At 70.9% G+C, this 57,671-nt stretch carries 20 protein-coding genes and 1 pseudogene (1 of these 21 running past the window's edge); 3 read left to right on the top strand and 18 right to left on the bottom strand.

Features of this window, described 5'->3' with window-relative positions:
• From ABD951_RS01310 to ABD951_RS01250, 13 genes are all read right to left on the bottom strand, one after another.
• A protein-coding gene (locus tag ABD951_RS01310) for a non-ribosomal peptide synthase/polyketide synthase (protein ID WP_345341282.1) crosses the window boundary here: on the bottom strand, positions 1–16,707 show its 5' portion. Its footprint begins 7,743 nt before the window's first position; 16,707 of the gene's 24,450 nt are visible here — the first part of the coding sequence; the start codon lies at positions 16,705–16,707; its stop codon lies beyond the left edge, outside the window.
• Between the two features lie 185 nt (positions 16,708–16,892).
• Positions 16,893–26,381 (bottom strand): amino acid adenylation domain-containing protein, encoded by a 9,489-nt coding sequence (locus tag ABD951_RS01305; protein ID WP_345341281.1) that lies wholly within the window; start codon positions 26,379–26,381, stop codon positions 16,893–16,895.
• 772 nt (positions 26,382–27,153) lie between these two features.
• On the bottom strand, positions 27,154–27,756 hold the full coding sequence (locus ABD951_RS01300) for a mce associated protein mas1a (protein ID WP_345341279.1): 603 nt from the start codon (positions 27,754–27,756) through the stop codon (positions 27,154–27,156).
• Positions 27,743–28,960 (bottom strand): MlaD family protein, encoded by a 1,218-nt coding sequence (locus ABD951_RS01295; RefSeq protein ID WP_345341277.1) that lies wholly within the window; start codon positions 28,958–28,960, stop codon positions 27,743–27,745. Before ABD951_RS01295 ends, ABD951_RS01300 begins: the two co-directional genes overlap by 14 nt.
• The gene (locus tag ABD951_RS01290; protein WP_345341275.1) at positions 28,957–30,018 is read right to left on the bottom strand and encodes an MCE family protein; all 1,062 of its coding nucleotides are present in this window, start codon (positions 30,016–30,018) and stop codon (positions 28,957–28,959) included. The genes ABD951_RS01295 and ABD951_RS01290 overlap by 4 nt, the downstream gene beginning before the upstream one ends.
• Positions 30,018–31,160 (bottom strand): MCE family protein, encoded by a 1,143-nt coding sequence (locus ABD951_RS01285; RefSeq protein ID WP_345341273.1) that lies wholly within the window; start codon positions 31,158–31,160, stop codon positions 30,018–30,020. The genes ABD951_RS01290 and ABD951_RS01285 overlap by 1 nt, the downstream gene beginning before the upstream one ends.
• Positions 31,157–32,200: an MCE family protein gene (locus ABD951_RS01280; RefSeq protein WP_345341365.1), complete on the bottom strand. Its 1,044-nt coding sequence runs from the start codon at positions 32,198–32,200 to the stop codon at positions 31,157–31,159. Before ABD951_RS01280 ends, ABD951_RS01285 begins: the two co-directional genes overlap by 4 nt.
• On the bottom strand, positions 32,200–33,249 hold the full coding sequence (locus ABD951_RS01275; protein ID WP_345341271.1) for an MCE family protein: 1,050 nt from the start codon (positions 33,247–33,249) through the stop codon (positions 32,200–32,202). The genes ABD951_RS01280 and ABD951_RS01275 overlap by 1 nt, the downstream gene beginning before the upstream one ends.
• Complete coding sequence (locus tag ABD951_RS01270; protein WP_345341269.1) at positions 33,246–34,502, bottom strand: MCE family protein; 1,257 nt, start codon at positions 34,500–34,502, stop codon at positions 33,246–33,248. Before ABD951_RS01270 ends, ABD951_RS01275 begins: the two co-directional genes overlap by 4 nt.
• Position 34,503: 1 nt before the next feature.
• A complete protein-coding gene (locus tag ABD951_RS01265; RefSeq protein WP_345341267.1) occupies positions 34,504–35,361 on the bottom strand; it encodes an ABC transporter permease in 858 nt (285 codons plus the stop codon).
• A complete protein-coding gene (locus ABD951_RS01260) occupies positions 35,361–36,170 on the bottom strand; it encodes an MlaE family ABC transporter permease (protein WP_345341265.1) in 810 nt (269 codons plus the stop codon). Before ABD951_RS01260 ends, ABD951_RS01265 begins: the two co-directional genes overlap by 1 nt.
• A gap of 86 nt (positions 36,171–36,256) precedes the next feature.
• A complete protein-coding gene (gene fadD5 / locus ABD951_RS01255; RefSeq protein ID WP_425569754.1) occupies positions 36,257–37,834 on the bottom strand; it encodes a fatty-acid--CoA ligase FadD5 in 1,578 nt (525 codons plus the stop codon).
• Between the two features lie 139 nt (positions 37,835–37,973).
• The gene (locus ABD951_RS01250) at positions 37,974–38,777 is read right to left on the bottom strand and encodes an enoyl-CoA hydratase (protein WP_345341260.1); all 804 of its coding nucleotides are present in this window, start codon (positions 38,775–38,777) and stop codon (positions 37,974–37,976) included.
• Between the two features lie 667 nt (positions 38,778–39,444).
• Here ABD951_RS01250 and ABD951_RS01245 point away from each other — a divergent pair.
• Positions 39,445–40,683: a TetR/AcrR family transcriptional regulator gene (locus tag ABD951_RS01245; protein ID WP_345341258.1), complete on the top strand. Its 1,239-nt coding sequence runs from the start codon at positions 39,445–39,447 to the stop codon at positions 40,681–40,683.
• Between the two features lie 22 nt (positions 40,684–40,705).
• Here ABD951_RS01245 and ABD951_RS01240 read toward each other — a convergent pair whose 3' ends face one another.
• Positions 40,706–41,605 (bottom strand): oxygenase MpaB family protein, encoded by a 900-nt coding sequence (locus ABD951_RS01240; RefSeq protein ID WP_345341363.1) that lies wholly within the window; start codon positions 41,603–41,605, stop codon positions 40,706–40,708.
• Between the two features lie 5 nt (positions 41,606–41,610).
• Complete coding sequence (locus ABD951_RS01235; RefSeq protein ID WP_345341257.1) at positions 41,611–43,137, bottom strand: aldehyde dehydrogenase family protein; 1,527 nt, start codon at positions 43,135–43,137, stop codon at positions 41,611–41,613.
• Positions 43,138–43,355: 218 nt separating this feature from the next.
• Between ABD951_RS01235 and ABD951_RS01230 the strand changes: the two genes are divergently transcribed.
• Together ABD951_RS01230 and ABD951_RS01225 are read left to right on the top strand one after the other, a co-directional pair.
• On the top strand, positions 43,356–44,501 hold the full coding sequence (locus ABD951_RS01230) for an acyl-CoA dehydrogenase family protein (RefSeq protein WP_345341256.1): 1,146 nt from the start codon (positions 43,356–43,358) through the stop codon (positions 44,499–44,501).
• Positions 44,502–44,586: 85 nt separating this feature from the next.
• Entirely contained in the window at positions 44,587–45,297 is a 711-nt protein-coding gene (locus ABD951_RS01225; protein ID WP_425569753.1) for a GntR family transcriptional regulator, read from the top strand.
• 103 nt (positions 45,298–45,400) lie between these two features.
• Here the strand turns inward: ABD951_RS01225 and ABD951_RS01220 are convergent, their stop codons facing one another.
• The 3 genes and pseudogenes from ABD951_RS01220 to ABD951_RS01210 form a co-directional block, all read right to left on the bottom strand.
• A complete protein-coding gene (locus tag ABD951_RS01220) occupies positions 45,401–45,784 on the bottom strand; it encodes a hypothetical protein (protein ID WP_345341252.1) in 384 nt (127 codons plus the stop codon).
• Between the two features lie 213 nt (positions 45,785–45,997).
• Positions 45,998–46,207, bottom strand: coding sequence for an MbtH family protein (locus ABD951_RS01215; protein WP_425569752.1), 210 nt, complete (start codon positions 46,205–46,207; stop codon positions 45,998–46,000).
• A 75-nt stretch (positions 46,208–46,282) separates the two neighbouring features.
• Positions 46,283–57,664: pseudogene (locus tag ABD951_RS01210) on the bottom strand (amino acid adenylation domain-containing protein); the annotation flags it as partial.
• Between the last annotated feature and the right edge of the window lie 7 nt (positions 57,665–57,671).

The raw sequence follows: 57,671 nt of genomic DNA, 5'->3' as shown, positions 1-57,671 counted from the left end.
CGCAAGCCGGTTCGACCGCTCGTCGAGTTCGCGGTAGGTGACCTCGGCACCCTCGCAGACCAGGGCGACGGCATCCGGATCGGCGGTGGCGGCGGCCGTGAGAATATCGGCCAGCGACACCGGCTCGGCGTCGGCGCCGCCGCGGACGGGTGCCAGCTCCGCGCGTTCCGGTGCCGGCATCAGGTCGATGTCCCCGACCGGGCCGGTCGGGTCCGCGGTGACGGCCTCGAGGATCATCCGGAACCGCTGCGCGAAACCGGCGATCGTCCGTTCGTCGAACAGATCGGTGGCGTACGTGAGCACCCCGAGCATCGAGGTCTCGCCGTTCTCGTCGGCGGGCCGGTCCGCGAGCGTGACCTGCAGGTCGAACTTCGCGGCGGCCGGGCCCCCGTCGAGGCCCTGCACCGTCAGACCGGGCAGCTCGAGGTGCGCCTGCTCCACGTTCTGGAAGGCCAGCGCCACCTGGAACAGCGGCGAGTACGCGGTGGACCGCTCCGGCTGCAGGATCTCCACCAGCCGCTCGAACGGCACATCCGTGTGCGTGAAGGCCCCGAGGTCCTGGTGACGCACCTGTCCCAGGAAGTCGGCGAACGACTCGGCCGGATCGACCTGGGTGCGCAGCACCAGCGTGTTCACGAACATCCCGACGAGGTCGTCGAGCGCGGCCTCGCCGCGGCCCTCGATGGCCGTGCCGATCGCGATGTCCTCGGTGGCGCTCAGCCGGGCCAGCAGCACTGCCAGCGCCGCATGCGCGACCATGAACAGCGAGGCATTGTGTTCGCGTGCAAGGACTCCGAGCCGCTCACGCAGCTCGCCGCCGATCTCGAACTCGAAGTCGGCACCGCGCATCGACTGGGTCGAGGGGCGCGGACGGTCGGTCGGCAGCGGGAGCACGGCAGGCAGCCCGCGTAGGGTCTCGCGCCAGTACGCGATCTGCCGGGCGGCCACGCTGTCGGTCGCGTCCTCGTCGCCGAGCAGGGCGCGCTGCCACAGCGCGAAGTCGGCGTACTGGACCGGCAGCGGCTCCCAGCCCGGCTCGAGGCCCGCCGTGCGGGCGCTGTACGCGACCATGACGTCGCGCGCGAGCGGCGCGGTGGACGCGCCGTCCGCCGAGATGTGGTGCACGGCCATCACCAGCACGTGATCGTGCTCGGTCAGGCGCAGCAACCGGGCCCGCACCGGGACCTCGGCAGCGACGTCGAAACCGGCTCCGACGACGTCGACGACCTGCTGGTACAGGGCGGCCTCGTCGGCGACCTCCGCCACCGGAAGACCCGAGAACACCTGCGAGGCCGGGCGCACCATCTGCGCCGGGCCGGCACCGGTGTCCGGGTACACGGTGCGCAGGCTCTCGTGCCGCTCGACGACGTCGGCCAGCGCCCGCTCGAGCGCGGGCGCGTCGAGCTCGCCGGTCAGCCGGATCGCGAGCGGGATGTTGTAGGCGGCCGAGGACGTGTCGAACTGGTTGATGAACCACATCCGGGACTGCGCCGGCGAGAGCGGAACCTGCGTCGGCCGCGGCTGCGGCACCAGGGCGGGTCGGTCGGCGTTCCCCGACCCCGACTGCTCGGCGCGGGCGGCCAACGCGGACACCGTGGGCGCCTCGAACAGCTCACGCACCCCGAGCGCGGTGTCCAGCGCGGCGTTGATCCGCGCCACCACGCGGGTCGCGATCAGCGAGTTGCCGCCGAGGTCGAAGAAGCTGTCGGCGACGCTGACCCGCTCCACGCCGAGCACGTCGGCGAAGATGCCGGCCAGGATCTCCTCCACCGGATCGCGGGGAGCGACGAACTGCTCACCGACGGAACCGAACTCGGGCTCCGGCAGGGCCTTGCGGTCGAGCTTGCCGTTGACGCTCAGCGGCAGCTCGTCGAGCACCATCAGCACCGACGGCACCATGTAGCCGGGCAGACGCTTGCCCGCGAACTCCGAGACCTCCTGCGGGTCGACGCGCATGCCCGGTTCCGCGACGAGGTACCCGACGATCTGGTCGCCGGTGTGCGGGTCGCTGTGGACCAGGACCACCGACTGCGCCACGTCGGGATGGGCGAGCAGGGCGTTCTCGATCTCGCCCAGCTCGATCCGGAAGCCGCGAACCTTCACCTGGAAGTCGACGCGGCCGATGTAGTCCAGCGAGCCCGAGGCGTTCCAGCGCACCAGGTCACCGGTGCGGTACATCCGCTCGCCCGTGTCGGAGAACGGGTCGGCGACGAAGCGGTCCGCGGTCAGGTCGTGGCGCCCGAGGTAGCCGCGGGCGAGCTGGGTACCGGCCAGGTACAGCTCACCGGTCACCCCCGGGGGCACCGGCGCGAGCCGGCTGTCGAGCACGTAGACCCGGGTGTTCCACTCGGGCACGCCGATCGGGACGACCGCGCCGTCCTCCGGACCGCACTCGTGGTGGGTCACGCTGACGGCGGCCTCGGTCGGGCCGTAGAGGTTGTGCAGCGCCGCGTCGCTGAAGGCACGGAAACGCGCGACGGTGTCGGCAGGCAGCGCCTCACCGATGCACAGCACCTGCCGCAGCGCCGACACCTGGGCCGGGTCGACGACCGCCATGAACGCGGTGAGCAGCGACGGCACGAAATGCGCCGTGGTGACCGAGTTCTCGTGCATGACCCGCGCCAGGTACTCCGGGTCGCGGTGCCCGTCGGGACGGGCGACCACCAGTCGGGCGCCCGCGGTCAGCGCCCACCAGAACTCCCAGACCGAGAGGTCGAACGTGGCCGGGGTCTTCTGCAGCACCGCGTCCGCGGCGGTCAACGGGTACTGGGACTGCTTCCAGCGCAACTGGTTGCAGATCGCGCGGTGCGGGACCGTCACGCCCTTGGGCCGGCCGGTCGAGCCCGACGTGTAGATCACGTACGCGGCATTGTCCGGCCGCAGCGGCGCCCGCCGGTCGGCATCGGTGACCGGTCGGGGATCGAGCGCGTCCAGGTCCAGCTCGTCCACCACGACGGTGGCGGTGCCCTCGGGCAGCAGCTGCGCGGTCGCGGCCGTGCCGAGCACGCTCAGCGGCCGGGCGCTGTCGAGCACGAACCGGGTGCGTTCGGCCGGATGGTCCGGATCGATCGGCAGGTAGGCGGCGCCGGTCGTGGCGATCGCGTACATCCCGACGATCAGGTCGATCGAGCGGTGCAGGGCGAGGCCGACCACCGTCTCCGGGCCTGCGCCGAGACCGATCAGGTGGCGGGCCAGGCGGTTCACCCGCTGGTCGAGTTCGCGGTAGGTGAGGGAGGTCCCCTCGAACACCAGCGCGGTGGCGTCCGGGTCGGCGGCGACGGCCGCCCCGAACAGGTCCACCAGGGTGGCGTCCGGCAGCGCGTGGGCGGTGTCGTTCCGATCCACCAGCACGCTCGTGCGCTCCGCCGTGTCCAGCAGCGCGAGATCGCCGACGGGGCGCGCGGGCTCGGCCAGCGCGCCGTCGAGGAGCCGCACGAACTGGTGCGCGATCCGCTCGACCGTCGACTCCGTGAACAGGTCCTCCGCGTAGGTGAACACGCCGGTGATGCCGGCGGCCGACCCGTCCGCGTCGTGTTCGTCCGACAGGATCAGGTGCAGGTCGAACTGCGCGGTGTCGCCGCCCGCCTCGAGCGGGGTGACGGCCAGGCCGGGCAGTGCCAGCTCCGCCCTGGTCGTGTTCTGGAACGAGAAGCCCACCTGGAAGATCGGGTGGTGCGCGGTGGTCCGCGCCGGGTTGAGCACCTCGACCAACCGCTCGAACGGGACGTCCGCGTGCGAGAACGCGGCCAGGTCGCGCTCGCGGACCGCGCCGAGCAGCTGCTCGAAGCTGTGTCCGCCGTCGACGGGGGTGCGCAGGGCCAGGGTGTTGACGAACATGCCGACGACCGGGTCGAGTTCCGGTTCGCCGCGGCCGGCGATCGGGGTGCCGACCGCGATGTCGTCGCTGCCCGACAGCCTGCTCAGCAGCGCCGCGAAGGCCGCGTGCGCCACCATGAAGGCGGAGGCGTTGTGGCGCCGGGCCAGTGCCTCGAGCCGGCGGTGGACCTCGGCGTCGACGGTGAAGTCGACCCGCCGGCCGCGCAGGGTCTGCACGGGCGGCCGCGGATGGTCGATCGGCAGCTCCAGCAGGTCCGGCAGGTCGGCCAGCGCCGCGCGCCAGAAGCCGATCTGCTCGGACACCAGGCTGGCCGGGTCGTCCTCACTGCCGAGCAGTTCCCGCTGCCACAGCGCGAAGTCCGCGTACTGCACCGGCATCGACGGGAACTCGGGCGTGATGCCGGCGGCGCGGGCCGCGTAGGCGAGCACGATGTCGCGCACGAACGGCGCGGTGGACTCGCCGTCGGTGGACACGTGGTGGATCACGGCGGCGAGGACGTGGTCGTCCGTGCCGAGCTCGAACAGCCGGACCCGCACGGGCACCGCGGCGGTGACGTCGAATCCCTCGGTGACCAGGCCGAGCAGCGCCGCGGGCAGCGCGGACTCTGCGACGGGCACCGGGGCGAGGTCGACCGGGACCTCCTCCGCGGGCAGGATCACCTGGTGCGGGCCGTCGGCCGAGTCGGGGTACACGGTGCGCAGGGTCTCGTGCCGCGCGACGACGTCGGCGAGCGCGGCGGCGAGGACCTGCGGGTCGATCGCGCCGCGCAGCCGCACCGCCATCGGGACGTTGTACGCGGGCGAGTCCGGGTCGAAGCGGTTGAGGAACCACATGCGGGACTGGGCCAGCGACAGCGGGATCCGCTCCGGCCGTGCCCCGGCGCGCAGTGCGGGACGGGTGTCCGACGAGCCGACGAGCCGGCCCAGCCGGGCGGCGAGCGCGGCGACGGTCGGCGCCTCGAACAGTTCGCGCACGCCGATCTTGGTCCCGGTGGCCGCGCGCACGCGCGAGATGACCCGGGTGGCGATCAGCGAGTTGCCGCCGAGGTCGAAGAACGAGTCGTCGGCACCGACGCGGTCGAGCCCCAGCACGGCCGCGAACGCCTCCGCGACCGTCGACTCGAGCGGGGTCGAGGGTGCGCGGAACTCGGTTGTCGCCGAAGCGAACTGCGGCTCGGGCAGGCGGGCACGGTCGAGCTTGCCGATCGCGGTGAGCGGCACCTCGTCGATCACGACGACCAGCGCAGGCACCATGTGGGCGGGCAGCCGCTCGGCGACCTGCGCCTTGAGTGCGTCGGCGTCCAGCGCGTGGCCGGTGAGCGGGTGCACGTACGAGACCAGCGCGGTCCGACCGGCCGGGTCGTCGACTCCGACCGTCACCGCGAAGTCGACCTCGGGTGCGGCGGTGAGCGCGGCGTCGATCTCGCCGAGCTCGACGCGGAAGCCGCGGACCTTGACCTGGAAGTCGCTGCGGCCCACGTACTCGATCGTGTGATCGGCGGTCCAGCGCACCACGTCTCCGGTGCGGTACATCCGCTCACCCGGTGCACCGTGCGGGTTCGCGACGAAGCGCTCGGCGGTGATCCCGAAGCGGCCGTGGTAGCCGCGCACCACGCCGGGGCCGCCGATGTACAGCTCGCCGGGCACGCCGCGCGGCACCGGCCGCAGCCGGCCGTCGAGCACCATCGCCGACACCCCGGTCATCGGGGCACCGATGGTCACCCTCTCCCCCGCGACCAGCGGGTCGGTGATCGTGACGATCACCGTGGTCTCGGTCGGGCCGTAGGCGTTGCGCATGTCGTGGCCGGGCGCCCAGCGCGCGACGAGCTCCGGGGTGCACACGTCGCCGCCGACGATCACCGTCTCGACGGTGTCCAGGCCGGTCGGGTCGACGGTCATCAGCGCGGTGGGGGTCATGACGATGTTCGTCACGCGCTCCGCGGCCACCAGGTCGGCGAGTTCCTCGCCACCGAACACGTCGGCCGGCGAGACCACCAGCGTCGCGCCGGACGTGAAGGCCGCCAACAGCTCACCGACGGAGGTGTCGAAGCTCGGCGACGCCACGTGCAGGAACCGGGAGGTCCGGGACACCCCGTACTGGACCCGCAGGTCCGCGGCGAGGTTCGCCAGCCCGCGGTGCGGCACCAGCACGCCCTTCGGCTTGCCGGTCGAGCCGGAGGTGTAGATGACGTACGCGGGCTGGTCGACGTGCACCGGCGCCGTGCGGTCCCGATCGTCGATCGGGTCGGCAGGCGCGGCCTCGATCAGGGCCGCCGTCTCCGGGTCGTCGAGCACCAGCCAGTAAGCGGCAGGCAGCGCGTCGCGCTGCGCGGACGTCGTCAGGCCGAGGACCGCGGCCGAGTCCGCGAGCATCTCGGCGATCCGCTCGGCCGGGTACTTCGGATCCACCGGCAGGTACGCGGCGCCGGTCTTGGCGATCGCCCAGATCCCCAGGACCGATTCCAGCGACCGGCGCACCGCCAGCGCCACCACCGACTCCGGTCCGGCGCCGCGCGCGATCATCACGCGCGCAAGGCGGTTGGAGCGCTCGTCGAGCTCGCGGTAGGTCAGCTCCGTCCCGGCGTGGGACACCGCGATGCCCTCGGGGTCGATCGCGGCACCCGCCGCGTACAGCTGCGCGAGGGTCGCGGGCTCCGGCAGCGCCGAACCGGCGGCAGGCGCGGCGATGCGCTCGTCGTCGTCGAGGATGTCGATGTCACCGAGCGCGACGTCCGGGTCCGCGACGACCGCGTCGAGAATGCGGACGAAGCGCCGCGCGAAACCGCGCACGGTCTGCTCGTCGAACAGATCGGTGGCGTAGTCGAAGACCGCGGCGATCCCCGCCGCCGCGCCCCGCTCGTCGTAGCTCTCGGCGAGGCTCAGCTGCAGGTCGAACTTCGAGATGCCCAACGGCGTGTCGATCGCCGTCACCTGCAGCCCGGGCAGTTCCAGCGCCACGTCCTCGTTGTTGTCGAGGGACAGCGCGACCTGGAACAGGGGCTGGTGCGCGGTCGAACGCTTGACGTCGAGCACCTCGACGAGCCGCTCGAACGGAACGTCCGCGTGGCCGAAGGCCTCGACGTCGGTCGCCCGGACGTCGGAGAGCAGATCGACGAAACGGGCGTCCGGGTCGACCGACGACCGCAGCACGAGCGTGTTGACGAACATGCCGACCAGGTCGTCGAGCGCGCGCTCGCCTCGACCGGCGACGGGCGTGCCGATCGCGACGTCGGAGGTGCCGCTGAGCCGCTCGAGCAGTACCGCGAGCGCCGCGTGCATCGTCATGAACAGGCTCGACCGGTTCGCTCGGGCCAACGCGAGCACACCGCGGTGCAGGCGCTCGTCGATGTCGAAGGCCAGGGTCGTGCCGCGCAGGGACTGCACCGCCGGCCGGGGCCGGTCGGTCGGCAGTTCGAGCAGTTCGGGCAGCCCGGACAGGGCACGGCGCCAGTGCTCGATCTGCCGTGCGAGGGCGGACTCGGGATCGTCCTCGTCGCCGAGGAACTCCTGCTGCCAGAGGGCGAAGTCCGGGTACTGGACCGGCAACTCGGCCCACGCGGGCGCGGTCCCGGCGGACCGGGCGGCGTAGGCGACCACGACGTCACGGAACAGGGGCGCCATCGAGGCGCCGTCGGCGCTGATGTGGTGCACCACCACCATCAGCACCCGCTCGTCGGGGCCGATCTCGACGATCTCGACCCGCACCGGAACCTCGGTGGTCACGTCGAATCCGCGGGTGGCGGACGCCGCCAGCAGCTCGTGCAGCTGCCGTTCGTCCGCGACCGTGGAGGTGCGGATCCCGGCGACCACCCGGTCCACCGGCACCACGAGCTGGTAAGGACCGTCCTCGGTGTCGGGGAACACGGTGCGCAGCGACTCGTGGCGCTCGATCACGTCGGTCAGCGCGGCGTGCAGCACGGCCGGGTCGATCTCGCCGCGCAGACGCAGTGCCAGCGGCATGTTGTAGGCGGCCGACTCGGTGTCGAACTGGTTGATGAACCACATCCGGCGCTGGGCAAGCGACAGCGGGATCCGTTCGGGACGGGGGCGCCTGGTCAGCTCCACCCGCGCCCGGGTCCCGCCGGACCCGTTTCCGACCAGGAGGGCCAGTTCCGCGACGCTCGGCCCCTCGAACAGTTCCCGCACGTTCAGCTCGACGCCGAGCGCCTCGTTGACGCGGGCGACGACCCGGGTGGCGCTGAGCGAGTTGCCGCCGAGGTCGAAGAAGGACTCGTCGACGCTGATCCGGTCCGCCCCGAGCACGTCGCCGAAGACGCCCGCGATGACGTCCTCGACCGGCGTGGCGGGAGCCCGGAACGCGCCCGCCCGGGCGCGCAGTTCGGGCTCGGGCAGCGCCTTGCGGTCCAGTTTGCCGCTCGCATTCAGCGGCATCTCGTCGAGCAACATCACCGTGTCCGGGATCATGTAGTCCGGCAGGCGCTGCGCGGCGGCCGCGAGCACGGCGTCGACGTCGACGGTCCGGTCGCGCGCGGGAACGAGGTAGGCGGCGAGGACCTGCGTGGCACCCTCACCGGCGACCGCGACGGCGGCCTGCGCGACGTCGGGGTGCTCGTGCAGCACCGACTCGATCTCGCCGAGCTCGATCCGCAGACCACGCAGCTTCACCTGGAAGTCGGTGCGGCCCAGGAACTCGAGCTCTCCGTGGTTGTTCCACCGGACCAGGTCGCCGGTCCGGTACATCCGCTCACCGGCGGCGCCGAACGGGTCGGGAACGAAGCGCGCCGCCGACAGTCCGGGACGGTCCTGGTATCCGCGGGCGAGCTGGACACCCGAGAGGTACAGCTCGCCGGCCACCCCCTGGGGAACCGGGCGCAGGCGCGGGTCGAGCACGCGGGCGCTGGAGTTCAGCAGGGGCACACCGATCGGAACCACCGAGCCGAACGGCAGCTTCAGTTCCGAATACGTTGCGGTGACGGTGAACTCGGTCGGGCCGTAGGTGTTGACCAGCTCGGCGGAGCTCACCTCCCGGAACCGGGTGATCAAACCGGGCAGCAGGGTTTCGCCACCCGCGACCACGAACCGCACCGAGTCGAGAACGTTGCCGAACTCGCCGGAGAGGAACACGTCGAGCATCGACGGCACGAACTCGACCACGGTCACGCCCTGACCGCGGATCAGCTCGGACAGGTAGTCCGGTTCACGGTGCCCGCCGTGGCGCGCGATGACCACCCGGCCGCCGACCAGCAGCGGGGCCAGACACTCCCACATCGACACGTCGAACGTGTACGGCGCCTTCTGCACCACGTTGTCGGTGGCGACGAGGCGGTACTGGTCGATCGTCCACTGCATCTGGTTGGTCAGACCCGCGTGGGTGCACACCACGCCCTTCGGGCGCCCGGTGGACCCGGACGTGAAGATCACGTAGGCACCGTTGTCGGGAAGCAACGGGGCGGTGCGGTCGGCGTCGGTGATCGGCCCGGGGTCGACCACGGCCGGATCGCAGTCGTCGACGGACAGGACCGGCGCGTCGGCGGGAAGGTCGACGCCCTCCCCCGTGGTCAGCACGAACCGCGCGCCCGACGCCTCGAGCACGTACGCGGTGCGTTCGGCGGGGTGCTCCGGGTCGAGCGGAACGTAGGTGCCGCCGGACTTGAGCACCGCGTAGATCGCGACCATCGCCTCGACGGACCGGCGCATCGCGATCGCGACCGGGACCTCCGGTCCGACACCTCGCGAGATCAGGTGCCGGGCAAGGCGATTCGACCGCTCGTCGAGGTCCCGATAGGTGACCTCGACCCCTTCGTAGTACAGCGCGACGGCGTACGGCGTCGCGGCGGCCTGCTCGGTGAACCAGTCCACGACGAAGCGCTCGGCCGGCGACCCGCCGCCGTCGTCCGCGACCAGGCCGGCCAGCACGGCGGCGAACCGCTGCGCGAACTCCTCACCGTCGCTGCCGTCGAGCAGGCCCGGGACGAGCGTGGACAGGGCCACGGTCACGGCCGCCTCGGCACCGACGCCCATCGCACCGAGGGTCTTCGCCAGCTCGGTCGACTTGTCGTGCAGCTGCTTGTAGGTGACCTCGATCCCGTTGTGCGAGACCGCCACCTCGTTCGGGCGCAGGCCGGCCGCGGCGTCGAGCAGTTCGGGCAGCGGCCGCGCCAGCACGTCCGCGGAGACCTGCTGGGCGGCGAGCCCGCCCTGACGCGGGTCGGCCTCGACCGCCTCGGCCCGCTCCTGCGCGGTGAAGATGTCGATGTCCCCGACCACCACGTCGAGGTCGGCGACGATCGCCTCCAGCACCCGGACGAACCGTTCGCCGATCGTCCGCGCGGTCACCTCGTCGAACACGTCGGTCGCGTACTCGACGTAGCCGGCGATCCCCGCCGCCGCGCCGTCCTCGCCGACCTGCTCGTCGAGGGTGATGCCGAGGTCGTACTTCGCCGGGCCGTCCTGGTCGGCGAGCACACTGACCGTCAGGCCGGGCAGCTCCACCGTCGGCCGTTCCATGTTCTGCAGGCTCAGCATGACCTGCGTGAACGGGGCGAACGAGGACGAGCGGGTCGGCCGCAGGGCCTCGACGACGCGCTCGAACGGGACGTCCGCGTTCTCGAAGGCGGCCAGGTCGGACAGCCGGGTCGCGACCAGCAGGTCCCCGAACCGGCCCTCCGCCGGCACCGGGGTGCGCAGCACCAGCGTGTTGACGAACATGCCGACGAGGTCGTCGAGCTCACGCTCGCCGCGACCCGCGACAGGTGTCGCGATCGCGACGTCGTCGGTGCCGGCCAGGCGCGAGAGCAGCGCCGCGAACGCGGCGTGGACGACCATGAACAGCGACGACGTCGTCTGCTGCGCAACCTCGTTCAGCGCGGTCTGCAGGCTCGGTTCGATGTCGAACTCGACCACCCCGCCCGCGGCGGCACGGACCGCGGCACGCTGCCGGTCCAGCGGCAGTTCGAGCACCTCGGGGAGTCCGGCGAGGGTCTGCTCCCAGTGCGCGAGCTGCGCGCCGGCGACCGATTCCGGGTCCTCGTCGTCGCCGAGCACCTCCCGCTGCCAGAGCGCGAAGTCCGCGTACTGCACCGCGAGCGCCGGCCACTGCGGGGCGGCACCGCCGGTGCGGGCGCCGTAGGCGAGCACCAGGTCTCGGGCCAGCGGCGCCATCGAGGACCCGTCCGCCGAGATGTGGTGCACCACCACGACCAGCACGTGTTCGGTCGCGCCGAGCGCGAACAGCGCGGCCCGGACCGGAACCTCGGCGGTGACGTCGAAGCCGGCCCCGGCCAGCTCGTGCACCCGACCGAGCAGGTCGGCCTCGTCCGCGACCGGCACGACGGGCAGCTCGGGGGCGAACTCGGCGGCCGCCCGGATCCGCTGGTACGGACCGTCGACCGAATCCGGGTACACGGTCCGCAGCGACTCGTGCCTGCCGATCACGTCGACGATCGCCGCCCGGAGCGCCGCGAGGTCGAGATCACCCGACAGGCGCAGCCCGAGCGGGATGTTGTAGGCGGCCGACGCCGGGTCGAAGCGGTTGACGAACCACATGCGCTGCTGGGCGAGCGAGAGCGGGATGCGCTCCGGCCGCGGCTGCGGTGCGAGCGGCGGACGCGCGGCGTCGTCGACACCGATCAGGTCCATCCGCCGGGCCAGGGCCGCGACGGTGGGCGCCTCGAACAGCTCCCGCACCGCGGCCTTGACGCCGAGCGCGGTGTTCAGCCGCGAGATCAGCCGGGTCGCGGTCAGCGAGTTGCCGCCGAGGTCGAAGAAGGAGTCGTCCAACCCGACCCGCTCGGCGCCGAGCACCTCCTCGAACACCGCCGCGATGGACTTCTCCAGCGACGTTGTGGGAGCACGGAACTCATGGGTCGGCGCGAAGTGCTCGGGCACCGGCAGGGCCCGGCGGTCGAGCTTGCCCACCGGGGTCAGCGGGATCTCGTCGATCGCGACGAACGTCGACGGCACCATGTAGCCGGGCAGGGAGCGTCCGGCGAACTCGGCCAGCGCGGCGGGCTCGACGGTGCGGCCGGCGGCCGGCAACACGTACGCCACGAGCACGGTGTCCCCGGCCGGACCGGGCACCGCGGCCGCGGACACGAACTCGACGTCCTCGTGCCGTGCGAGGACCGCCTCGATCTCGCCGAGCTCGATCCGGAATCCACGCACCTTGACCTGGAAGTCCGAACGCCCGACGTAGGAGACCTCGAGGCCGGCGGCCGTCTCCACCCAGCGGACCACGTCACCGGTGCGGTACATCCGCTCACCCGGCTCACCGTGCGGGTTCGCCACGAACCGGTCGGCGGTCAACCCGCCGCGGCGGTGATAGCCGCGGGCCAGGCCGGGGCCCGACAGGTACAGCTCACCCGTGACACCCACCGGGACCGGCCGCAGCCGGCCGTCGAGGACCAGGGCGCGCACGCCGCGGATCGGGCCACCGATGGTGACCCGGTCACCCGCGACCATCGGGTCGCTGATGTTCGTCATGATCGTGGTCTCGGTGGGTCCGTACCCGTTGTGCATCCGGCGTCCGGGAGACCAGCGGTCCACGAGCTCGGCGGGCACCGCCTCGCCGCCGGCGACGACGACCTCGAAGTCGTCGAGCCCGGCGGGGTCGACGGACGCCAGCGCCGCGGGGGTGACGAAGGCGTGCGTGACCCGGTGCTCGGCCAGGAAGGCGGCGAACTCCGGGCCGCCGTAGACGTCCGCGGGCACGATCACCATGGTCGCGCCGGCGCCGACCGCCAGCAGGAACTCGAGCACCGACGCGTCGAAGCTCGGGGAGGCGAAGTGCAGGGTGCGCGACGCCGTGGTGACGCGGTAGCGCTCGCGCTGCTCGGCCGCGAAGTTCGCGAGCCCGCCGTGGGTGACGACGACGCCCTTCGGGGTGCCGGTGGTTCCCGACGTGTAGATGACGTACGCGCTGTTCGCGGGCGTCGGGACGGCGCGCCGCTCGGAGTCCTCGATCGGGGCCGCCGACCGAGCCGCACACGCGGCGGCGAAGTCGCCGTCGTCGAGGAGCAGCCACTGCAGATCCGCGGGGAAGGCACCGACCTCCGAGGAAACCGAGATCCCCAGCGTGACACCGGAATCGGACACCATGTGCGCGATCCGATCGGCCGGGTACCGCGGGTCGACCGGCACGTACGCGCCGCCCGCCTTCGCCACCGCCCAGATCCCGAGCACCGACTCGATAGACCGGGTGACCCCCAGCGCGACGAAGGTCTCGGGTCCGACGCCGCGCTCGATCAGCACCCGAGCCAGCCGGTTGGAGCGTTCGTCGAGTTCGCGGTAGGTCAGCGACCGCCCGCGGAAGGTCACGGCCTCGCCGTCGGGGTTGCTCGCCGCCGCGGTGGCGAGCAGGTCGGCCAGCGTCGCGGGGGCCACCCCCTCCGGTCCCCGGACCGGCGACAGCGCGGCCCGTTCCCGCTCGTCGAGGAGGGTGATGTCGCCGACGACCGCGTCCGGATCGTCGGCGATCGCGTCGAGGATGCGCAGGTAGCGATCGGCGAATCCGCGCACCGTCGCCTCGTCGAAGATGTCGGTGGCGTGGGTGAACACCGCCGCGATGCCGTCCGGCCGCCCCTCCGGCGACCAGCTCTCGGCCAGGTCGAGGGACAGGTCGAATTTGCTGAACTGCACGTCCACCGCGCCGCCGGCGACCTCGAGCCCGGCGAACTCGAGCGCAGGCACCGCGTTGCGCTGATGCGAGAGCATCACCTGGAACAGCGGGGAGTGCGAGGTGGAGCGGACCGGGTTGAGCACCTCGACGAGCTGCTCGAACGGCACGTCCTGGTGCGCGAACGCCGCCAGATCCCGGACCCGCACCTGGTCGAGCAGCGCACCGAACCCGGCGCTCGCCTCGACCTCGGTGCGCAACACGAGGGTGTTGACGAACATCCCGACGAGGTTGACCAGCGCCTCGTTGCCGCGGCCCGCGACCGCGGTCCCGATCGTGATGTCCGAGCTGTCGCTGATCCGGGACAGCAGGACGGCGAGGGCGCCGTGCAACACCATGAACAACGACGCGTTGCGGGTGCGGGCGAGGGCCTCGAGCCGGCGGTGCAGGTCCGCGTCGATCGTGAACTCGACCGCGCCACCCGCCATCGACCGGGTGGTCGGCCGGGGCCGGTCGGTCGGCAGCGCGAGCACGTCCGGAGCCCCGGCCAGGGTCGACGACCAGAAGTCGACCTGCCGCGCCGCAACGGAATTCGGGTCGTCCTCGGCACCGAGCAGCGCCCGCTGCCAGATCGCGTAGTCGGCGTACTGCACCGGCAGTGCGGGCCACGCGGGGGCACCACCCTCGACCCGCGCGGAGTAGGCGAGCATCACGTCGCGAGCCAGCGGCACGGTGGACCCGCCGTCGGCGGCGATGTGGTGCATGACCAGGACGAGGACGTGTTCGGTGGGGCCGGTCCGCACCAGCGCCGCCCGCAGCGGCGGGGCGTCGACCAGGTCGAAGCCCTCCGAGGCGAACGCGAACAGCCACCCGTCGACGTCCGCAGGCGCGACGTCGACCGGAACCAGCTCCGGCGCCACCTGCGCGGCGGGCAGCACGACCTGATGCGCGCCGGCATCCGACTCCGGGAACACCGTCCGCAGCGCCTCGTGCCGCTCGATCACGTCGGCCAGGGCACCGCGCAGCGCGGCCTCGTCCAGCTGTCCCGTCAGCCGAACCGTGAACGGGATGTTGTAGACCGGAGACTCCGGGTCGTAGCGGTTGAGGAACCACATGCGCTGCTGCGCCAGCGACAACGGCAGCCGCTCGGGCCGCTCCCCGGCGACGAGCGCCACCCGCGGCGCGCCCTCCGCCTCCAGCTCGCCGACCCGAACCGCCAGTCCCTCGACCGTGGGTGCGTCGAACACGTCGCGCATCCCCACCTCGACGCCGGTCGCGTCGCTGATCCGGGCCGCGATGCGCGTGGCCCCGAGCGAGTTCCCGCCCAGGTCGAAGAAGGACTGGGTGACACCGACCCGGTCGACCCCGACGACGTCGGCGAACACACCGCAGATCAGCTCCTCGAGCTGCGTGCGCGGTTCGACGAATTCTGTTCCGGTGTCACCGAATTCGGGCTCGGGGAGCGCGCCGCGATCGATCTTTCCGCTGGCGTTCAACGGCATCGCGTCGAGTACCGTCAGCACGTCCGGGACCATGTGCGACGGCAGGACCACGCGCAGCTCGTCGGCCAGCGACCGCGGGTCGAGCACCGCGCCCGCGGCGGCGGTCACGTAGCCGACCAGGTGCTGCTGCCCGGCGCGTTCGTGGACCACCACGATCGACTGCAGCACCGACGGGATCGCGGTCAGCGCGGCCTCGATCTCGCCGAGCTCGATCCGGAGTCCGCGGATCTTCACCTGGAAGTCGCTGCGCCCCATGAACACCAGCTCGCCGTCGCCGCGCTGGCGGACGATGTCACCGGTGCGGTACATCCGCGACCCGGGAGGCCCGGACGGATCGGCCACGAACCGCGACGCCGTCAGCCCGGCCATGTCGCCGTAACCACGGCCGACCGCGGGACCCCCGATGTACAGCTCGCCGACGATCCCGGCCGGCAGCGGGCGCAGGCGCGCGTCGAGGACGTGGTGCACGACGCCCGGGATCGGGCTGCCGATCGGCACGGGCAGGGTCTCCGCGTCGACCGTCGACAGGTCCAGCCGGTAGCTGGTGGTCACGTCCGACGCCTCGGTGGGCCCGTACGAGTTCAGGACCGTGACGTCGGCGCCCACCAGCGCGGCGTACGAGGAGGGCCGTACCTGCTCACCGCCGAGAATCACGGTCGACAACGTGCGCAGCACCCGGTCGGTGTCGAGGTCGACGAGCACCTCGAAGGCACTCGGGGCCATGTTGACGATCTGGATCCGGCCGGCTCCGACCTCGCGCAGGATCTCCTGGGGATCGAACAGTTCACCCGCGAGCCGGAGCACCGCACCCGACGTCAGCGAGGCCCACACGTTCTTCTGGGTCAGGTCGAACAGCGGGGAGCTGGCGACCAGCACACCGGCGCCGGGCTGCAGGTCGAGGGTGTCGCGATACCACTGCCACGTGTTCGACACGCCGCGCATCGCGACCAGTGTCGGCTTCGGACGGCCGGTGGACCCGGAGGTCGAGATCACGTACGCCAACCGGTCGCCGGCCCCCTCCGCGCCCCACGGATCGGGAAGGTCCGCGTCGTCGCGGGCCCCGATCCGGGCCGCGGTCTCGGGATCGTCGAGCACGATCGTCGCCGGCAGCTGGGCCTCGCTCCGGCCCGACCAGGCGGTGGTGGTGACCACCGCACGGGCCCCGCTCGCGGCGAGCAGCCCGGCGATGCGCTCGACCGGCCAGTCCCGGTCCAGCGGCGAGTACGCGGCCCCGACCTTCCAGGCCGCGAGCATGCCGACGACCCAGTCCAGCGATCGCGGGACGACGAGCGCGACCACGTCGCCGGGCCCGACTCCCCCGGCGGCCAGCTCGCGGGCCAGCCGGTTCGCGCGCCGGTTCAGGTCGCCGCGGCCGGTCTCGACTCCGCCCGCTGCGACGGCCACCGCGTCGGGGTCCTGCTGCACCCATTCCTGCCAGAGGGTCGTCGCGGACGCGAGCGGCCATCCGTCCGGCCCCGGACCGTCCGCGGCGGCCTCGACGCCACCGGAGCGCGCGTCGTCACGGATCCGGTCGAGCACGGCGCCGATGCCGCCCTCGGCCGCGACGATCGTCGGGACCAGACCGGTCAGCACCACCGACACGATCGCCTCGTCGTCCATGCCCCGCTCGGCGAGCGCCCCCGCCAGGACCTGCATCCGCTGCTCGAGCTCCGCGTAGGTGACCGACAGTCCGTCGACGGACACGACCACCGCGTCCGGACGATCCGCGGCGAGAGCGGAGATCGAACGGGTCAGATCCGCAGCAGACAACAGGTCCTCCGAGCTTTCGAACATCAACTATTCGTTTACGTACTGCCGCTTGGGTGACACGCGAGTCACGCGACGCCGCACGGCAGGTCTGGCAGGCACAGGCAGCAGCACGCGGGCAGCACCGAGCCGCCCGCGACCGCAGTCCAAGATACGTGACCGACCGGTCAGCTCATACGTGACCGACCGGTCAGCACCCACCGTGCACGGCATCAACCCCCGGAGACCACGCGGATCTGTTCGGCCCGGTACGCCTCGACGCGTGTGTGGCTGTTCACCACCAAGCCGTCGACGATGTCGGTGAACCCGTCACCCGCCCCGCTCCCGCCGGCCCCGAGCAGGATGGTCGGCACCAGGCTGGTCAGGGCCGTGGTGACGATCACCTCGACGGCCATGTCACGATCCGCCAGCGATGCGGTCAGCAGCTTCAGCCGCTCGTCCATCTGGCCGTACGTGACGCGGGTGCCGTCGTGCTCGAGTGCGATCTCCGCGGACGCGAACTCCGCCACCTCGGCGACCAGCCTGGGCAGGTCGTCGACGGTGGGCGCGGCCGCCGCGCGCTCGACGACGCGTGGCGCGTCCCAGACGTCGATGTCGCCGACCGCCATCCGGCTGTCGTCGGTGACCGCCTGCAGCAGGAACAGGAACCGGTCCGCGAACTGCGCCACCGTCTCCTCGTCGAACAGGTCCGCGGCGTAGACGAACGACGCGTCCAGGCTGGTCACGGCACCGGTCTCGTCGAGGATCTCCTGCAACGTCAGCTGCAGGTCCATCTTCGCCAGGACCAGGCCGCCGTCGTACTCGGTGGCGGTGAGCTCGGGCAGTTCCAGCTTCGGCCGGCGCAGGTTCTCGAACGAGAGCATCACCTGTGCGAGCGGAGAGTAGGCCGACGACCGGACCGGGTTCAGCCGCTCCACGACGCTGTCGAACGGGACGTCCGCGTGGGCGAACGCCTCGAGGTCGGCCTTCTTCGCCCGCGCCAGGGCGTCCGCGAAGCCGCGTGAGCCGTCGATCTCCGTCCGCAACACGAGCGTGTTGACGAACATGCCGACGAGATCGTCGAGTTCGGCCCGGCCCCGACCCGCCACCGGGGTGGCGATCGCGATGTCCGCACTGCCGGTGAGCCGCGCGAGCAGCGCCGCCAACGCGCAGTGCAGCACCATGAACAGGGTGGCGTCGGCGCGACGTGCGGTCGCCTGCAGCGCGGTGAGCAGCTCGGGGTCGATCGTGAAGTCGACCTTGCCGCCCCGCATCGACTGGTGAGGCGGCCGGGGACGGTCGACCGGCAGCTCGATCACCGCGGGCATGCGGGCCAGCGCCCGCTCCCAGAAGTCGAGCTGGCGGACGGCCAGCGAGTCCGGATCGTCCTCGGACCCGAGCACCGCGCGCTGCCAGAGCGCGTAGTCCGCGTACTGCACCGCCAGCGGCTGCCAGGCCGGTGCCTGACCTGCGGTGCGCGCGGCGTACGCGAGCATCACGTCCCGCGCCAGCGGGGCCATCGACGATCCGTCCGCACTGATGTGGTGCACGACCAGGGCGAGGACGAAGTCGTCGTCGGCGACCCGCAGCAGCCGGGTACGCAGCGGAGCGGTGGTGGTGACGTCGAATCCCTCCGAGGCGAACTCGATCACCGACGCGGTGACCGCGTCCGGTGCGACCGGAACCGGGTGCAGGTCGACGGTCACCTCGGACGCGGGCAGCACCACCTGGTGCGGCACCCCCTCGTGCGCCGGGTACACGGTGCGCACGGACTCGTGCCGGGCCAGCACGTCGGAGACCGCGGCCTCCAGTGCCGCGAGGTCCAGCCGGCCCTGCATGCGCACCGCGATCGCGATGTTGTACACCGGCGACGTCGGGTCGAGCCGGTTCATCAGCCACATCCGCTGCTGGGCCAGCGACAGCGGCACCCGCTCCGGTCGCTCGCCGGCGACCAGCGGCACCGCCGGTGCCTGACCGGCGGCGCCCGCCGCACGGACGGCCAGCTCCACCGCGGTCGGTGCCTCGAACACGTCCCGGACCCCGATCGCGGCGCCCATCGTCGCGTTCACGCGGGCGACGACCTTCGTCGCGGACAACGAGTTGCCGCCCAGGTCGAAGAACGAGTCGGTCGTCGAGACCCGGTCGAGCCCCAACACCTCGGCGAGCACCGACACGACGGCGGCCTCCGCCGGCGTGGCCGGGGCGACGTACGCCTCGAGATCCGAACCGAACACCGGCGCGGGCAGCGCCCGGCGGTCGAGCTTGCCGACCGTCGTCAGCGGGATGCTGTCCAGCTCGATGATCGAGGAGGGCACCATGTGCGCAGGCAGGTGCTCGCCGACGAACTCGCCGACCTCGTCGTGGTCGAGGTCGGCGCCCGTCCCGGCGAGGACGTAGCTGACCAGCACGGTCGCGCCCGACGGCGCGGTGGCACCGATCGTCGCGGCGAACTCGATGCCGCGGTGCCGGGTGAGCACCGCGTCGATCTCACCCAGCTCGATGCGGAAGCCACGCACCTTCACCTGGAAGTCGCTACGACCGACGTACTCGACGACGAGCCGGCCCGGACGGTCGGCGTCCGGCGCCCACCGCACGATGTCGCCGGTGCGGTACATCCGGTCGCCGGGGGCCCCGAAGGGGTTGGCGACGAAGCGCTCGGCCGTCAGCGACCGTCGGTCGTGGTAGCCGCGGGCGAGGCCCGATCCGGCGATGTACAGCTCGCCGCTGACACCGACCGGCACCGGTCGCAGGCCGGCGTCGAGCACGTAGCCGGTCTCGCCACGGATCGGACCACCGATGTCGATCGGCCGGCCCGGCGTCATCGGGCTGCTGATGTTGCTCATCACGGTCGTCTCGGTGGGACCGTATCCGTTGAACATCCGGCGCCCGGGGGCCCACCGCTCGACGAGTTCGGGTGCGCAGGCCTCACCGCCGACGACCACGACCTCCAGCGCGTCGAGCCCGGTGGGGTCGACCGTGGCCAGCGCGGCCGGCGTGATGAAGGCGTGGGTAACCCGGTGCTCGGCCAGGAACGTGTGGAGTTCCTCGCCGCCGTAGTTCTCCGCCGGGGCGACCACCATCGTCGCCGCCGCTCCGAATGCGAGGAGGAGTTCGAGCACCGACGCGTCGAAGCTCGGCGACGCGAAGTGCAGCACCCGCGACGACGGGGTGACCGCGTAGTTCTGCCGCTGGTACTCGGAGAGATTCGCCAGGCCGCTGTGGGTGACCTCGACGCCCTTCGGCAGCCCGGTGGTACCCGAGGTGTAGATCACGTACGCGACGTTCGAGGCCGACACCGGCCGGTGCCGGTCGGCGTCGGTGACCGCGGCCGCCGATGCCCCGGCCACCTCGGTGACGGTCGCCTCGTCGTCGAGGGTCAGCCAGTCGACGGTGTCCGGGAGGCCGGCGCGGCGAGCACCGGTCGTCAGCCCCACCGTGGCGCCCGAGTCGGTGATCATCAGTGCGACTCGTTCGGCCGGGTAGCGCGGATCGACCGGGACGAATGCCGCGCCGGTCTTGGCGATCGCCCAGGTCGCGACGACCGAGTGGATCGACCGCGTCAACGCCAGCGCGACCGCCGACTCCGGCCCGAGGCCACGCGCGAGCAGCACCCGCGCCAGCCGGTTGGAACGCTCGTCGAGTTCGGCGTAGGTGAGCGCGCTCCCGTCTGCGACGACCGCAACGCCGGCCGGATTCGCGACGGCCGCGGCGCCGAGGATCTCCGGCAGCGTGCGCGTCGGCAGCGCATCCTCACCGCGGACGCCCTGCAGCCGCGCACGCTCGTCCTCGCCGAGGATGTCGATGTCGTGCACCGACCCGGCCGGATCGGTCGCGATCGCGGTCAGGACACGCACGATCCGCGCCATGATCTCCGCGACCTCGTCCCGCCCGATCACATCGGGCAGGAACTTCGCGGTCAGGTGCAACGCCGGATCCGTCATCGCGACGATCGCGAGCGGGTAGTGCGTCGCGTCGTGCGAGGTGACGTCCTGGACCCGCAGGCCGGCCTGGTCACCGAACGTGGCCAGCGCCTCCCGGTCGAGCGGGTACGACTCGAAGACCATCAGGGTGTCGAACAGGACGCCGACACCGGCGGCCTGCTGGATCTCGGTCAGCCCGAGGTGGTGATGGTCGAGCATCCGGGCCTGCTCGGCCTGGATCCGCTGCAGCAGCGTCTCGATCCGGTCGTCACGTTCGAGGCGGACCCGGACCGGGAGCGTGTTGATGAACAGGCCGAGCATCGACTCGACGCCCCGCACCTGCGGCGGCCGACCCGAGACCGTGGTGCCGAAGACGACGTCGTCGTGCCCGGTCAGCCGGGCCAGGACCACACCCCACGCGGCCTGGACCAGCGTGTTCATCGTGACGCCGAGCTCGCGGGCCCGCTCGGTCATCCGGTCGAGCAGGTCGTCGGACAGGTTGACGGTGAGCTCGGCCGGTGCCGTGGTCGTGACGTGTTCGTCGGCGGCCGCCGGCACCAGCAGCGTCGGCTGCTCGATCCCGGCGAGGGCCTCCGTCCAGGCGTCGGCGGACACCCGCAGGTTCTGCTCGGCCAGCCAGGCCAGGTAGTCCCGGTAGGGCCGGAACCGCGGCGGCTCGACGCCGTCCTGGGTGGCGTACAGCGTCAGCAGATCCTGGATCAACAGCGGCAGCGACCAGCCGTCGAGGAGGATGTGGTGGTTGGTGATGACCAGGCTGAACCGGCCCTCGGGCCGCCGCAGCAGCAGGAACCTGATCAGCGGCGGCGCGGCCATCTCGAAGTGGTCCGTGCGCTGCGCCGCGATCAGCCGCTCGACCTCGGCGTCGCGTTCGGCTTCGGGCAGGCCGGCGACGTCGACCTCGCGCCACGGCACTTCGACGTCGGCGACGACGACCTGGACGCCCACGCCGAGATCGTCGTGCACGAATGCGGTCCTGAGGTTGGGGTGCCGAGCCACCAGTGCGCACGCGGCGCGGCGCAGTCGTTCGGTGTCGACGACACCGCCGAGGTCGAGCACGAGCTGGGTGGTGTAGACGTCCGCGGCGCCGTCCGCCAGGGCCGCGTGGAACAGCAGACCCGACTGCAGCGGGGACAGCGGCCACACGTCGGACACCGCGCCGAAGCGGGACTCGAATGCCTCGATCCGGGACTGGGACAGCTGCACCAGGCCGAGGTCGGACGGCGTGAGGCCGCCGGCGCCGGGTGTGACGGCGCGCGCCGCGACCGCCTCGAGCGCCCGCGCCCACAGCCCGGTGAACCCGTCGACGTCGGCCGCGTCGAGCAGTCCCGCCGGGTAGTCGATCGTGGCGGAGAGCCGCGGCCCGCCGTCGCCGTCCGCGACCACCGCGTTGACGTCCAGGACGAACGCCGCGCGCAGTCCCGCGTCCCGGCTGCCGGTGAATCCGTAGGTGTCGGTGTCCGGAACCCACGCGATGTCCCGGTGCTCGGCCGGGACGTCGGTCGCGGCGACCCGCCCGAGGTAGTTGAAGCTGATCTGCGGGGTCGCGAGCGCAGCGAGCTGCCGGGCGGTCGCCGGGTTCAGGTGACGCAGCAGGCCGTACCCCACGCCGCGCTCCGGGACGGCCGCCAACTGCTCCTTGACCGTCTTGACCGCGGCGTCGGCGGCGCGTCCGCCGGACAGCGCGTCGTCGAGGTCGACGGCGGCGGTGTCGAGCCGGACCGGGTACATGCTGGTGAACCAGCCGACCGTGCGCCCGAGGTCCGCCCCCGGCTGCAGGGACTCCTCGCGCCCGTGACCCTCGACGTTGATCAGGACCGAACGCTCGTCCACCCCGCGGCCACGCCGCCACGCGGCGACCGCGACGGCCAGTGCGGCGAGCAGGCCGTCGTTGACGCCGCCGTGGAACGCGGCGGGCACGGCGGTGAGCAGTGCGTGGGTGGTCTCGGGTGACAGCTCGAACCGCGCCTGTTCGGTGGTCGCGACGGTGTCCGCGTCGGTCAACACCCGGCTGCCGAGGTCGGGGTCGGCGCCGGCGAGGGTGCTCGTCCAGAAGTCCAGTTCGCCATGTACGGCCGCGCTGCCGGCGGCCTTGACGAGGCCGTGCGCCCAGCGCCGCATCGAGGTTCCCGTCGGCGCCAGCTCGGGGGCCTGACCGAGCCTGACCTGGGACCAGGCAACCGTGAAGTCCGGCACCAGGATCCGCCACGACACGCCGTCGACGGCGATGTGGTGCGCGACCACGAGCAGGCGGTCGCGGACGGCGGGGTCGGCCGTGGTCAGCCACACGAACCGCACGACGGCACCCGACGCGGGGTCGAGGGCGTCGGCCGCGCGCTCTGCCGCGGCGGCCACCGTCGCCGCCATCGCGTCGCTGCCCGGCGCGTCGGTGCACTCGACCGTCTCGATCAGGCTGTCGACGTCGACGGTCCCCGGCGCGGCGACCGTCATCTTCCAGCCCGACTCCGGGTCCCGGCGCAGCGACGACCGCAGCATGTCGTGCCGGTCCAGGACCGCGCCGATCGTGCGGACGAGGCCGGACCTGTCCACGTCGGTGGGCAGGGTGAGCAGCACCGACTGCGAGAACCGGTGGAAGTCCGGTCCCAGCTCGGTCATCCAGTGCACGACCGGGGCGAGCGGCAGCGACCCGACGCCGGCGCCCGGGAGTTCGTCGAGGGTGGCCGGCTGCGTCACGTCGGCAATCGGGACGATGACCTCGGCCAACGAGGCGATGGTCTTGTGCTCGAACACGTCGCGGGCGGTGAAGTGGAGACCCCGCTCCTTCGCCCGCGCGGCCAGCTGGATCGACACGATGCTGTCGCCACCGAGCGCGAAGAACGATTCGCCGACGCTGATCCGGTCCCGGCCCAGCACCTCGGCGACCAGGGCGGCGAGCGCCTCCTCCATCGGCGTGCGCGGCGCGACGAACTCGCCCTCCGACTGACCGAACTCCGGTTCCGGCAACGCTTTTCGATCGATCTTGCCCGAAGCCCCGACCGGCATCTCGGCCAACGGCACGATCAGGTCCGGCACCATGTAGCTCGGCAGCACCGAGGCGACGTGCTCGGTGATCGACGCCGGGTCCACGTCGTGGCCGGGCGCAGGCACGACGTAGCCGACCAGACGCTGCCCGAGCGGGCTGTCGCACACGACCGCGACCGAGAGGGCGATCGACGGGTGCGACCCCATCGCCGCCTCGATCTCGCCGAGTTCGATCCGCAGGCCGCGCACCTTGACCTGGAAGTCGGTGCGCCCCAGGTACTCGAGAGAACCGTCGATTCCCCACCGGACCAGGTCGCCGGTGCGGTACATCCGGGACCCGTCCGCGGCGAACGGGTTGGTCACGAACCGGGCGGCGGACAGATCCGGGCGACCGTCGTAGCCACGGGCGGTCTGCGCACCGGCGAGATAGAGCTCGCCTGCCGATCCGACCGGCACCGGTCGCAGGTGGTGGTCGAGGACGTAGGCCTCGGTGTTCCACACCGGACGCCCGATCGACACGGTCGAACCCAGCTCCTGCGCGACCTCGCCGGCACTGGCGTGGACGGTGAACTCAGTCGGACCGTAGAGGTTGTGCAGTTCGGCGTCACACACCGCGCGGAACGCCTCCGCGACCGCGGGCGGGAACGCCTCGCCGGCGACGAGGACGAGCCGGAGCCCGGCGATCCGGTCCCGGCCCGCCTCGGCCGTGAACAGCGAGAGCATCGACGGGACGAAGGAGGTGGCGGTGACCTGTTCCCGCTCGATGACGTCGGCGAGGTAGCCGGGGTCCAGGTGCCCGTCGGGTTCGGCGATCACGATCCGCGCGCCGCTGACGAGCGGGGAGAACAGCTCCCACACCGACACGTCGAAGGTGACCGGCGTCTTCTGCAGGATCGCGTCCTGCGGCCCGAGACGGTAGGTGTCCCGCACCCACAGGATCTGGTTGAGCGCCGACGCATGGCTGATCGCGACGCCCTTCGGGCGGCCGGTCGACCCCGAGGTGTAGATCACGTACGCGAGGTGCGCCGGGTGCAGCGGGGCGGTGCGGTCGGCATCGGTGACGGGCGCGTCCGAGATCCCCGCGAGGTCGACGCGGTCGATCTCGACGACCGGGACGTTGCCCGGCAACCGCACCCGGTCCCGCGCGACGGTCAGCATGCACAGCGGCCGCGCGCTGTCGAGCACGAGGGCGGTGCGCTCGTCCGGGTGGTCGGGGTCGATCGGGACATACGCACCCCCGGCCGCGAGGACCGCGTAGATCGCGACCAGCGAGTCCACGGACCGGCGGATCGACAGCGCAACCTTCGACTCCGGTCCGACACCGCGAGCGATCAGGACACGCGCGAGCCGGTTGACGCGCGCCTGGAACTGCGCGTACGTCAGCTTCTGGTCCCCGAACACGACCGCCGTCGCGTCGGGCGTGCGCTCGACCTGATCCCGGAACAGATCGACGACCGTCAGTGCCGGGACGGCGACCTCCGGCCCGTTCCAGCCGGCGACGACCTGGGACTGCTCGGCGTCACTCATCACCGGAATGCCCGAGATCGGGGCGTCCTCGTCCGCGGCGAGGAACCGCTCGAAGAAGTCGAGGAACCGGCGGTGATGCCCGGTCAGTTCGTCCGCGGTGTAGAGGTTCGGGTTTCCCTCGAAGTCGAAGTGGATCCGCGATCCGCCGACACCCTGGTAGATGTTCAGCGACAGGTCGTCGATCGGCCCCGTCGTGAGCACGTTCTGGCGGCCGACGACCGAGCCGAGCTTGATCTCGTTGTGGAAGAGCATGATGTTGATCGACGGGCCGAAGAACCCGCGACGATCCTGCGCCCCACCGGCCTCGCGGCGAATGTCCTCGTGGCGGTACCGCTGCCGACGCAGTGCGCCGGTCAGTTCCAGCCGGGCGCTCTGCACCAGATCCGCAACCGTGGTCCCCTCGGGCACCGCGAGCCGCAGCGGCACGATGTTCGACATCATGCCGCCGGAGCGACGCAGGGTCGCGGTGGTGCGCGCGGACACCGGCAGGCTCAGCACCACGTCTTCGGTGTCGGTCATCCGCGCGAGATACGCGGCGAACGCAGCGACCGCGGTCGGGGCGGTGCTTCCGCTGGCGGCCGCCTCGGCCGCGGCGAGCAGCTCGGCCGCGAGGTCGGGCAGCGCGTCGGACGCGACGTGGGCGTGCAGGCCGATGTTCGCGGCCCGTCCGGCAAGACTCGGCGCGTCGGGAAGATCGACCGTGCGCTCCGCCCAGTACTCGCGGTCCTTCGCGAACCGGACCGACTCCCGATAGGCCGCCTCGTCCTCGACGATCTTCTCCAGCGACTCCGCCCGGCCGGCGGGAGGTTCCTGTCCCTCGACGAGGGCGGAGTAGATCTCCGCGATCCGGGAGATCAGCGCCATCGCGCCGAAGCCGTCCAGCGCGATGTGATGGATACGACAGAACCAGAGGTAGTGGTCCTCGCCGACGTGCAGCAGGTCGACGACGACCAACCGGTCGGACAGGAGGTCGACCGGGGCGCTGTACTGACGGCGCATCCAGGCCTGGGCCGCGGCCATCGGCTCGGTCTCGTCGCGGAAGTCGACGTAGCCGACCGCGTCGTCCATGTCCATGTCCACGAACTGGTACGGCGTGCCGTCCGCCTCGATGAGGCGCAGAAATCCCGACCCGAACTCGCGCCCGGTCTGAATGCTCGCGGCGCTCAAGAGGTCGAGGTCCACGTCCCCGCGAAGCTCGATGTACTGGGCGATCGTGAGAGGAACGTCACTCACTGCGTGCTGGGCGAACCAGATGCCGCGCTGTGCGACCGACAACGGGAATGCTCCTTCAGGAACATGACCGTTGGCTCCAGCTGCATCTCCCGACACCAAAAGAGTTACTCCGTTCTCGAACGCACCGACCTGCGTCTGTTCTTCTCTGCTTCCGCGTGGTCCGCCCCACCGACCTTCGTCCACCACGTGCACAGACCGCTCAGGCTCGCACACATCGAACGTCTCACCTGTGGGACAGGGGAAAAGTCACACGAAGCCGGTCATTGTCCCCTCTGATCGAGACTGACCGCAAACCGCCGTGTCGCCCCTGTTCACGTGGGTCGGATGGCGGCGGCCCCGCGGCCCCTCACCCGGTCACGTCGAATTCGCCCGCCCCGAAGTCACCCAGCCGGAGGAACGTCCCGGACCCGGAGGAACGTCGTGTAGTTCAACCACCTCGCCGAGTCTCCTTCCGGTGTTCCGGCCGACGAGTTGTCGGCCTCGGCCAATCACCATATCGGGTCGGCTCGGCACCCCGTTACGTATAACGACCGTCCGGTAACAACCGGATCTCGGCTGGTTCCGAGAACTCCTCACAGCTACTTCCCCCCGATACGAGACGATGACACTCGGCGTCCGCTCCCGAGCGAAAGCCGCCCGTGATCCTCCCACATGCCAGGATGAATCCCCCGCATTGCCCTGGTGCCGCCGTCCCCCGCCCCGCGTACCGGGCAATTCGCCGTGTTCGGCTCGAATCCTCCACCAGGACACCGACACGGTGCCCCGATCACGGCGAGGTCTCGCGACGGCCCATGGGACCGCCGCAACCCGGTCTCTACCTGGTGTCGACGTCGTCGACCAGCCAGCGGTCACCGTCCCGAACCAGGCTGACGACCATCCGGTACTTCTGCGTGTTGCCCTGCGGTGAGACCGCGTTGGTCGCCTGCTGGTCGGCGAACACCAGCACGACCGCGCGGCCCGTGTCGAGGGACTCGACGCCCACGTGCTCGACCGTGGCGGTGGCCTTTCCCTTGCCGTCGGTGACGATCTGACGGAGTGCGTCGACCATCTGGTTGTACTTGCCCGCGAACTCGGGGGTCGACCGGGCGGCGATCACGTCCCGGTTCGCGTCCAGGCTCTCGTAGTCGAACGACGACAGCGCGACCGCGTAGTCCCGGGCGGTGTCCGTCGCCTCGGTGCGCAACCGGTCGGTCTCCCGGTCGTGGAGCACCTGCAGGAGCAGTGTCACGGACGCGGCCAACAGGGCGAGCACGAGAAGCAGGGCCGGCAGCACCCGGGGACACCGCACTCGGGCGCGGAGTCCGCCGCCGGTCCGCGGCTCGGGTTCCGGCGCGCCCACCGCCTCGGGGGTCGCGTCCTCGGCGGTGCGGGTCCGCGTGCCGGTGCCCGCGGGCGCCGGGGTGTCATCGTGGGCCATCGAGATCCTCCAGGAGCTTCGTCCACTGGTCCAGTGCCTGCGCGCCGGTCGGGATCAGGATCGGGTCCGCCACGACCGGCGGACCGATCGGGGTTCCCGGCGTGGTGGCGTTCTGCAGGCCCAGGTCGTTGGGCCGGGGCGCGTTGCGGGAACCACGCTGCGCGATGTTCTTGCCCGGCGGGCAGTAATAGGTCAGATTCGGCTGGGTGGGGCTCTCGTCACCGACCGCCCGGCGCAAGGTGTCGTAGTTGCACACCTGCCCCTGCGTCGCGACCAGGGTGAAGTTCGCGCGGTCACCGGTGACGATCGACTCGAGCTTGCCGAGGCCGCGCGGGATGTCCACGAGCCCGGCGCTCAGCGACGCGTCCCGGTCGGCGACGATCGGGACCACCGTCACGAGGTTGGCGAGGACCGCGCCGAACGTGTCGTGGTAGCGGTCGAACAGGTCCTGCGCGCGGCCGAGGGCCGCCGGTGAGGTGTCGGCGAGGTACACGAGCACGGGTGCGTTGCTGTCGAGCTGCTCGGTGAAGTTGCGGGCGGCGCCCATCCCACGGACGAACGCACCCGACTGTCTGGCCATCGTCGTGACGAGGCGGGCGGTCCGCCCGAGCAGCGACGTCAGCGCGGGCGCCTGCTCGTCGAGGGTCGCGGTGAGCGTGTCGCCCTGGTCGATCAGGCCGGCCATCGCCGGGCCGAGGCCGTCGAACGACGCGCCGAGTTCGGTGCCCAGGTCGCTGACCGCCTGGGGGTCGATGCCCGACATCAGGTGCGACGCCTGGGTCATCAGTTCCCCCATCTGCACCGGCTGCTCGGCGTCCGGTGCGGCGAGTTGATCGCCGTCCCGCAGGTAGGGCCCGCTGGAGGTGTTCGGATAGATGTCGACGTTCTGGATACCGGCGGCGGTGCCCATCCCGACCTTGGCAACACTGTCCACCGGGATCCGGGTGCCGGGGTCGAGCTCGTAGTCCACGCGGGCGCCGTGGACGTCGGGATCGAGCCGGACGCCGGCGACCTTGCCGACGGCGACGCCGCGGTAGGTGACGGCGGTCCCGGCGGTGAGTCCCCGGGCGTCGGTCATCACCGAGTACACCCGGACGGGCGTGCCGAACGCCTGCGGACCGATCACGTAGTCGACACCGAACGGGATCACGACCACGGACACGAGGCCGAACAGGATCAGCTGGACCAGCACGAGTCGTCTCATCGGTGTCCTCCCCGCAGCAGTGCCGCCAGGTCGCCCGCGGTGCCTGCCACCGGCGTCGACGCCGCCCCGCCCGGGAGCGGGCCGCCGGTGAGCAGTTTCCGGATGCTCGCCGGGACGTCGAGGGCACCGTCGAAGTTCAGGTAGTCGCCGTGGACGGAACGGATGAAGTTGCCCATGAAGGTGTTCATCGAGTCGAGGGTCCCCCCGATCTCGGAGTTGAAGGACGCGAGCGTCGCGACCACGGTCGAGGCGTCGGAGATCATGCCGCCCAGGCCGTCGGGTCCGCCGCCTGCGACCGCGTCGGCGGTTTCCGCGAGCTGTGTGGTCGAGCGCAGCAGCGACGCGATGCTGTCGCGCTGCGCGCCGAGCACCCGAACCGCGGCGGGCATCGCGTCGAGATATCCGTCGACGACGGACTGCTGCGCGGTCAGCCGACCGCTGATCCGGGTCGCCGTGTCGATCGCCGCGTCGAACTCCCCTCGATTCGCGTTCGCGGTGGCCATCAGGGTGTTCATCGTGTCCATCAGGCCGCGGACCTCGCCGGAGCGACCCGCGAACGCGGCGTCGAGTTCCTCGACGACGGTCTGCAGCTGGCCGAGCCCGCTGCCGGTGACGATCGTGCCGACAGTGGCCAGCGCGCTCTCGACCTGCGGTCCGATCGTCGTGGCGGACTCGACGATCACGTCCCCGTCCCGGAGCGGCCGCGCCGACGGGTCCGGCGGCGGGGTGAGCCGGATGAACGGGTTGCCCAGCGCCGACGGCAGTTCCACCGAGGCGAGCACGTCGGCGGGCAGTTCGGTCTGCTGTTCCAGGCTCAGGCGGGCGGTCGCCCCGATCGTGTCGGTGGCGAGCGATCGGACCCGGCCGATCACCCGCTGGCCGGTGCGCACGTCGGCGCCCGGCAGCAGACCCTCGGCGGTGGCCAACTGGAGGGTCACCGTGTAGGCCGGGCCGTCCGCGGTGCGCCCGAGCGGCAGGTCCTGCATGCCGACCCCGCACCCCGTGAGCGCGAGCGCGCAGGCGGCGACCGCGACCAGCCGAATCGTCCTGTGTCGCATCAGTTCCCCTCGGGCTGCCGGGCACCGCCGAGCGCGGACACGATGCCGAGCGGGTCGGAGGCGCTGATCGGGAACGAGATCGGATTGGTCAGGCCGGCACCGGTGCACAGCGGCAGCGGGTACTTCTCGCACAGCGGTTTCAGGGCCGCGAACTGGGTCAGCGCGGTCGAAACGTTCAGCCGGATCCGGCCGCGGTTCGTGTCGTCGATGCCGTTCGAGAGGTTCTGCATCAGCAGCGGCACCAGGTCCATGAACTCCGCGAGGCCGGCCTGGTTGGCGGCGACCGTGTCGCCGAGCACGCGCACGTTGTCGGCGACCGTGCCGACCTCGTCGCCGTGCCGGCTCATGAAGGTGTTCACCTGATCGAGCACGACCCGCAGATCCTGCAGCGGTCCGGTGAGGTCGACGCCCCGTGCGGCCCATTCGTCGCCGACCGCGCCGAGGTCGGACACCAGCGCGTCGAGACTGACCTGACGGGCGTCCAGGGCCGCCATCAGACCGTCGAGGTTCGTCACGAGGGCACCGATGTCCTCGGCCCTCGCCCCGACGACTCCGGTTGCGGCGCTGAGGTTCCGGACCGCCTCGTTGAACTGCTCGCCGCGACCGCGCCACCCGTCGGCCGCCTTGGTCAGCAGGTCGCCGACCTGTCCGTTGCCGCCGACCGCCTCGGTGAGCGCGCTCAGGCTCCCCATCAGTCCGTCGAAGTCGATCGGGGCGTGGCTGCGTTCGGGCGGGATCTGCGCGCCGTCGGCGAGCGTGGGGCCGCCCCGGTAGGTGGGGCCCAGTTCGATGTGCCGGTCGCTGATCACCGACGGGTTCAGCACGTAGGCACTCGCGTCGGCCGGCAGCACCACGTCGTCGGGCATGGTCATCGTGACCCGGACGGTGGTGCCCTGGGGGTCCACCTCGGTGACGGTGCCGACCGGGACCCCGAGCACGGTCACCTTGCTGCCGGGGTAGATGCCGCCGACGTAGGCGAAGTTCGCGTACACGGTCGTCGACCGGTCGGTGCCGGCGAACACGTACCACGCCGCGGTCGACACCGCTGCGACGAGCACCAGTGCGGTCACGACGAGCGGCCGGCGGCGCCGCGGAGCATCACCGTCGCCGTCGCCGACGGTCGGCACCGGCGGGGTGCTCATCTGCACCCCTGCATGACGCCGAGGGCACACAGCATGTTGTCCGGGATGATCGCGGACGGCGCGTTGACGTCCGTCCAGGCGCCGTTGCCGGTGGAGTCCGTCGCGGCCCGCAACGCGGGCGGCAACCTCTGCACGATCCGGTCGATGGCGGCCGCGTTGGTCTTCAGTGTGCCGGTGACGGCGACCAGGTTCTCGACCAGCGGGCCGATCTCGTCCTGGTGCGCGGTCATCGTCGTCGACAGTGTCGCGAGGACGGACCCGAGGTTGTCGACCAGCTCGGTCAGCGCCTGCCTGCGTAGGGCGAGGACCGCCACCACGGTCTGCGCGTTCTTCGCGGTCGTGGCCAGCGAATCACTCTGCCGGACAACCAGGTCCGACAGGCTGCGGGACATCCCGAGCAGCTGGTCGACCTGTTCCCCGTTCCGCGCGAGTGCGGCGGAGGCGCCACTGAGCCCGGTCAGCGCCTTCCCGATCTGCTCGGAGCCGTCGGGCATCACCTGCGAGAGGGTGGTGAGCATGGCCTTCATCGCATCCAGGTCGACTCCCCCCGCTGCCGCGGTCGCGTCCCGGCTGACGTCGTCGAGGCTGTACGGGACGGTGGTCCGGGCGAGTGGGATGACGGTGTCCCCGTCGTCCACACCGGCGGGCACGACCTCGAGGTAGCGCTTGCCGAGCACCGTCTCGAGCCGGACGGTGGCGGTGGTCCGGTTGCCGAGCGGCTGGTGGTTGTCGAGCCGGAAGTCGACCCGCACGTGGTCCCCGGCCAGCTCGATGCCCTCGACGCGACCGGCGGGCACGCCGGCCACGTACACCGGGTCGCCGGCGGACAGGCCGCCGGCGTTGTCCAGTTCGGCGACATGGGGACTCGTCCGCACCTGATACCACACCTTCGGCGCGCCGACCGCCACGGCCAGCCCGCCGACGAGCACGACGATGCCGAGCGCACCCAGCGCCATCGGGGTGCCGCTGCCCCGGCGCTCGCCTTTGAACAGGAACGCGGTGATGCCGACCAGGACGTCGATCACCTTGACCAGAAACATCATTGGCACACCTGCGAGTGGGTGGAGCCGAAGATGTTCGCTTCCATGTCCCCCGCCTTCAGAATCATGTTGCACAGGTAGAGGTTGACGAATCCGCCGTAGCTGGTGATCCGGTTCAGCGCGGCCCCGAACTCCGGCATCCGGTCGACGAACGCGGTGAAGTCGTCGGTGTTCTCGACCCAGGTGCCGGTGACCGACGTCAGGTCGGTGAGCGAGGAGCCGAACGCCCCGCTGGAGCGGGCCATCGCCTGTGCGAGATCGGCGACCGCACGGTTGCCGTCGCCGAGCAACGCGACGATCTGGTCGTTGTTGCCGACGATCGCCGAACTGAGCCCGCTCAGGCCGGCGAGCAGCTGCTCGAGCTGGGGGGAGCGCGCGTCGACGGCGCCGAGCAGCGCGGTCATGTTGCCCATCAGCTGCTCGATCACGCCCCGGCGGTCGGCGAGCCCGGTGCTCAGGTCGCCGATCTGGGTCAGCAGGGTCGACACCGTCCGGCCCTGGCCGCCGAAGGTCTCGACGAATCCACGGGTGAGGGCGTTGACCTGGTCGGGTGCCAGCGCGTCGAACAGCGGGCGGAAGCCGTCCATCAGTGCGGTCAGGTCGATCGGCGGCGTGGTGCGGTCGACCGGGATGGTCGAGCCCGGGCTCAGGACGTCCTCCGGCCCGCCCACCGCGACCGTCCGCACGCCGGTGCCGGGCGGGTTGGTCAGCGCGATGTAGCGGGCGCCGAGCATGTCCCCGTACCGGACCGCGGCCGTCACGTCGGTACTGAGGGAATGGTCGGACTGCACCTCGATGCGGACGACGGCCTTGCTGGTGCCCCCGCCGGCGTCGGCGAACGCGATGTCGTCGACGCGTCCGACCCGGACCCCCGCCATCATGACGGAGTTGCCCGCCGTCAGGCCCTCGACGTCGGTGAACTCCACCGTGTAGCGGTCGGTGTCGCCGCGGACCGGGACCTGCAGGGTGTTCGCGACGAGGACCGCCGATGCGATCCCCGCGGCGCAGAAGCCGATCACCTTGGCGACCGGTACCCAGCCGATCGTCATCGGATCGTCACCTCGCTTCCCCGCACCAGCGGCCCGAGCATCATCACGGTCGCCGGGTTCGGTTCCGCTGCGGGCAGTCCGGCGATCCCGCGCAGCTGGGACTCGAGCAGCCCGAGCACCGGCGCCTCCCGGGCGCCGTCGACGACCGCCGCCGTGTCGGCGGTCGGTGCGACGGGCGGTCCGGGGCGTGCGGTGCCCCGCGTATCGGGGGTCCCGCTGCACTGCGCCCCGTACTCGTCGCCGTAGTGCGGGCAGTCGACGCCGGTGTACGGCATCGGGTCCTCGAACGTCGGAACCGCGGTGATGTCGAACTTGCCGGTCGCGAACACCCGCGCGCCCGCGTCGCCGAACGCCTGCGCCCCGGACAGGGTGCCGCGCAGGCCGGCCGGGTTGGCGGCCGTGGTCGCCAGCACGGTGCCGGTCGCGTCGACGACGGTGGTGATCGCCTGCCGGTTCTCTCCGAGGAATCCCGCTGCGGTGGAGGCGAACCCGGCCGCCGCACCGAACATCGCCCCGACCGCGCCGTCGTGTGCGACCAGGTTGTTCGACACCGAGGTCGCGGCCGTGAGGGTGGCCAGGACGTCCGGGGCGGCGGTGTCGAGCGCGGACAGGACGGTGGTGAACTCCGGTGTCGCGTCGAGGAACTGCTGGGCGGCCGGGGCCAACGCCGGCGCCACGGACCCGAGCCGGTCGACGATGCGTCCGATCTTCTCGCCGCGCCCGTCGAGTGCGTGGCCGAGTGCGGTCAGCGCGGTCTGCATCTGCTGCGGCTTCATGCGGTCGAGCAGGTCGACCATCTTCGTGTAGACCCCGTACAGCGCGACGGCGTCCGGCCCCTGGTCCACGGTGATGGTGTCGCCGTCCGCGAGCGGTGCCGGGTCGGGCGCGGTGCCCGGGTCGTCGACGAGGTCGATGAAGATGTCGCCGAAGAATGTGCGCGGCACGACCCGCGCCTGCACGGTCGACGGGATCTGCCCGATCGAGTTCGCGGCGATCTGCAGGCTCACCACCGACGACTGGGCGCCCGAGTCGATCCCGGCGATCCGGCCGACGTTCACGCCGGTGTAGCGCACCGGTGCCTCCGCGGTGATCAGTCCGGCCGAGGCGGGGATCGCGACCGTGATCTCGGGGTCGCGGTGCAGGTTGCCCGATCCCCGCAACACCATCAGGACCGCGACCACCACGCCGACCAGAACCGCGACGAGCCCGCGCAGCGCGAGCCGGGCCCGGGAGCGTCCCGTGAATCGGTCCACGTCAGATCCCCAGTCCGGGGATCTGCGGAACGAGACCCCACAGCGCGAACGTGAGGAGGACGTCGAGCACACCGATCGCGAGGATCGCGGTGCGCAGGGCTCGTCCGGCCGCCTGCCCGACACCGGACGGGCCGCCGGACGCGTGAAACCCGTACGAGCAGTGCACCAGCGCGACGACGACCGCGAACACCACGGCTTTGAACGCCGAGTACACCAGGTCCCGGGGCGCGAGCGCGAGGTGGAAGAAGTAGTCGTAGGTGCCCGCCGAGGCCCCGCCCCAGACGACGATGACCAGCCGGGTCGACAGGTAGCTGGCGAGCAGTCCGATCATGTAGATCGGGATGACGCACACCATCGCGGCGAGCACCCGGGTGCCGGCGAGAAACGGAATCGACCGGATCGCCATCGCGTCGAGCGCATCGATCTCGTCGGAGATGCGCATCGCGCCGATCTGGGCGGTGAATCCGGTTCCGACCTTGGCGGCCAACGCGATCGCCACGACCACCGGTGCCAGTTCGCGGGTGTTGGCGATCGCGGAGAGCATTCCCGACATCGTGGTCATGCCGACGAGTTCGAGTCCGCGTTGGGTTTCGACGCCGAGCATCATCGCCGCTGCGAGCGACATCGCGAACACGATGCCGATGGTGCCCCCACCGGCGAGGATCGAATTGGTGCCGAAACTGACCTCGCTGATCTGGGCGAGGACGTGCTTGCGATACCGGACGAGGGCGAACGGTGTCGAGGCGATCGCCTTGCCGTAGAAGGTGACGTGTTTGCCGACGTCGACCAGGCCGTCGTACCCGGCCCGGACGGGCGCGGTCGCACGGTACATCCGGTACCGGACGTCGATGCCGACCATCAGTAGGCCCCCACTGCAGGCACCATCACGGTGTACAGCGCGGACAGCGCCGTGTTGACGATGAAGACGAGCGCGAACGCGATCACCACCGCCTCGTTCACCGCGTCCGCGACGCCGCGCGGCCCGCCCTTGCTGTGCAGCCCCTTGAACGTGGCGACCAGGGTGGAGGTCAACGCGAAGACCGCGGCCTTCACGAGGGCCATCACGAAGTCGGACAACCGGCCGTACTGGCTGAAGGTGGCCATGAACGTTCCGGCCGGAAGGTGTTGCACGTAGATGTGATAGAGGTAGCAGGCCATCACGCCGCCGAAGGTCACCATCGAGCAGAGCGCGAGCGAGACCACGACGGCGGCGACGAGCCGGGGGGCGACGAGCCGCTCGACGGCGTCGATGCCCATCACCTCGAGCGCGTCGATCTCCTCACGGATCTTCCGCGACCCGAGGTCGGTGCAGATCGCGGACCCGGCGACTCCGGCCATCATCAGCGCGCACACCAGCGCCGCGGCCTGGCCCACGATGATGAACGCGACGACGGCCCCCGAGTAGCCGCCCGCGCCGATGCGGCCCGCGAGCTCGCCGACGGACACCGCGATGAAGACGCCGATCGGAATCATCAGGAGCAGTGAGGGTCCGGTGCTGACCCGTCCGATGAACAGGGTCTGGGTGATCGTCTCGCCCAGCGACAGCCGTCGCGTGAGTGTCGCGCGGATCAGCCCGACGATCGAGAGCACCGCGAAGCCGATCAGGTGGCCACCCTGGTTCGCGACATCGCGCACCGGGCCCTTGGCCACCGGCAGTTCGTACGTCATCGCCCCACTCCCCCCTCATGAGCCGCACAGTGGTGTGGACACGGATCGCGGGACCTCCGTGACCACACCACCGCGGTGAAGCCGCCTTACGCCGACAGGGTCGCCGATCCGTGGCTCTTGCGGAGCTCCGGCTTGGCGACCTTGCCGCTCGCGTTGCGCGGCAATGCATCCACGATCACGATGTCCTTCGGGTGCTTGTACCGCGCGAGGACGCCGTCCAGATAGGTGGACAGTTCCTCGAGAGTGAGATCCTCGCCGCGAAGCGCGACCACTGCGACCGGCACCTCGCCCCACTTCGCATCCGCCCGCCCGATGACCGCGGCCTCGAGGACCTTCGGGTGACCGAACAGCGCGTTCTCCACCTCCGCGCAGTAGATGTTCTCGCCGCCGGAGATGATCATGTCCTTCTTGCGGTCGACGACGTAGACGAACCCCTCGTCGTCCTGGCGCACCAGGTCGCCGGAGTGGAACCAGCCGCCGGCGAACGCGTCCGCGGTCTCGGCCGGCTTGTTCCAGTACCCCGCCATCATGGTCGGGCCGCGGTAGACGATCTCGCCGACCTCGCCGACCGGGACGTCGTTCATCTCGTCGTCGACGATCCGGGCCTGGACGGTCGGGATGACCTTTCCGACCGAGCCGAGTTTGCGCAACGCGTCCTCGCCGTCGAGGACGCAGGTGATCGGCGACATCTCGGTCTGCCCGAACACCGCGACGTCGAGCGCGTCCGGGAACGTGTCCGCCATCGCGCGCAGCACCACGTCCGACGCCGGAGCCGCACCCCAGCTGATCACACGCAAGGCCAGATCACGCTGCCGCACAGTTGGTTCCGCACACACAGCCTGCCATTGGACCGGGACGAGGAACGCGCTGGTGACCCGCTCCGCCTCCCACACGTCGAGCAGCTCGGTCGGGTTGAAGGCGCCGAGCGGGTGGATCACGGTGGGAATGCCGAGCTGCAGGCTCGGCGCCATGCTGCCCAGCGCCGCGATGTGGAACATCGGCGAGGCGCAGAACCCGACGTCGCCGCGGGTGTTCATGCTCAGTGCCCGGATACAGGTCTGGGCCTGTGCCTGCATGTTGGCGTGGGACAGGACCGCGCCCTTCGGGCTGCCCGTCGTCCCGGAGGTGTACATGATCAGCGCCGGAAGGTCCTCCGGCAGGTCGACCGGGGGATGCGGCTCACCGGCTTCGGAGAGAAGTCCCGCGTACCCCTCGGTACCGTCGCCGCCCTCCCCGCCGACGACGACACAGGTCGCCAGCTCCGGAACCTGCTGTCGCACAGTGGCGACCAGGGGAGCCAGGGGGACGTCGGTGACCACCACGGTGGCACCGCTGTCGGTGACGAGGTACGCCATCTCGGGCGGCGTGAGGCGGAAGTTCACCGGCACCGCGATGGCGCCGAGCGCGTTGATCGCGAGCACCGTCTCGACGAACTCCGGACGGTTGAGCATCACGATCAGCACGCGATCGCCGAACCCGACGCCACGCCGGTGCAGGGCGTCGGCGAGCGACTCCGACCCGCGGTGCAGGTCGCCCCAGGTGGTGGTCGCACCTTGGAATCGCAGGGCCACCTCGTTCGGACGCATCGTCGCGTGCGTGGCGACCTGGTTGTTCCAGTGGTTCCGGCGCGACTGTAGCGGCTGAGAGAGAAGATCGGGTGACATCGTCATGAAGCCCTTCCCTGTCACGGAGTTGTGGGGCGCGGCTGGGCGCCTTTCCGATTCCGCCGATTATGGCAATCGGGCGGCGGTCGTGCAGTGTTTTGTTAACTGAAATTCGCATTGTCCGAATCGCGGTGCGCCCTCACCCGCGGGATCGACCCCCGAAGTTCGGGGCCCGCCGCTCGAGCATGGCGGCGGCCCCCTCCCGGAAGTCGGCGGAACCGAGCAGTTCGACCTGCCCCTCGGTCTCCCGGTCGAACGCCTCCTCGATCCGCGCGAGAGTCGCGGCGGTCAGCGAGCGCTTGGTCAGCTCGAGCGCCCGCCTCGGGCCGGCCGCCAGTTTCGCGGCAACGGTGTCGACGTGTGCGGCCAGGTCGTCGGCCGCCACCACCCGGGTGATCAGCCCGGCGGCATGTGCGTCCGCGGCCCCGAGCCGCTCCCCCAGCAGCGCCATTTCGGCAGCGCGGGCCCGGCCGACCGCGGCGGGCACCAGCATGCTCGACCCACCGTCCGGCATCAGCCCGATGTTGACGAACGCGAGCAGGAAACAGGCCGTCGGCGCGGCATAGGTCAGGTCCGCGGCGAACGCGATCGACGCCCCCACCCCGGCCGCGGCGCCGCCCACCCGCGCGATCACCGGGGCCGGCAGGGTGAGGATCGACCGGACGACCCGATTGGCGGTGGCCATCACCACACGGGGATCGCTCGCTGGCCCGCTGGATGCGGCCACCAGATCCGCTCCGGTACAGAAGGATCCACCCTCACCGGCGAGCACGACCACCCGCACGTCCTCCTCGCGGGCGCGGGTCTCGAGCAGGTCTCCGAGGACGCGCATCGAGTCCAGGTCCAGCGCGTTCATGCGCTCCGGACGCGCGATCGTGATGCGCAGGACCCCCTCGGCGCACCCGACGAGCAGGCCCCCGACCCGTTCCGCCGCGGCCGTCATCGCACCGCCCCCGCCGAGGCGGTGCGGCAGAGAAATGCCCCGAGTCGTTCGGCTCCGGTCCGGGTCCTGCCGACCGGCACGCCCCGGACCGGCTCCGTGCCGCGGATGGCCACCACGTCAGTTCACCCCTTCCCTGCGGCCGCCACTGCGGCCGGATCACCCGACAGCGTCCGGACGACACTGCATCGACCGAATCCGGTTGCCCCGGGACACGAATCACCGTGGCATGGTCCGGCGGCGGCAGGCCGGCGCCGTGTCGAGTCCCCCACTCCACGCCGCACCCCCACGCCTGCCGCCACCGGCCGACCGAGGACCACACCGACGCCCTCGGCCCGCCCCCACCGCGACCCGAGCCCGCCACCCGCGACCATCCCGCGGCCGGTGCACCGAATCACGCTGTCGGTCATGCCTTTTCCTTCGCTCCCGCACGAGTCGGCCGAGGAGCGACTCAACCACCCTCGACGTGACGATCCTCACGGATCGCGAATTCGGGTTAACTTTTACCCATGGGATCGATGCTGTCAAGATCAAACCCACTATGCGACCGTCGAATTGCGGGCAAGGTGAGCACATCCGGCGAGTCGAGTGCGGTGAAGGGCAGCTCGCATCGGCCGACGAGGCGGACCCGCGACCGGTACCATTCGGCAGTGCAAGTCAGGAGGCGACGATGACGCAGTCGACCCGTGGCCGGTCGGATCCGGGTACGGCACCTCGCCGCAAACGACCGAAGAATCGCAAGGCCCAGATCGCGCTGGTCGCCGCCCAGGCGTTCAGCGAGCGCGGATACCACGCCGTCGGCGTCGACGACATCGCCGCGACCGTCGGCATCTCGGGTCCGGCGCTCTATCGGCATTTTCCCAACAAGTACGCGCTCTTCGTCCAGGCGGCGCTGAGCACGGTCGGGGCGTTGCGCACGGCCGCGGAGTCGGCGGTCACCGGCGACGCCGCGGACACACCCGCGCCCGAGCGCCTCGATGCGGTGCTGCAGGCGCTGATCTCGACGACGGTCGCCGATCGCCGGACCGGCGGGCTGTACCGCTGGGAGGGCCGCTACCTCGAGCCCGCGGACCGGGCGACGATGCGGGCCGACTTCGCGGCCCTGAACGCCGGCCTCGCCGTCCCACTCCGGCAGATGCGCCCCGACCTGTCTGAGGCCGACGCGACCATGCTGGCGACGTCGGCACTGAGCGTGATCGGCAGCATCACCGCACACCGTGGTGCCCTGGCGGCTCGGCGGATCGAGTCGCTGCTGCTGGCGACGGCGTGGGCGGTGCTGCGGTGCGACCTGGCCGACGCGCCGCCCGCCGAGGAACCGATGCCCGATGCCGCCCGCGGCGGGCTTGCCGTCACGTCGAAACGCGAGGTCCTGCTCGCCGAGGCGATGAAGATCTTCGACGCCCGCGGCTACCACGAATCGAGCATCGAGGAGATCGGCGCCGCCGCCGGAATCAACGCGTCGAGCGTCTACCGCCATTTCCCGAGCAAGGCCGATCTGCTCGCGACGGTGTTCTATCGCTCGGCCGACCGCCTCGCGGTGGCCACCGAAGCGGCCCTGGCGGCGTCGACGAACTCTGCGGAGGCCCTGCACCGGCTGTGCGCGGCCTACATCGACCTCTCGTTCGCGCATCCCGAGGTGGTGTCGGTGTACTTCGCGGAGATCGGCAACCTCCCCGTGGGCGAGCGCACCAATTTGCGCAACATGCAACGGCTGCACGTCGAGGAGTGGGTTCACCTGCTGACCGACGTGCGACCGGACCTCCCCGCGATCGAGGCCCGGTTCCTGGTGCACGCCGCGATCGGCCAGACCCTCGACGTCGGCCGGCTGATCCACTTCGACACCGGCTCCGCGGCGCGCGGCCGGATGCGGGCGCTGATGCGGACCGTGCTCGGGACCGACCGGGCCTGAGGTCGGTCCCGAGCACCGGCCGTCAGCCCCGCGTGCTCCCGCGGTCGCGGTCGGCGCCGAGATCGCCGGGACGGTATCCGACCGGATAGCCCGGATACGTCCGGTTGCGCGGATCCCGCGTCGACTTCGACCGCCTCCTCGGCGGGAACAAGCGCAGGGCGCGCGCCCGCACCCCGAGCCCGGCCTCGGCGACCGAGCGCACCCAGCCCGGCGCGGGACGGAACCCGAAGGCGGAGAGCATCATCGGATCCAGCATCGCGTGCACACCGACCCGGACCGCGGGCCGTGCCGGACCGGGGAACCACGAACAGAACAGGTCGCGGGTGTACACGCCGATCGCGTGCACCTCGTCGGTGTGCCGGAAATGCTTCCGCTCGTAGTCCGCCTTGAAGCGGTACAGCTCCTGGAAGTCCGTGGGAATGTCACGGATTCCCATGCGCAGCCCCACCTCCCGGTAGAAGTGGAAGGCGGCGATCCGCTCGTGCGGGTGCAGCGGACGCCAGCCGTACCGCTCGATCCAGTCGAGCGGCTCGTAGATGAACGTGGTCAGCACGTACAGCATGTCGGCGTTGCTGATCTCGTACTTGCCGTGCATCCGGTTGACCACCCGCAGCGACTCCTTGCCGCGCGGCGAGTCGTACCCGTGCTCGACGAGCTCGGCCATCAGCAGCGCGGTGTCGTCGTACCGCTTCTGCGGTCGGCGCTCGAACTCCCCGGTGCGCGCCAGCAACGCCGAGATGCTCGGCACACAGTAGGTACGGAACAGCGCGAACTCGAGAGAACGTGTGTAGTCCCAGGGAAATTCGAATCCAGCGGTGATGCGGTGGATCTCCTGGTGGTCGCGTACCGGGTCGAGGGACTCGATCCGGCGGCGCCACCCGAACCGACCGCGCGGGGCGCCGGCACCGTCCGTCAACAGCATCGGAATCAGCCCCGACCGTGCCGGGTCCGCAACATCCACGCGGAGATCTTCATGTCCCGGGCCCTGCGCTGCATCGTCAGCAGGTTCAGCGGCGCCGCGAACTTCTGCCGGGTCACCGCCTTCGGTCGGCTGAACTCGCGCAGCCCGTCCGCGCCGTGGATGCGCCCGAACCCGGACTCGCCCACCCCACCGAACGGCAGCGAGGGGACACCCGCGAACCCGAGCACCGAGTTGATCGACACCATCCCGGTGTTCAGCTTCTCCGCAGCCGCGACCGCCTGCGCCTTGTTCTTCGTGAAGATCGACGCACCGAGCCCGTAGCTGGACCGGTTGGCCTTCTCGACCCCGTCCTCGAGGTCGCGCATCCGGTTCACCGCGACGATCGGGCCGAAGGTCTCCTCGGTCATCGCCGTGCTGTCCTCCGGGACGTCGCCGAGAATCACCGGGTCGATGTACGGGGCGTGCAACGACTCCCGGCCCCCGAGCACCGCGCGGGCACCCTTGTCCAGCGCGTCCTCCACGTGCCCCCGCACCACGTCGTTCTGCCGTTCGAGCGTCATCGGACCGTACGAGGCGTCGGGCGCCCCGCCCGGACGCAACCGCGACGCGTGCTCGGTGAGCTTGTCGACGAAGGCGTCGTACACCTGGTCGGCGACGAAGATCCGTTCCACACCAGCACAGGTCTGGCCGGCGTTGCCCATGCCGCCGAACGCCGCGAACTCGGCGGCGGCGTCGAGGTCGGCATCGGCGGCGACGAGCATCGCGTCCTTGCCGCCGCACTCGGCGACCAGCGGAGTCAGCGTCTTCGCGCAGGCCGCCATCACCTTCTTCGCGGTGGGTGACGACCCCGTGAAAGCGACCTTGTCGACCCCCGCCTCGACGAGCGCGGCCCCGGTCGCACCGAGACCGGTAACCACCTGCAGCACAGGCTGATTCGGTACCAACGCGTTCCACTTGTCGGCGATCCACGTCGCGACGCCCGGGGTGAGTTCACTGGGCTTGAACACGATCGCGTTGCCGGCCGCGAGCGCGTAGGAGATCGAACCCATCGGCGTGTAGAGCGGGTAGTTCCACGGACCGATCACGCCCACCACGCCGAGCGGCTGGTACTGCAGCGTCGACTCCTGGTTGGCGCTGACCAGACCCGAGGGGACCTTCCGGCGGCCGAGCACCTTGGCCGCGTTCTTCGACGCCCAGTCCAGGTGCTCGACGGCGAGCATCACCTCGAGCAGGGCGTCGTCGGACGGCTTGCCGGTCTCGGCGGCGATCACCGCGGCCAGCGACCGGACGTCCGCGGCGATCGCGGTCTTCCACTTCTGCAGCCACTTCCTGCGGCCGTCGAAGCCGAGATCGGCCCACCACACGGCGGCCTCGCGCGCCCGCGCCACCGCCGCCGCCACCTGCTCCGCGTCGTGCACCGGGTACTCGGCGAGCACGGCACCGGTCCGCGGATCGAGGGAAGCGAAGGTGGCTGCGCTGGTGGGTGCGGGCGCCTCGGTCACGCTCGGCGTCTTGTCGGTCCGCTGGGGCATGGGTCGTTCCTCCGTCGGTGTGCGTGGCTCGGCCTGGTCGGGCGGATGCTGCAGGAAGGTCTCCGGTGTCGATCCTCGCCCAACTCGCGGGCGGTTCAAACAGAATCACATCACATATATGTGATTTGCAGTACTGTTGTCGGCATCACACCCGGCCCCACGCGTCCGCCTGACACGGCCGGCCGCGGCCGCCGCCACCTCCGACGGGAGAGCACCTGATGAGTGTCGAATTCACCACCGAGCAGCGGGCCTTCGCCCAGGCCGTCGCCGACTTCTGCAAGCGCGAGGCCGGGACCCGGGAGAAGCGCGACCGGCTCACCGACCACGGCAAGCACAATCACAGCCAAGCGATCTACGCGAAGATGGCCGATCTCGGGTGGCTGGGCCTGACGATCCCCGAGGAGTACGGCGGATCCGACGCGACGATGGTCGACATGTGCATCCTGCTCGAGGAGACCGCGCGCGGGATGGCCCCGATCGGCGCGATCGGACCGACGCTGATCACCGGCGGCGCCTACGCCAAGTTCGGCACCGCGGACCAGAGGGAAACCGTACTGCGCGGCATCGTTCGTGGTGTGTCGCAGTCGATCTCGATGTCCGAACCGGAGGCGGGATCCGATGTCGGCAACCTGAGCACCAAGGCGGAGAAGACCGCCGACGGCTGGGTGATCAACGGCCAGAAGACGTGGTGTTCGAACGCGCACATCTCGGAGAACATCCTGCTCGTCGCCCGCACCAGCCGCGGTGCGAACAAGCACGAGGGCATGACGATGTTCCACGTGCCCGTGACGACGCCGGGCCTGAAGATCAGCGGCATCGAACTGATGGGCGGCCACAAGGAGACCAACGACCTGTACTTCACCGACTGCGTGCTGCCTGCGGACGCGGTGGTCGGCGAGGTCGGCAACGGGTGGCGTCAGCTGATGACCGGACTGAACTTCGAGCGGCTGATCCTGTCCGCGATGATCCTCGGCACCGCGGAACGGGCCTTCGAGGACACCCTGGCGTTCGTCACCCAGCGCAAGCAGTTCGGCCGGCCGATCGGCTCGTTCCAGGCGCTGCGGCACCGGATCGCGGACCTGGCCACCGAGATCGAATGCACCAAGCTGCTCGTCTACAACGTGGCCCGCGAGGCCGACGCGAACCCGGACAAGATGCTGGCCCGTGAGGCCTCGATGGCCAAGCTCAAGGCCACCGAGACGGCCAAGCGGGTCGCACTCGAGGGCATGCAGATGATGGGCGGCTACGGCTACGCCACCGAGTTCGACATGGAGAAGCACGTGCGTGCCACCCTGGTCTCGACGATCTTCGGCGGCACCAGCGAGATCCAACGCGACATCATCGGCAAGACCTTCGGACTCTAGGACCGCCGCGCCGCGCGGGGACGGTCCCGTCCCCGCGCGGGCAGCACCTATGCTGAACTGCCGTGAAGGAGATGCCCCGATGACCATGTCCCGGAAGGCCGGTGGCCGGACGCCCGCGGGCCGGACGCCGGGGGGCCGCACACTGAGCCGGCGGCCGCAGCTGTCGGACGAGGTCGCCGCCCACGTCCGCGGACTGATCATGTCGGGCGGCGTCCGCCCGGGCGACTTCGTCCGGCTCGACGAGACGGCCGCCGAACTCGGGGTCAGCGTGACGCCGGTGCGCGAGGCGCTGCTGACGTTGCGCGGCGAGGGCCTGGTCGAGTTGGTGCCGCACCGCGGATACGTGGTCGCGCCGCTGAGTCGCGCGGACATCCACGACCTGTTCTGGCTGCAGGGCCAGATCGCCGAGCAGCTCGCGATCCGGGCCACACCCGCGGTCACACCGCAGGTGCTCGGGGAGATGCGCGACGCGAAGGACCGGCTGGCAAAGGCGGTAGCGAACGCCGACGCCGCGCAGGTCGAGAACCTCGAGTTCGGGTTCCACCGGCTGCTCAACCGTCTCGCCGACGCGAACAAGCTGTCCTGGTTCCTGCTGGGCGCGCTGCGCTACACCCCGACCCACCTGTACTCGTCGGACCCGCAGTGGGGCGAGAGCGCGATCGCCAGCCACGAGAAGCTGATAGCCGCGCTCGAGGCCGGGGACGCGGAGGAGGCGGGCCGGATCACCCGTGCCCATTTCGCCGACGGCGCCGAACGGCTGCTCGCACACCTCGAACGCGTCGGCATCTGGGACTGACACCACGGACGGACCACGGCATCGGCTCCGATCACGTTCCCGCACAACGACACAGGCCGCACCCGAACTCCTCGGGTGCGGCCTGTGTGGTTGTGTTGCGCGGCTACCAGACGACGGCGATGATCACGTTGACGACGGCGAGGATGCCGATCACGTGGGCCAGGGTCGCGGTCGAGTTCACGGTCGCCACCGCCGTGCCGCCGGCCGTCGCGGCGGTCTCCTCCTTGGCCTTGCGCAGCCCCAGCACCGCGACGACGAGGATCACGATCGCGATGACGAGCTTGACGCCGACCTTCGTGTGGTTCAGCGTCGCGTCGTTCGCCTCGTTCAGGCCGACCAGTGCGAGACCGGACACGACCTGCAGGATCGCACCGTGCAGCATGCCGGGAACGACCCGCGGCGCCTCGAGCAGGGTCATGTAGCTGCCGATGATCGCGGCGAGGCCGATGAAGTGCAGGATCAGGAAGATGTCGATGGCTGCGGTCATGCCTGCATCGAACAGGGCGGGACGCGAACTGTAAAGGAAGGTTCACCTGTCCCGACCGCGATCAGCCGCTCGCCCGTCCACGCCGCCCGGGGCGGTGTCACTGAATCGAGTGTCGACACCGAGGCACCGGGAGCCGAGGACGTGCGGGCTCCGACGCTCCGAGTGGAGCCCGCACATCCATCCGAATTCGATGGCACCGACGGCCGATACGTGTCAGGCCCCCATCTCGGCCACCAGGCTCTTGGGCCGCATGTCGGTCCAGTTGGCCTCGACGTAGTCGAGGCAGTCCGTGCGGGAGCCGGGGCCGTGGACCGTGTCCCATCCTGCCGGGACGTCGGAGAAGGTCGGCCACAGCGAATGCTGCCCTTCGTCGTTCACCAGCACGAGGAACGTGCCTTCCTCGTCATCGAACGGGTTGCTCACTGTTGTCATGCCTTTCGTTTGACCTGCACTGTGTTCGGTGTGTCTTGTCGTGTGCGCGGTTGCGCGTGTGACGTCCTAGCGTCCACCGGCGCGGCTCCCGTCGGTCCATGCCGCGGTGACCACCTCGGCGATCGACTGCAAGGCCGGCGCCGACGCCATGTGCCAGTGGGTCGTCGGCAATCCGTGGACCTCGATGGCGCCGGCGATCGCGGACCGCCAGGTCGCGGCGCCCACTCGGCCGGTCGGATCGTCCTCCAACGCGGCGAAATACACCAGGTCGCCCTTGAACGGCTCCGGCCGGTAATCGGCGATGAGACGAAGTGACGACACCGCCGCCGCAAAGGCGGCCTCGACCCGCTCCGACCCGAGTTCGTTCAGCGGCGCAGGAAGGCCTGCAACAAGCTGCTCGAGCGACTCCGGGGTCACCTCGACATCGTCCGTGACCCCGCCAACCTCCGGCATCAGGCCACCGAGCAGGTCACGGGCCGAGATCGTCCCCGCCGCCTCGGACGCCCGACCACCGAGGTCCGCGACGCTGTCCATCATTGCGAGCAGCTCCACCTCGTCGCCCTCCGACTGCAGCCGCACGGCCATCGCGTGTGCGATGACACCACCGAGCGACCACCCGATCAGCTGGTAGGGCCCGACGGGCTGCACCGAACGAATCTCGTCGACATACAGTTCGGCCCAGTCCTCGATCGACGCCGGCATGGGCGCGGACCCGGACACGACCGGCGACTGCAGACCGTAGATCGGACGGTCGGGGTCCAGATGTGCGGAAAGTCCGGCAAATGCCCAGGACAGACCCACGATCGGGTGGACGCAGAACAACGGCGGCTTGGATCCCTCCTCTCGGATCGGCAGCAACATCTGCAACGCCCTGTCTCCGTCCAGGCCGAGCGAACCCGCTTGTGCCGCCTCGATTCGAGCGGCGAGGCCGGCAACCGTGGGATCGGCGAACACCCACAGCAGCGGCACCTCCGCGCCCACTTCGGCACCGATCCTCGCAACCACCTGAGTGGCGACCAGCGAGTTTCCTCCGAGTTCGAAGAAGTTGTCGTCGAGGCCGACCCGGTCCGCTCCGACCAGATCGCCGATCGTCGTCGCGACGATCCGCTCGACCGGCGTAGTCGGCGCCCGGAACGGAACGACGGCGAACTCCGGTTCGGGCAACGCCGTGCGCTCGACCTTGCCGTTGACGTTGAGCGGCATACGGTCCAGCACCATCATCACGGCGGGCACCATGTAGGACGGCACCTGCCCGGCCACTGCGGCACGCACCGTGGCGCCGTCGAGACCGTCGCCGACGACGTAGCCGACGAGCTGGGTCCCGCCGATTGCATCCGTTTTCGCGACCACGACCGCGTCGGTGACGCCGGGACGGGTCCGCAGTGCCGACTCGATCTCGCCGAGTTCGATGCGGAAGCCGCGGACCTTGACCTGGAAGTCGGCCCGCTCGAGGTACTCGAGGTTGCCGTCGGCGCGCCAGCGCACGACGTCACCGGTCCGGTACATCCGGGCCCCCGTACCGAACGGGTTCGCCACGAACCGGTCGGCAGTCAGATCCGAGCGACCATGGTAGCCGCGGGCCAACTGCGCGCCCGCGAGGTACAGCTCGCCGGCAACGCCCACCGGGACCGGGTGCAGGCGCGAATCGAGTACGAACACCTGCGTGTTCCACTCCGGCGCGCCGATCGGCACGGTAACGGTGTCGGTGTCGCGGGTGCAGTACGAGGTGACCGAGACCGCCGCCTCCGTGGGCCCGTAGAGATTGTCGAGCCGCGCGGCACTGACCGCGCGGAGCCTGGCGGCGGTCTCCGCAGGCAATGCCTCACCGATCGCGAGCACCCGTGTCACCGAGCCCGGGAAGGTGCCCCGGGGATCGGCCAGCAGCATCGAGAGCATCGAGGGCACCACATGCACCGTGGTCACCGACTCCTGCGTCATCAGGTCGAGCAGGTACCTCGGGTCCTGATGTCCGTCCGGACGGGCGATCACCAGACGGGCCCCGGTCTGCAGCGCCCACCAGAACTCCCACACCGACAGGTCGAAGGTCGCCGCGGTCTTGAGCAGCACCGCGTCTTCCGCGCCGAGCCCGTATTCGGCCTGCTTCCACACCATCTGGTTGACGACCGCTGCATGGGACACTGCGACGCCCTTTGGACGGCCGGTCGAACCCGAAGTGAAGATCACGTACGCCGGGTTGCCGGTCCGCAGCGGCGCACGTCGGTCCGCATCCGTGACCGAGCCCCCGTCGACCTCGGTGAGGTCGACGGAGTCGATCGCCAGGACCGTCGTGTCCCCGGGCAGCTCGACCGCGTCGGCGCTGCGGGTGAGCACCAGCGCGGGAGCCGCCGAGTCGAGGATCAACGCGATCCGGTCCGCCGGGTGATCCGGGTCGATCGGCACATAGGCACCGCCGGCCTTGACGACGGCGTACATGCCGACCAGCAGCTCGATCGACCGGCGCACGGCCAGGCCGACGAGGGTCTCGGGTCCCACTCCGTCAGCGATCAGCTTGCGCGCCAATCGATTCACCAACGTGTCGAACTCGGCGTAGGTGAGCGACTCCCCCTCGTACACCAGCGCAACCGCGTCGGGTGTCCGAGCGACCTGCGCGTCGAACAGGTCGACCAGACTCGTCCCGGGCACCACCTCGTCGGTCGCGTTCCAGTCGCCGACGATCCTGTCGTACTCGGCCGATTCGAGCATCGGCAGGTCGCCGACCGCCGCGGCGGGGTTCGCGACGATCGCCTCGAGCAGACGCAGGAAGCGGTCCGCGAACGCCTCGGCGGTCGACCGGTCGAACAAGGCGGTCGCGTAGGTCAGGCTCGCGCTCAGGCCGCGCGGCGTTCCGTCCTCGTCGTAGTGGTCGCCGATGATCAGGTGCAGGTCGAACTGCGAGATCTCGACATCCGTCTCGACGGACGCGATCGTCAGCCCGTCCAGCTCGAACCGAGCCGTGCCCAGGTTCTGGAACGACAGCCCCACCTGGCAGAGCGGGTGGCGGGCGGTCGACCGGGCCGGGTTCAGCGCCTCCACGACGCTCTCGAACGGTACGTCCGCATGTGCGAACACGGCGAGGTCCCGCTCACGCACCTGACCGAGCAGGGCGGTGAAGGACAGGTCCGCGTCGACGTCGGTCCGGAACACCAGGGTGTTGACGAACATGCCGATCAGGTCGTCGAGTGCGGCGTCGCCGCGGCCGGCGAACGGAGTACCGACCGCGATGTCGCGCATGCCCGACAGTCGAGCGAGCAGCGTGGTGAACGCGGCGTGCACGACCATGAACAGCGTGGCGTTTCCGTCGCGAGCGAGGTCCGCCAGGCCGCGGTGCACCGGCTCGCCGACCGCGAAGTCGATCTTGCCGCCGTGGTACGACTGCACCGCGGGCCGGGGCCGATCGGTCGGCAGGTCGAGCTGGTCGGGGAGCCCGGCCAGTGCCGACTTCCAGAAGCCGAGCTGGGTCGACATCAGCGAGTCCGGGTCGTCCTCGCCGCCGAGCACCGAACGCTGCCACAACGCGTAATCCGCGTACTGCACCGGCAGCGGTTCCCACGACGGGGCCGCCCCGACCGTGCGCGCCGCGTACGCCGCCATCAGGTCGCGGGTGAACGGCCCCATCGAGGAACCGTCGGCCGCGATGTGGTGGACGACGAGCGTGAGCACGTGCTCGACCGGTTCGAGGCTGCCCTCGACGCGGACGAGCAGGGTTCGGATCGGGACCTGGACGGTCACGTCGAAGCCGGAGACGACGAACTCGGTGATCGCCGCGCCGACCTCCTCCGCCGGGACGGACACCGGGTCCAGGTTCACGGTCGCCTCGCCGGCGGGCAGGATCACCTGAGCGGGACCGGATGCGGTCTCCGGGTAGACGGTCCGCAGCACCTCGTGTCGGGCGACGACGTCGGCGACCGCGGCCTGCAGCGCGCCGATGTCGAGGGCACCGGTGAGGCGGATCGCGGCGGGAATGTTGTACGCCGCCGACTCCGGGTCGAACCGGTTGAGGAACCACATCCGCTGCTGGGCGAGCGAGAGCGGCAGGTGCTCCGGCCGCTCCCCCGCCACCAGCGCGATCTGTCCACCGCTGCCGGCGAGCTGCTCCAGGCGCGCCGCGAGCGCGGCCACAGTCGACGCCTCGAACAGCTCACGCACCGGCACGCGGGTGTCGAGTGCCGCACCGAGGCGGGCCGCGACCTGCGTCGCGATCAGCGAGTTGCCGCCGAGGGCGAAGAAGTCGTCGTCGGCTCCGACCTGCGAGGCCCCGAGCACCTCCGCGAACACACCCGCAACGACCTCTTCGGTCGGCGTGCTCGGCGCCCGGAACTCCCGGGCCGCGAAAACCGGCTCCGGCAGTGCTTTCCGGTCCAGCTTGCCGACCGGGGTCAGCGGGATCTCGTCGAGCACGACGATCGCCGCAGGCACCATGTAACCGGCCAGCGACTCTGCGACGAACGCGGTCAACGCGGCCGGGTCGACGGTCCGGCCGGGTGCGGGCAGCACGTAGGACACCAGCGCGGTGCGCCCGGGTGCGGTGTCGTGGCCGACAGTCGTCGCGAACTCGACGTCGTCGTGTGCAGCGAGTACCGCATCGATCTCGCCGAGCTCGATACGCAGACCGCGGATCTTCACCTGGAAGTCGGACCGGCCGACGTACTCGACGTCGCCGTCGCTCGTCCACCGCACGACGTCGCCGGTGCGGTACATCCGCTCCCCGGTCTCGCTGTGGGGGTTCGCGACGAATCGCTCCGACGTCAGCGCGGAACGGTTGCGGTATCCGCGCGCCAGCTGGATGCCCGCGATGTACAGCTCGCCGACGACACCGACCGGTACCGGCTGGAGCCGATCGTCGAGGATCAGCGAGCGCATGCCCCGGGTCGGCCCGCCGATGACGACGCGTTCGCCGGCGCGCATCGGCGCGCTGATGTTCGTCATGATCGTGGTCTCGGTCGGGCCGTAGCCGTTGTAGAGCTCACGGCCGGGTGCCCACCGGGCGACCAGATCGCCCGGGACCGCTTCACCGCCGGCAACGACGACCCTGAAGTCGTCGAGCCCGGACGGGTCGACCGACGCGAGCGCGGACGGGGTGATGAACGAGTGGGTGACCCGTTCCCTGCGGATGAGGTCCGCGAGTTCGACGCCGCCGAACACGGTCGGCGGCGCGACCACCAGGGCTCCCCCGGCGCCGATCGCCAACAGCAACTCGAGTATCGATGCGTCGAAGCTCGGGGACGCGACGTGCAGGGCACGGGTGTCGGCGGAGAGCCGGTACCGCTGCCGCTGTTCCTCACTGAAGTTCGCCAGACCGCTGTGCGTGACGACGACGCCCTTGGGCAGGCCGGTGGAACCGGACGTGAAGATCACGTACGCGGGATGCGCGGGATGCACCGGACGCACCAGTTCCGCCTCACCGATGGGCCCGTCGCCCAGGCCGACCGTCAGCTCGCCGAACTCGGGGGAGTCGATCGCGAGCCACTCGGTCACGTCGGGGAGGTCCGCAGCGAACGCGGCGACCGTCAGGCCCACGACGGCACCGGCGTCGGTGACCATGTGCCGTACCCGCTCGACCGGGTAGTTCGGGTCGACCGCCGCGAACGCGGCGCCCGTCTTCGCAACCGCCCAGGCGGCGAGCACCGACAGGTCCGATCGCGGCACGGCGACCGCGACCAGGTCCTCGGCACCGAGCCCGCGGGCGATCAGGTGGCGGGCGATCCGGGAGGACCGGCGGTCCAGTTCCGCGTAGCTGGTCTCGACGCCGTCGAACACGACGGCCGGTGCGGACGGGTTCAGTGCGGCGGCATTGGCCATCATCCGGCCCAGCGGAATCGGCTCGACCGCGAGCGCACCGTGCCGTGCGATCAGGCCCGCGCGTTCCGTCTCACCGAGGAGGTCGATCGCGCCGACCGGCACGGTGCTGTCCGCCGCGACGGCTCGCAGGATCCGCGTCAGCCGCTCGGTCAGCGTCACGGCCGTGTCCCGGTCGAACAGGTCGGTGGCGTAATTGAGCTCGGCGGTGATGCCCTTCGCAGTGCCGACCTCGTCCACCGACTCCGCGATCGTCAGCTGCAGGTCGAACTTGGCGACCTGCTCGTCGAACTCGATGCCGGACAGGTTCAGACCCGGTAGCTCGAAGGCGACGGGCCCGACGTTCTGGAACACCAGGGCGACCTGGAACAGTGGGTTGCGGGCCTGGGAGCGCACCGGGTCGAGCACCTCGACGAGCCGCTCGAACGGGACGTCCGCGTGAGCGAACGCCTGCAGATCGGTCTCGCGGGCCCGTGCGAGCAGGACGCCGAACGGCTCGGACCCGTCCACCTCGGTGCGCAACACCAGTGTGTTGACGAACATGCCCACCAGGTCGTCGAGTTCCCGCTCGCCGCGGCCGGCGATCGGCGTGCCGATCGCGATGTCGGACGTACCGGACATCCGAGCCAGCAGCAGCGCCAGAGCCGCGTGCAGCACCATGAACAACGTCGAATTGTGTTCGCGGGCAAGGTCGGACAGGGCACGGTGCAGATCCGAGTCCAGGTCGAACCGGATCGAGGCACCACGGTTCGAGGCAATCGCGGGTCGCGGCCGGTCCGTCGGCAGGTCCAGCTGGTCCGGAAGCCCGTCGAGGGTCGTGGACCAGTGGGCCAGCTGACGCGCAGCGGTCGAGGCCGGGGCGTCCTCGCTTCCGAGCAGCCTGCGCTGCCACAGCGCGTAGTCGGCGTACTGCACCGGCAGCGGCACCCAGGCCGGGGCCTGCCCGGCGCTCCGGGCAACGTATGCCGTGAGCAGGTCCCGGGTCAGCGGTCCCACCGAGAACAGGTCACCGGCGATGTGGTGCACCACCAGGACCAGCACGTGGTCGTCGGCACCGATCCGCAACAGGGCCCCGCGCACCGGGACCGTGGCGGTCACGTCGAATCCCGCGGTCACCACCGCCGCGACGCGCTCGCGAATCCGCTCCTGCGCCACCGGCTCCGGTGTCAGGTCGAGGACGAACTCGGGCAGCACCACCTGGTGTCCGGCACCGTCGACCTCCGGGTAGACGGTGCGCAGCACCTCGTGCCGGGCGATCACGTCGGCGACCGCGGCCTGCAACGTGGCGGCGTCGAGCGCACCCGTCAGGCGCACCGCGACCGGGATGTTGTTCACCGCCGACTCGGGATCGAATCGGTTCAGGAACCACATCCGGTTCTGCGCCGCCGACAACGGGATCCGCTCCGGACGCGGTCCGGCGACGAGAGCGACGCGGCGCTCGGATTCCCGGCCGTCGAGCAGTGCGGCGAGCGCACCGACAGTGGGAGCCTCGAACAGCTCCCGCACGGCGATCCTGGTATCCAGCGCGGCACCGAGCCGCGCCACGACCTGCATCGCAACCAGCGAGTTGCCGCCGAGCGCGAAGAAGTCGTCGTCGAGGCCCACGTGTTCGTGTCCGAGGGCCTCGGCGAAGGCAGCCGCGACCGCCAGCTCGGTTCCCGCGGTCGGCGCGCGGAACTCCCGCGCCGTGAACACCGGCGCAGGCAACGCCTTCCGGTCCAGCTTGCCCGACGCGTTCAGCGGGAAAGCATCGAGGAGAACCACCGCCGACGGCACCATGTATCCCGGCAGCGACCGGGAGGCGAACGCGACGAGATCATCCGGATCGGGCCGGGTCGCGGGGGTCGGCACCACGTAGCCGACGAGGTGGTCGCCGCCGGCGGCCGCGACCACGAGAACCGCAGCCTGCAGCACCGACTCGTGCGCGAGCAGGGCGGTCTCGATCTCGCCGAGCTCGATGCGCTGGCCACGGAACTTGACCTGGAAGTCGGTGCGTCCCAGGTAGTCGAGCTCACCCTCGCCGGTCCAGCGAACGAGGTCACCGGTCCGGTACATCCGCTCACCTGCGGTGAACGGGTTGGCCACGAACCTGTCCGAGGTCAGGTCGAACCGCCCGTGGTAGCCGCGGGCCAGCTGCACACCCGCGAGGTACAGCTCGCCGGGAACCCCCACCGGAACCGGTCGCAGGCGCGAGTCGAGCACGTGGACACGGGAGTTCCACTGCGGGCGGCCGATGGTCACCGCTCCGCCCCGGGTGGCGGTCGCGGTCACGTCCGCGAAGGTGATCGAGACCGCGGCCTCGGTCGGGCCGTACAGGTTGTGCACCGTGGCGTCGCTGATCCGCGCGAAATCGCGCACCGTCTCGGCGGGCAACGCCTCGCCGATGACGAAGATCCGGCGAAGTGACACGAGGTCCTCGCGGGCCACCGACCCGGCGAACACGGTCAGCATCGAGGGCACGAAGTCGGTGACAGTGACCGCGTGTGCCGCAATGCGTTCCGCAACATAGGCCGGATCCCGATGGCCGTCGGGGGTGGCGACCACGAGGGTTGCACCGGCCCGCAACGGCATGAACCAGCCCCACAGCGAGACGTCGAACGTCGTCGCCGTCTTCTGCAGGTAGACGTCGGTCGCGTCGAGCGGGTACTCCGCCAGCATCCACGCGATCTGGTTGGCGATCGCCCGATGACTGACGGCGACACCCTTCGGCTTCCCCGTCGACCCCGAGGTGAAGATGACGTAGGCCGGATGCTCCGGGCGCAGCGACGCGATCCGGTCACCGTCCGTCACCGTCGTGTCGGCGTACGCCGACAGGTCGAGGTCGTCGAGGTGGAGCACCTTCCGTGTCCCCGCGCCCGCGAATCCGTCCCGCCGCGTGGTCAGCACGCAGGTCGGGTCCGCGGTGTCGAGAATGTGCCCGATCCGTTCCACCGGATGGTCCGGGTCGACCGGGACATACGCGCCACCCGCCCGCACGACCGCGTAGATCGCGACCACCAGGTCGAGCGAACGACGAATCGCCAGGGCGACGAGAGATTCCGGACCGACACCTTCGTCGATCAATCGACGGGCCAGCCGGTTGACCCGGCCGTCGAACTCGGCGTACGTGAGCGAGTCGCCTTCGTACACGACCGCGGTCGCGTCCGGGTTCGCCGCGACCTGCGCGGCGTAGGCGTCGAGCAGCAGGTCGCCGGCGGTGAGCTCGTGCGCAGTGTCGTTCCATTCGACGAGAGCACGGTCGCGCTCCATCTCGTCGAGCAGATCGATGTCGCCGACCACGGTGTCCGCCCGCGCGGTGACGGCCGTCAGGATGCGCAGGAAGCGGTCTCCGAACCCACGCACCGTCGCCTCGTCGAACAGATCCGTCGCATAACCGAGGTGGACGGCCATCCCGGTCGCCGCGCCCGTCTCGTCCTGCCGTTCGGCGAAGGTCACCTGAAGATCGAACGTGGCGATCGTCTCGTCGAAGTCGACACCGGACACGTTCAGCCCGTCCAGTTCGAGGTGCGGGCTGGTCAGGTTCTGGAAGAACAGGGCCACCTGGAACAGCGGGTGCCGCGCCTGCGAGCGTGCCGGATTGAGCACCTCGACGAGACGCTCGAACGGCACGTCCGCGTGGGAGAAGGCCCCGAGGTCCGCCTCCCGGACCCGGGCCAGCAGGTCGCTGAAGGTGTCGGCCGCGTCCACCCGGGTCCGCAGCACGAGGGTGTTGACGAACATGCCGACGAGGTCGTCGAGGGCCGCGTCACCACGCCCCGCGATCGGGGCACCGATGGCGATGTCGTCGGTACTCGACAACCGTGCCAGCAGGACGGCGAGCGCGGCGTGCACGACCATGAACGGCGTCGCGCCGTGGGCACGGGCGACGTCACCGATCGCGGAGTGCTGGGCGGCGTCGAGGTCGAAGCCGATCGCGGCGCCGCGGTTCGTGGCGACCGCGGGACGCTGCCGATCCGCGGGCAGGTCCAGCTGCTCCGGCAACCCGGCCAGCGTCCCGGTCCAGTACCCGAGCTGACGGGAGATCAGAGATTCCGGGTCGTCCTCGGATCCGAGGACATCGCGCTGCCACAGCGTGTAGTCGGCGTACTGCACCGGCAGCGGCTGCCATCCCGGTGCCACACCGACGTGGCGCGCCGAGTACGCGACCATGACATCGCGGACCAGGGGTGCGACGGAGAATCCGTCGGCCGCGATGTGGTGCACCACGAACACCAGCACGTGGTCCGCGGCATCGGATCCGGTGTCGACGCGGAACAGGGTTGCCCGAAGCGGAACCTCGGCGGCCACGTCGAATCCCTCGGTCACGAACGCGGTGGCGCGTGCGAGCAGCGAGTCCGCGGAGACGGGAACCGGCGACAGGTCCAGACGGACGTCCGCCGTGGGCAGGATCAGCTGGTGGCCTGCGCCGTCGTGCTCCGGGTACACGGTGCGCAGAATCTCGTGTCGTGCCAGGACATCCGTGACCGCGGACTGCAGCGCATGCACATCGAGGTCACCCGTCAGTCGAACGGCGACGGGGATGTTGTTGGCGGCACTGGCGGTGTCGAACCGACTGAGGAACCACATCCGAGACTGCGCCAGCGAGAGCGGGATCCGCTCGGGGCGCGGACCGGCGACCAGGGGGCTGCGGCCACCGCGGCCCGCATCGGTCGCCGCAACCACCGCGAGTGCGGCGACGGTCGACGCTTCGAAGAGCGTCCGCACCGGGATTTCCGTGGCGAGCGTGGCACCGATCCGCGCCGCCACCTGCGTGGCGATCAGCGAGTTGCCGCCGAGTTCGAAGAAGTCGTCGTCGGCACCGACCCGCTCGACGCCGAGCACCTCGGCGAAGATGTCGGCGACCAGCTCCTCCACCGGTGTCGACGGCGCGCGGAACTCACGGGCCTCGAACACCGGCGCCGGCAAAGCCCTGCGATCCAGCTTGCCCGACGCGTTCACCGGGAAGGCGCCGAGCACCACGAACGCGGACGGCACCATGTACGCGGGCAGGCTCACGCGCAGCGACGCCGTCAACGAATCGAGATCCACATCCCCCGCGCCCACGAGGTACGCGACCAGCGCCTCACCGATCCGGTCGTCGTGGCGCAGCACGGCCACCGCCTGCGCGACCGCGTCGTGCGCGAGCAACGCCGCCTCGATCTCCCCCAGTTCGATCCGCAGACCCCGCAGCTTGACCTGGAAGTCGGTGCGGCCCAGATACTCCAGCTCACCGTCCCGGTTCCAGGCGACCAGATCGCCGGTCCGGTACATCCGCTCCCCCGCAGCGAACGGGTTCGCCACGAACCGATCCGACGTCAGATCCACCCGCCCCACGTACCCGCGGGCCAGCTGCACACCCGCCAGATACAACTCACCCGGCACACCGACCGGAACCGGACGCAACCGCGCATCCAACACGAACACCCGCGTGTTCCACACCGGCGCACCGATCGGCACCGACACCTCGTCGGCGACGGTCACCTCGTGGAACGTCACGTCCACGGCCGCCTCCGTCGGGCCGTACAGGTTGTGCAACCGCGCGCCCGGCAACACCTCCCGCAACGTCGCCGCCGTCGCCGCGGGCAACGCCTCACCCGACGCGAACACCCGAACCAACGACGACGACGCCGGCTCCGCCGAATCCCCCGCCGCGTCGCTCGCCAGAGCAGCCACGAACACC

This window comes from Rhodococcus olei (assembly GCF_039540555.1).
GTDB classification, from domain to species: domain Bacteria; phylum Actinomycetota; class Actinomycetes; order Mycobacteriales; family Mycobacteriaceae; genus Rhodococcus_G; species Rhodococcus_G olei.
This window is presented reverse-complemented; position numbering and strand designations above follow the sequence as displayed.

Excerpts from the sequence above, each read along its gene's own strand:
- ABD951_RS01245 (WP_345341258.1), top strand. The coding sequence starts at position 39,445 with ATGACGCAGTCGACCCGTGGCCGGTCGGATCCGGGTACGGCACCTCGC.
- ABD951_RS01300 (WP_345341279.1), bottom strand. The coding sequence starts at position 27,756 with ATGGCCCACGATGACACCCCGGCGCCCGCGGGCACCGGCACGCGGACC.
- fadD5 (WP_425569754.1), bottom strand. The coding sequence starts at position 37,834 with ATGTCACCCGATCTTCTCTCTCAGCCGCTACAGTCGCGCCGGAACCAC.
- ABD951_RS01260 (WP_345341265.1), bottom strand. The coding sequence starts at position 36,170 with ATGACGTACGAACTGCCGGTGGCCAAGGGCCCGGTGCGCGATGTCGCG.
- ABD951_RS01220 (WP_345341252.1), bottom strand. The coding sequence starts at position 45,784 with ATGACCGCAGCCATCGACATCTTCCTGATCCTGCACTTCATCGGCCTC.
- ABD951_RS01265 (WP_345341267.1), bottom strand. The coding sequence starts at position 35,361 with ATGGTCGGCATCGACGTCCGGTACCGGATGTACCGTGCGACCGCGCCC.
- ABD951_RS01230 (WP_345341256.1), top strand. The coding sequence starts at position 43,356 with ATGAGTGTCGAATTCACCACCGAGCAGCGGGCCTTCGCCCAGGCCGTC.
- ABD951_RS01225 (WP_425569753.1), top strand. The coding sequence starts at position 44,587 with ATGTCCCGGAAGGCCGGTGGCCGGACGCCCGCGGGCCGGACGCCGGGG.
- ABD951_RS01240 (WP_345341363.1), bottom strand. The coding sequence starts at position 41,605 with ATGCTGTTGACGGACGGTGCCGGCGCCCCGCGCGGTCGGTTCGGGTGG.
- ABD951_RS01250 (WP_345341260.1), bottom strand. The coding sequence starts at position 38,777 with ATGACGGCCGCGGCGGAACGGGTCGGGGGCCTGCTCGTCGGGTGCGCC.
- ABD951_RS01295 (WP_345341277.1), bottom strand. The coding sequence starts at position 28,960 with ATGAGACGACTCGTGCTGGTCCAGCTGATCCTGTTCGGCCTCGTGTCC.
- ABD951_RS01285 (WP_345341273.1), bottom strand. The coding sequence starts at position 31,160 with ATGAGCACCCCGCCGGTGCCGACCGTCGGCGACGGCGACGGTGATGCT.
- ABD951_RS01235 (WP_345341257.1), bottom strand. The coding sequence starts at position 43,137 with ATGCCCCAGCGGACCGACAAGACGCCGAGCGTGACCGAGGCGCCCGCA.
- ABD951_RS01290 (WP_345341275.1), bottom strand. The coding sequence starts at position 30,018 with ATGCGACACAGGACGATTCGGCTGGTCGCGGTCGCCGCCTGCGCGCTC.
- ABD951_RS01275 (WP_345341271.1), bottom strand. The coding sequence starts at position 33,249 with ATGACGATCGGCTGGGTACCGGTCGCCAAGGTGATCGGCTTCTGCGCC.
- ABD951_RS01280 (WP_345341365.1), bottom strand. The coding sequence starts at position 32,200 with ATGTTTCTGGTCAAGGTGATCGACGTCCTGGTCGGCATCACCGCGTTC.